At 67.0% G+C, this 57,497-nt stretch carries 49 protein-coding genes (2 of these 49 running past the window's edge); 25 read left to right on the top strand and 24 right to left on the bottom strand.

Annotated features, from left to right (window positions below):
* The 5 genes from E5206_RS18430 to E5206_RS18410 form a co-directional block, all read left to right on the top strand.
* On the top strand, positions 1 to 149 hold the end of the coding sequence (locus tag E5206_RS18430; protein ID WP_136323755.1) for a phosphotriesterase. It extends 805 nt beyond the left edge of the window; only the last 149 of its 954 coding nucleotides appear in the window; the start codon falls outside the window, past its left edge; the stop codon is at positions 147 to 149.
* Between the two features lie 80 nt (positions 150 to 229).
* Positions 230 to 1,339 carry an FAD-dependent monooxygenase gene (locus E5206_RS18425; protein ID WP_136323754.1) on the top strand — a complete coding sequence of 370 codons (1,110 nt, stop codon included), beginning with the start codon at positions 230 to 232 and terminating at the stop codon, positions 1,337 to 1,339.
* Between the two features lie 15 nt (positions 1,340 to 1,354).
* Positions 1,355 to 2,287, top strand: a complete 933-nt coding sequence (locus tag E5206_RS18420) for an alpha/beta hydrolase (protein WP_136323753.1) — start codon at positions 1,355 to 1,357, stop codon at positions 2,285 to 2,287.
* Positions 2,284 to 3,252: an MBL fold metallo-hydrolase gene (locus E5206_RS18415; RefSeq protein ID WP_136323752.1), complete on the top strand. Its 969-nt coding sequence runs from the start codon at positions 2,284 to 2,286 to the stop codon at positions 3,250 to 3,252. Before E5206_RS18420 ends, E5206_RS18415 begins: the two co-directional genes overlap by 4 nt.
* Positions 3,245 to 4,969 carry a CocE/NonD family hydrolase gene (locus tag E5206_RS18410; protein ID WP_136323751.1) on the top strand — a complete coding sequence of 575 codons (1,725 nt, stop codon included), beginning with the start codon at positions 3,245 to 3,247 and terminating at the stop codon, positions 4,967 to 4,969. The genes E5206_RS18415 and E5206_RS18410 overlap by 8 nt, the downstream gene beginning before the upstream one ends.
* Positions 4,970 to 5,121: 152 nt before the next feature.
* On the opposite strand, the gene E5206_RS18405 is transcribed toward E5206_RS18410, so the two are convergent.
* From E5206_RS18405 to E5206_RS18380, 6 genes are all read right to left on the bottom strand, one after another.
* Positions 5,122 to 6,111: a LysR family transcriptional regulator gene (locus E5206_RS18405; RefSeq protein WP_136323750.1), complete on the bottom strand. Its 990-nt coding sequence runs from the start codon at positions 6,109 to 6,111 to the stop codon at positions 5,122 to 5,124.
* Positions 6,112 to 6,186: 75 nt separating this feature from the next.
* Positions 6,187 to 6,801, bottom strand: coding sequence for a TetR/AcrR family transcriptional regulator (locus tag E5206_RS18400; protein WP_136323749.1), 615 nt, complete (start codon positions 6,799 to 6,801; stop codon positions 6,187 to 6,189).
* Between the two features lie 107 nt (positions 6,802 to 6,908).
* Positions 6,909 to 8,087 carry an FAD-dependent oxidoreductase gene (locus tag E5206_RS18395; RefSeq protein ID WP_136324226.1) on the bottom strand — a complete coding sequence of 393 codons (1,179 nt, stop codon included), beginning with the start codon at positions 8,085 to 8,087 and terminating at the stop codon, positions 6,909 to 6,911.
* A 2-nt stretch (positions 8,088 to 8,089) separates the two neighbouring features.
* On the bottom strand, positions 8,090 to 8,281 hold the full coding sequence (locus tag E5206_RS18390; RefSeq protein WP_136323748.1) for a ferredoxin: 192 nt from the start codon (positions 8,279 to 8,281) through the stop codon (positions 8,090 to 8,092).
* Entirely contained in the window at positions 8,278 to 9,450 is a 1,173-nt protein-coding gene (locus E5206_RS18385; protein ID WP_136323747.1) for a cytochrome P450, read from the bottom strand. The genes E5206_RS18390 and E5206_RS18385 overlap by 4 nt, the downstream gene beginning before the upstream one ends.
* A gap of 53 nt (positions 9,451 to 9,503) precedes the next feature.
* Positions 9,504 to 11,285 carry an MFS transporter gene (locus E5206_RS18380; protein ID WP_346763459.1) on the bottom strand — a complete coding sequence of 594 codons (1,782 nt, stop codon included), beginning with the start codon at positions 11,283 to 11,285 and terminating at the stop codon, positions 9,504 to 9,506.
* 238 nt (positions 11,286 to 11,523) lie between these two features.
* On the opposite strand from E5206_RS18380, the gene E5206_RS18375 reads away from it, so the two are divergent.
* Positions 11,524 to 11,904, top strand: coding sequence for a CocE/NonD family hydrolase C-terminal non-catalytic domain-containing protein (locus E5206_RS18375; RefSeq protein ID WP_240689835.1), 381 nt, complete (start codon positions 11,524 to 11,526; stop codon positions 11,902 to 11,904).
* A gap of 132 nt (positions 11,905 to 12,036) precedes the next feature.
* Entirely contained in the window at positions 12,037 to 13,107 is a 1,071-nt protein-coding gene (locus E5206_RS18370) for an alkene reductase (protein WP_136323745.1), read from the top strand.
* Positions 13,108 to 13,263: 156 nt separating this feature from the next.
* On the opposite strand, the gene E5206_RS18365 is transcribed toward E5206_RS18370, so the two are convergent.
* Positions 13,264 to 16,905, bottom strand: coding sequence for a bifunctional RecB family nuclease/DEAD/DEAH box helicase (locus tag E5206_RS18365; RefSeq protein WP_136323744.1), 3,642 nt, complete (start codon positions 16,903 to 16,905; stop codon positions 13,264 to 13,266).
* Positions 16,906 to 17,097: 192 nt separating this feature from the next.
* Between E5206_RS18365 and E5206_RS18360 the strand changes: the two genes are divergently transcribed.
* Positions 17,098 to 17,703 (top strand): heme-binding protein, encoded by a 606-nt coding sequence (locus tag E5206_RS18360; RefSeq protein WP_136323743.1) that lies wholly within the window; start codon positions 17,098 to 17,100, stop codon positions 17,701 to 17,703.
* A 48-nt stretch (positions 17,704 to 17,751) separates the two neighbouring features.
* Positions 17,752 to 20,178, top strand: a complete 2,427-nt coding sequence (locus E5206_RS18355) for a Tex family protein (RefSeq protein WP_136323742.1) — start codon at positions 17,752 to 17,754, stop codon at positions 20,176 to 20,178.
* Positions 20,179 to 20,266: 88 nt separating this feature from the next.
* Here the strand turns inward: E5206_RS18355 and E5206_RS18350 are convergent, their stop codons facing one another.
* The 7 genes from E5206_RS18350 to E5206_RS18325 form a co-directional block, all read right to left on the bottom strand.
* A complete protein-coding gene (locus E5206_RS18350) occupies positions 20,267 to 21,679 on the bottom strand; it encodes a DUF222 domain-containing protein (protein WP_346763458.1) in 1,413 nt (470 codons plus the stop codon).
* A 3-nt stretch (positions 21,680 to 21,682) separates the two neighbouring features.
* Complete coding sequence (locus tag E5206_RS19865; protein ID WP_346763457.1) at positions 21,683 to 21,877, bottom strand: hypothetical protein; 195 nt, start codon at positions 21,875 to 21,877, stop codon at positions 21,683 to 21,685.
* A 78-nt stretch (positions 21,878 to 21,955) separates the two neighbouring features.
* Positions 21,956 to 22,732 carry a DUF2071 domain-containing protein gene (locus E5206_RS18345; RefSeq protein ID WP_240689834.1) on the bottom strand — a complete coding sequence of 259 codons (777 nt, stop codon included), beginning with the start codon at positions 22,730 to 22,732 and terminating at the stop codon, positions 21,956 to 21,958.
* 41 nt (positions 22,733 to 22,773) lie between these two features.
* Positions 22,774 to 23,163 (bottom strand): DUF1622 domain-containing protein, encoded by a 390-nt coding sequence (locus E5206_RS18340; protein ID WP_136323741.1) that lies wholly within the window; start codon positions 23,161 to 23,163, stop codon positions 22,774 to 22,776.
* 46 nt (positions 23,164 to 23,209) lie between these two features.
* A complete protein-coding gene (locus tag E5206_RS18335; protein ID WP_136323740.1) occupies positions 23,210 to 24,118 on the bottom strand; it encodes an SDR family oxidoreductase in 909 nt (302 codons plus the stop codon).
* A gap of 45 nt (positions 24,119 to 24,163) precedes the next feature.
* Positions 24,164 to 25,039 carry a nuclease-related domain-containing protein gene (locus E5206_RS18330; protein WP_136323739.1) on the bottom strand — a complete coding sequence of 292 codons (876 nt, stop codon included), beginning with the start codon at positions 25,037 to 25,039 and terminating at the stop codon, positions 24,164 to 24,166.
* 129 nt (positions 25,040 to 25,168) lie between these two features.
* Positions 25,169 to 26,068: an MSMEG_6728 family protein gene (locus E5206_RS18325; RefSeq protein ID WP_136323738.1), complete on the bottom strand. Its 900-nt coding sequence runs from the start codon at positions 26,066 to 26,068 to the stop codon at positions 25,169 to 25,171.
* Positions 26,069 to 26,213: 145 nt separating this feature from the next.
* Here E5206_RS18325 and E5206_RS18320 point away from each other — a divergent pair, with 145 nt between their 5' ends.
* Positions 26,214 to 26,786, top strand: a complete 573-nt coding sequence (locus E5206_RS18320; protein WP_136323737.1) for a hypothetical protein — start codon at positions 26,214 to 26,216, stop codon at positions 26,784 to 26,786.
* Between the two features lie 40 nt (positions 26,787 to 26,826).
* Here the strand turns inward: E5206_RS18320 and E5206_RS18315 are convergent, their stop codons facing one another.
* Positions 26,827 to 29,439, bottom strand: a complete 2,613-nt coding sequence (locus E5206_RS18315) for an excinuclease ABC subunit UvrA (protein WP_136323736.1) — start codon at positions 29,437 to 29,439, stop codon at positions 26,827 to 26,829.
* Positions 29,440 to 29,487: 48 nt separating this feature from the next.
* Between E5206_RS18315 and E5206_RS18310 the strand changes: the two genes are divergently transcribed.
* The gene (locus E5206_RS18310; RefSeq protein WP_240689832.1) at positions 29,488 to 30,576 is read left to right on the top strand and encodes an adenosine deaminase; all 1,089 of its coding nucleotides are present in this window, start codon (positions 29,488 to 29,490) and stop codon (positions 30,574 to 30,576) included.
* 85 nt (positions 30,577 to 30,661) lie between these two features.
* Here E5206_RS18310 and E5206_RS18305 read toward each other — a convergent pair whose 3' ends face one another.
* Positions 30,662 to 31,465: a CPBP family glutamic-type intramembrane protease gene (locus tag E5206_RS18305; protein ID WP_136323735.1), complete on the bottom strand. Its 804-nt coding sequence runs from the start codon at positions 31,463 to 31,465 to the stop codon at positions 30,662 to 30,664.
* 249 nt (positions 31,466 to 31,714) lie between these two features.
* On the opposite strand from E5206_RS18305, the gene E5206_RS18300 reads away from it, so the two are divergent.
* On the top strand, positions 31,715 to 32,596 hold the full coding sequence (locus tag E5206_RS18300) for a glycosidase (RefSeq protein ID WP_136323734.1): 882 nt from the start codon (positions 31,715 to 31,717) through the stop codon (positions 32,594 to 32,596).
* A 486-nt stretch (positions 32,597 to 33,082) separates the two neighbouring features.
* On the opposite strand, the gene E5206_RS18295 is transcribed toward E5206_RS18300, so the two are convergent.
* The 4 genes from E5206_RS18295 to E5206_RS18280 form a co-directional block, all read right to left on the bottom strand.
* A complete protein-coding gene (locus tag E5206_RS18295; protein ID WP_240689829.1) occupies positions 33,083 to 34,303 on the bottom strand; it encodes a mechanosensitive ion channel domain-containing protein in 1,221 nt (406 codons plus the stop codon).
* 64 nt (positions 34,304 to 34,367) lie between these two features.
* On the bottom strand, positions 34,368 to 35,627 hold the full coding sequence (locus tag E5206_RS18290) for an ABC transporter permease (RefSeq protein WP_136323733.1): 1,260 nt from the start codon (positions 35,625 to 35,627) through the stop codon (positions 34,368 to 34,370).
* Between the two features lie 2 nt (positions 35,628 to 35,629).
* Entirely contained in the window at positions 35,630 to 36,571 is a 942-nt protein-coding gene (locus E5206_RS18285; protein ID WP_136323732.1) for an ATP-binding cassette domain-containing protein, read from the bottom strand.
* 17 nt (positions 36,572 to 36,588) lie between these two features.
* The gene (locus E5206_RS18280; protein ID WP_136323731.1) at positions 36,589 to 36,852 is read right to left on the bottom strand and encodes a DUF1508 domain-containing protein; all 264 of its coding nucleotides are present in this window, start codon (positions 36,850 to 36,852) and stop codon (positions 36,589 to 36,591) included.
* A 188-nt stretch (positions 36,853 to 37,040) separates the two neighbouring features.
* Between E5206_RS18280 and E5206_RS18275 the strand changes: the two genes are divergently transcribed.
* The 4 genes from E5206_RS18275 (at position 37,041) to E5206_RS18260 (ending at position 41,444) form a co-directional block, all read left to right on the top strand.
* Entirely contained in the window at positions 37,041 to 37,346 is a 306-nt protein-coding gene (locus E5206_RS18275; protein ID WP_136323730.1) for an acylphosphatase, read from the top strand.
* Between the two features lie 104 nt (positions 37,347 to 37,450).
* Positions 37,451 to 38,344, top strand: a complete 894-nt coding sequence (locus E5206_RS18270) for a VOC family protein (RefSeq protein ID WP_168709385.1) — start codon at positions 37,451 to 37,453, stop codon at positions 38,342 to 38,344.
* Between the two features lie 308 nt (positions 38,345 to 38,652).
* On the top strand, positions 38,653 to 39,933 hold the full coding sequence (locus tag E5206_RS18265) for an MFS transporter (protein WP_240689827.1): 1,281 nt from the start codon (positions 38,653 to 38,655) through the stop codon (positions 39,931 to 39,933).
* Positions 39,934 to 40,136: 203 nt separating this feature from the next.
* Entirely contained in the window at positions 40,137 to 41,444 is a 1,308-nt protein-coding gene (locus E5206_RS18260; RefSeq protein ID WP_168709384.1) for an LLM class flavin-dependent oxidoreductase, read from the top strand.
* Here E5206_RS18260 and E5206_RS18255 read toward each other — a convergent pair.
* Entirely contained in the window at positions 41,441 to 42,388 is a 948-nt protein-coding gene (locus E5206_RS18255; protein WP_168709383.1) for a LysR family transcriptional regulator, read from the bottom strand. The two genes, E5206_RS18260 and E5206_RS18255, sit on opposite strands and share 4 nt — an antisense overlap.
* A 145-nt stretch (positions 42,389 to 42,533) precedes the next feature.
* Between E5206_RS18255 and E5206_RS18250 the strand changes: the two genes are divergently transcribed.
* Entirely contained in the window at positions 42,534 to 44,126 is a 1,593-nt protein-coding gene (locus E5206_RS18250; RefSeq protein ID WP_136323725.1) for an FAD-binding oxidoreductase, read from the top strand.
* Positions 44,127 to 44,372: 246 nt separating this feature from the next.
* Positions 44,373 to 45,803, top strand: coding sequence for an IS1380 family transposase (locus E5206_RS18245; RefSeq protein WP_136322105.1), 1,431 nt, complete (start codon positions 44,373 to 44,375; stop codon positions 45,801 to 45,803).
* A 171-nt stretch (positions 45,804 to 45,974) separates the two neighbouring features.
* On the opposite strand, the gene E5206_RS18240 is transcribed toward E5206_RS18245, so the two are convergent.
* On the bottom strand, positions 45,975 to 47,477 hold the full coding sequence (locus E5206_RS18240) for an aldehyde dehydrogenase family protein (RefSeq protein ID WP_136323724.1): 1,503 nt from the start codon (positions 47,475 to 47,477) through the stop codon (positions 45,975 to 45,977).
* Between the two features lie 221 nt (positions 47,478 to 47,698).
* Here E5206_RS18240 and E5206_RS18235 point away from each other — a divergent pair, with 221 nt between their 5' ends.
* From E5206_RS18235 to E5206_RS18220, 4 genes are read left to right on the top strand one after another with little or no spacing between them, the layout of a single operon-like run.
* Entirely contained in the window at positions 47,699 to 48,727 is a 1,029-nt protein-coding gene (locus E5206_RS18235; protein ID WP_168709382.1) for an ABC transporter substrate-binding protein, read from the top strand.
* 38 nt (positions 48,728 to 48,765) lie between these two features.
* Positions 48,766 to 49,545: an ABC transporter permease subunit gene (locus E5206_RS18230; RefSeq protein ID WP_136323722.1), complete on the top strand. Its 780-nt coding sequence runs from the start codon at positions 48,766 to 48,768 to the stop codon at positions 49,543 to 49,545.
* A complete protein-coding gene (locus E5206_RS18225) occupies positions 49,538 to 50,389 on the top strand; it encodes an ABC transporter permease (RefSeq protein ID WP_136323721.1) in 852 nt (283 codons plus the stop codon). The genes E5206_RS18230 and E5206_RS18225 overlap by 8 nt, the downstream gene beginning before the upstream one ends.
* Positions 50,390 to 50,424: 35 nt before the next feature.
* Positions 50,425 to 51,231: an ABC transporter ATP-binding protein gene (locus E5206_RS18220; protein ID WP_136323720.1), complete on the top strand. Its 807-nt coding sequence runs from the start codon at positions 50,425 to 50,427 to the stop codon at positions 51,229 to 51,231.
* Positions 51,232 to 51,348: 117 nt separating this feature from the next.
* Here E5206_RS18220 and E5206_RS18215 read toward each other — a convergent pair whose 3' ends face one another.
* A complete protein-coding gene (locus tag E5206_RS18215) occupies positions 51,349 to 52,059 on the bottom strand; it encodes a GntR family transcriptional regulator (RefSeq protein ID WP_168709381.1) in 711 nt (236 codons plus the stop codon).
* 231 nt (positions 52,060 to 52,290) lie between these two features.
* On the opposite strand from E5206_RS18215, the gene E5206_RS18210 reads away from it, so the two are divergent.
* The gene (locus E5206_RS18210; protein WP_136323718.1) at positions 52,291 to 54,282 is read left to right on the top strand and encodes an NAD(P)/FAD-dependent oxidoreductase; all 1,992 of its coding nucleotides are present in this window, start codon (positions 52,291 to 52,293) and stop codon (positions 54,280 to 54,282) included.
* Positions 54,279 to 55,736: a carboxylesterase family protein gene (locus tag E5206_RS18205; RefSeq protein ID WP_136323717.1), complete on the top strand. Its 1,458-nt coding sequence runs from the start codon at positions 54,279 to 54,281 to the stop codon at positions 55,734 to 55,736. The genes E5206_RS18210 and E5206_RS18205 overlap by 4 nt, the downstream gene beginning before the upstream one ends.
* A 94-nt stretch (positions 55,737 to 55,830) precedes the next feature.
* Here E5206_RS18205 and E5206_RS18200 read toward each other — a convergent pair whose 3' ends face one another.
* On the bottom strand, positions 55,831 to 56,922 hold the full coding sequence (locus E5206_RS18200) for a Zn-dependent alcohol dehydrogenase (RefSeq protein WP_136323716.1): 1,092 nt from the start codon (positions 56,920 to 56,922) through the stop codon (positions 55,831 to 55,833).
* A 182-nt stretch (positions 56,923 to 57,104) separates the two neighbouring features.
* Between E5206_RS18200 and E5206_RS18195 the strand changes: the two genes are divergently transcribed.
* A protein-coding gene (locus E5206_RS18195; protein ID WP_136323715.1) for a Zn-dependent alcohol dehydrogenase crosses the window boundary here: on the top strand, positions 57,105 to 57,497 show its 5' portion. 693 nt of this gene lie beyond the right edge of the window; 393 of the gene's 1,086 nt are visible here — the first part of the coding sequence; the start codon lies at positions 57,105 to 57,107; its stop codon lies beyond the right edge, outside the window.

Here is a 57,497-nt window from a genome sequence, read left to right as displayed (position 1 = left end):
CGCTGGGCTGGCCGGGCGTGAAGGGCCACACCATCAACTACATCTTCGAGGACATGATCCCGGACATGCGCGCGGCCGGCATCGACGACGCCACCATCAAACTCCTGCTCGAGGACAACCCGGCCGACTTCCTCTCGCTGAGCGCCTGACCCCGCACAGACCACCACAACTTACCCGTTCCACCAGACTTGGCCCGGGCCAAGAATGAGTCAAGAAAGAGATGAAACCAATGAAGGCTTCAGAAATCAAGAACCTCAAGATCGCCATCATCGGCGGCGGCTACGGCGGCGCCGCCGTGGCCAAGGCTTTGCAGAGCATCGGTGCGGAGAACGTCCACGTCTATGAGCAGGCGCCCGCATTGGGCCAGGTTGGGGCCGGTATCGGCCTGCGCCCCCCGACGGTCGAACTGTTCCGCCAGTGGGGGATCTTCGACGCGATTGCCGCGGTGAGCTCGCCCAGCGACCACCTCGAGATCCTCAGCGCGGACGGTGAGCACATCCTCGCCAACGAGGAGTGGCCCTTCCTGCACGCCTACGAGCAGGTCAACCACAACCGCATGATCCATCGCGGGGACTTCATCGACGCTCTGCTGAGCGTGCTTCCCGAGGGCATGGTGCACCTCGGCTACAAGCTGGAGACCATCGAGGACAACGGCGACCACGCGACGCTGACCTTCGAGAATGGCGAGATCATCACCGCCGACCTCGTCATCGGCGCCGATGGCATCCGCTCCACGGTACGCCATCAGCTGTTCTCGCAGAAGGAGCCGGTGTTCTCCGGCGAGCACGCCTACCGCGCGGTCATTTCGATCGACGACGCTCACGGCCTCGTCACCGACGACAACCCGCGCTTCTACATGGGCGAGAACGGCACGATCGCCTACAACCTGCCGCTGCGTCACCGCGGGCAACTCTCCTACGACATCACGGCCCCGTCCGATGACGCCTCGTGGGCGCCGGAGATCTCTCATGAGTATCTGGAGAAGATCCTGGAAGGCTTCGACGAGCGGATCGTCCAGGTCGCCCGGGAGCTCGACCTGAGCCAGGTGACGAGCCGTTCGGTGTTCGACATCGATCCCCTCGACTCGTGGCACACCGACTCCGTCGCGCTGCTCGGTGATGCCGCCCACGCGATGCTCCACCACCAGGGCCAGGGCGCGAACTCGGCGATCCTGGATGCCGGCGGCTTCGCCGACGCGCTCCTGCAGGGCGACTCCGTGAAGGACGCGCTGTCCATCTACGAGGCCACCCGCAAGCCCCTGACGGATGAGCTGCAGCGTGTATCGCGCCAGGGCTGGCACGCCGACGCGGTCGACTCAGCCTTCCCGGCCAACCAGTAAGGCGGAGGTCACACAATGCCTATTCACCCGCAAATCGCCGAGATCCTCAGCACCCTGCCGGCACCCGACGGTTCGCCGCTGGATCCGGCAGCCATGCGCGCCGGTGAGGCCGCGCAGGTAGCCCCGCTTGAGGACCGGCTGCCGCTGCACGCGGTCGAGGACCTGACCGCGGCGACGCCCGCGGGCGGGGTGCCGGTGCGGATCTACACCCCGGCCGAGGCGGACGCGTACGGCCTGCTGGTGTACTTCCACGGCGGCGCGTTCTTCCTGGGCAGCCTGGACACCCACGACCACGTCGCACGGGCCCTGGCCAAGGAGACCGGCCACAAGGTCATCTCGGTCGGCTACCGGCTGGCCCCCGAGGCCGCTTTCCCGGCCGGCCTGCAGGACTGCTACGGGGTGGTCCGCTGGGCCGCGGAGAACGGCGGGTCCCTCAACTGGGACGGGAAGAACCTCGCGATCGCGGGCGACAGTTCGGGCGGCAACTTCGTGGCCGGCGTCGCCGCGATGGCCCACGACGACGGGTTTGATGGCATCACCCACCAGGTCCTGTTCTACCCGTCCCTGGACCTGGACTTCGACGTCGACCGCTACGCCTCGCTGCGGGAGAACGCCCAGGGGTACGGGCTGGAGACGGCGGGGCTGTTGCCGTTCAACTCCTTCTACCTCGAGAGCGGCGCGGATCCGGCGGATCCCCTCGTCTCGCCCATCAAGCGCGGGGACCTGACGGGCCTGCCGCCGGCGCTGGTCATCACGGCCGAGTACGACCCGCTGCGGGACGAGGGTGAACTCTACGGCCGGCGCCTGGCGGAGGCCGGCGTGGACGCGACGGTCAGCCGGTACCCCGGCGCCGGTCACGGATTCGTCCAGCACTTCTCCTGGATCCCGGAGTACTACCGGGCCTTCGGCGAGACGGCCGCCTTCCTGAACGGGAGCGCCGGGCGATGACGCAAGAAGTGAAGGTCCATCCGCTGGTGTCGCCGTGGGGCCGGTTCGGTCTTTACAGCTTCTTCATTGACGCTCCCGAGCCGGCCATTGTGGACACGGGGATCGCGTCCTCGCCCGCCGAGGGCATGGTCCCCGCGCTGGAGAAGCTGGGCCGGCGGATCGAGGATGTGCGGTGGATCCTGCTGACCCATGGCCACATCGACCATCTCGGCGGGGCGCATGCCCTGTGGGAGCTCACCGGCCGGCGCGCCCGGGTCGTGATCCATGAAGCCGACGCGCCCCTGCTGCGGTCCCGGCGTGCGCACGTTGAGCAGTACGTGGACGTGCGCCAGCAGTACCTGAACAACCCGGACGCCGTCCAGGAGCAGACGAGGACGGCGAACCAGGTCATCTCCGGTGAGATGGAGCCGACCCTGCTGGTGAAGGGCGGCGAGACCCTCTCCCTGGGCGGGGACGTCTCGGTGTCCGTGCACCACCTCCCGGGCCACACGGCCGGATCCGTGGCCTATGTCGTGGACGGGCAGGCCTCGGTCTTCGTCGGTGACGCCGCGCAGATCCACGGTGCCGCCAACGGTTTCCCCGGCTACGAGGACCCGGCCGCCTACCGTGCGAGCCTGCAGTACCTGCGCGACGAGGTCCGCCCGCAGCACCTGTACCTGGGCCACCCGTACCGGAACGCCGACGGTGTGCCGTACGGGGTCGAACTGGACCGCGAGGCGGCCCGGAACGCCCTGCAGGCAAGCCTGGACCTCGAGGCCAGGATCGACGACGCCGCCCGCCGCTGCCTGCGCGCGGGCCTGCAGGAAACAGACTCGGTGTACTCCCCGTTCGCCCCGGTAGCCGAGGAGCTCGGCTACACCGGCGACCCCACACTGGAGCCCTCCCCGTTCTTCACCACACTCCACGGCTACCGCACGACCTATAACCACCTGACCAAGGATGAGGAGCTACGCACCCATGGATGACTTTAAGATCTGGAATGCCGGTGGGGAGTCGATTGCGATCCGTAAGGATCTGCGGGTCCCCATGCGCGACGGCATCGAACTCGCCGCGGACGCCTACCAGGGCGCCGAGGACAAGCCACGCCCTGCGCTGGTGGCCCTGAGCCCCTATGGCAAGGAACTGCAGGCCCTGGCCTTGACCACACCACCGCAGCGGCGCCCCAGCCCCATGTGGGATGGCTGCATCGAAGCCGGGGACATCGCCCGGATCGTCAAGGAGGACTACGTCCACGTCATCGGTGACCTGCGCGGCTCCGGCGCCTCCGAAGGCGAACACATCGGCAACTACAACGCCGGCGGTGTTTCCCTCGGACAGGATGCGTACGACTTCATCGAGTGGGTTGCCGAGCAGCCCTGGTGCGACGGCAATGTGGGCATGGTGGGCATCTCCTACTTCGGTTCCATGCAGGTGCTGGCCGCGGCCGAGCGCCCGCCGCACCTGAAGGCGATCTTTGTCTCCGGCGGCCACTACGACTTCTACGAAACCACGTACCACGGAGGCGTGATGTGGTTCATGCCGCGTGCGGCCCGGGAGGGCCGCGGCGGCGACTCCGGCTGGGCGTTCACGGACCGGGTCAAATCCCGCATGGTCGAGAAATACTCCCCCGGGGAACTCAAGGAACTCGTCGCCAAACGACTCCAGGATCCGGACGTCGCAGCATGGCCGAACCTGGTCCACGTGCTGCACTACCCGAAGAACCATGAGGCCTGGTTCGACATCGTGATGAACGAGCTCGACGGGGACTGGTACGAGGAGCGCAACCCGATCACGCTGGCCCCGAACATCGACATCCCGGTGTGGCTGCAGCTGGACCAGGGCCGCGGCTGGACGCTGGATGGCACCATCGACCTCTACAACGAGCTCAAGGGCCCCAAGAAGCTGGATATCGGGCCCTACCCGCCCATGCAGTCGCGGCCCTTCATCGAAGAACACGACAAGATGTTCCGGTGGTACGACTACTGGATCAAGGGTATCGATAACGGCGTCATGGACGAGCCGGCCGTGAGCGTGTTCGTGGAGGGCTCCCGTGAGGTTGTCACCGCCGACCAGTGGCCGCCGAAGGACGTGGAGTACAAGTCCCTGTACCTGCGCCCGCGCCGCGCACTGTCCACCGAGCCCGAGCTGATGGACACGGATTACGCCGCCCCGGACGGCTTCTACCAAGCACCGCTGACGGTGACCGACAAGGTGGAAATCATCAGCTGGTCCACGCCTGTGTTCGAAGAGGCTACGGAGATGATCGGCACCGGTGCAGCACACATCTTCGCCGAAATCGACCAGCCTGACACCAACTTCATCATGCGGCTATGGGATTACGCCCCCAACGGAAAACGCCAGCTCATCACTAGCGGATACCTCAAGGCCTCGCACCGGGAGCTGGATGAGCGGACCACGGAGGGCAACCCCCGGCACCCGCACACTCGCATCGAACCGGTGGAACCGGGGAAGATCGAGGAGTACGTGCTGCGCCTCTTCCCGTTCGCGAACACGTTCCTGCCCGGCCACAAGCTGACAGTGGAACTGTCAAACAACGAGCCGCTGGCGGACGAGCACAACGCGCTGCTGCCCCCGGATGCATTCCACCTGCCCGTGGGCCGGCCCGTCACCCACAAGATCTACCGCGACGCCACCCACCCCTCCCGCCTCGTCCTGCCATTCACCACCCGCAAGGCGACGTAGCCGAGGGCTTCTTCGCCCTCGCCGCAGTAACCCTGGAGCTGCCCGTCGCAGAGCGTCGGGCAGGGCGGCTGTGGGCAAAAGGCGTGCAGACACTTATTGGCGGAACCGAGTAGGTGGGCCGGGGTCTCCCGGCCCACCTACTCGCATAAGAATCAATCTTCGCTGAAACCGGCGTCTCCACGGTCATCAGGCACCGGCGGTCCATATCTGGCCTGCAAGGGGACGGCGGCCTCCAGAAGGATTCCGCGCAGCCAGTCCTTGAACGGGTCCTCCGCGAGCCACGGGTTCCAAACCATGTCGATGCCCAGGGTCTGGATGGGGAAGGGGAACTCCTCCATGCGCAGGTCGAAGCGGCCTTCAAATGCCAGTCCGACCTGATACCGATGGACCGCCACCCCGCCGGCCTGGGCGATCAGGTGGGGAATGAACAGGTAATCGGACACACGCTGTCGGACCGTGTACGGCACCTTGCGCTCGTCGAGGATCTCATAGGGCCGCAGGCGTTCCGGGGACGCGTCCAAAACCACATGGGGGACGGTCTCCAGCAGCTCCAGCGCATCGGCCTCCCGCGGTGAGTCCCACGAAGTGACGACGACCCAGCGGTCATCGTACAGGCGCTCACGTGGGTACGGCGTGGCGAACGTCTCGGGGAGCAGGATGACGTCCGCCGCGTCCTCCGCGAACGCCGCGATGGTCGCGGAGGACGTGGTGCGCAACCGCAGGACGGTGTTCGGCGCGCGCTCCGCGAGCAGCCGGGTGATCGTGCTTCCGATGACGAACGCGGTGCTGTTCGTCATCGCCACAGTGATCAGGCGGTCGTCGGTTGCGGGGTCAAAGGGCGCGGCATTAACGAGCCGGGCCGTCTGCCTGAGCGTCTGCCGCAGTGCGGGCAGGAGTTCCGCAGCCCGCGGCGTCAGCACCATAGAGCGCCCCTGCCGCACGAGGAGTTCGTCACTGAGCATGCGCCGCATGCGCGTCAGCGCATGGCTCATGGCCGGCTGCGACAGCCCGATTTTGCTCGCCGCGTTCGTCACCGACCGTTCTTCCAGCAGCGCCAGGAGCGGCACCAGCAGGTTGAGGTCCACCGATGCCAGCCGGGCCAGCTCGCCGTCCATTCCGGCTCGTCCCAGGTTGCTAGCCATGACTCGCCGGGAAGGCTACCTGGAGTGGACTCAGCGTCTGGCCGACGGTGTACTGCCCGAGGGTCTGCGCATTGCTCAACCCTCGTCGCAGAGCAGGTGGTACCAGCTGTCGGCGAGCACCTCGAGCGCGTGGTCGCGGTTTGGCTCGAACTTACGGCGAGTCCACAGCGTCGCGACGTAGTCGAGCTGCGTGAAGGCGAGCGTTCCTCGGATGTGGTGCGTCTCTTCAGGGAAGCGGCCGGCCAGTTGCATGCCGCGGACGATGTCGGCGATGACCTCTTCATGCCATCCCTCCACCAAAGCCCGCACCTCGCGATCGACGGCGGCGGCCTCGTCGAGCACATCGAGGTACGGGCGGAAGGCCGGCCAGAGCGCAGCGCGCGACTCGAGCCACGCAAGGATGCCCTCCAGCTCGCCCTCCCGCACCACGTCGACGAGTTCGGCGGCGGTCGACGCCCGGTTCGGGCCGTCCGCACGGTCGAGAACGGCGTTGACGCGCGCCATGAAGTCCCTCATCAGATCGCTGCGCGAGGGGTAGTGCGCGTAGAAGGTCACCCGGGTGGTGCCGACCGCCGCGGCGATATCGTCGATGGTCGTCGCAGCGTAACCCTTCTCAGTGAAGAGCTCGAGTGCCCGTTCGACGATCGTGTCGCGGGTCAGCTGCTTCTGGGCTTCTCGCAGCGATGACATGGATCAATCCTAACGGTGGTGTGCGGAATTCGTCCGGCGGAAGAGCTAAGGATGCGCGACGGCAAGCCGCCTCACACGCTGTAAGGAAAGGCGCGCGGGACCGCGCGTCAGACGTTCACGGGCGCCACCGGGCGGAGCGCTCCCGGACCGGAGTTGGCCAGTCGACGCAGTTTCGGAACAGGGATCCGGTAGTTGATCGCCGCGGCGGTCCCGGAGCCGTCCTTGTTCTCCCAGCGCAGCAGCATCGACCCGGTCTCCCCGCCCGGCTCGCTGTAGTCGGGCGCACCGACCACCGGTGCGAAGCCGACCGACTTGAGCGACAGACCGAAGCCCTCCGTCCAGAAATACGGCTGGAAATTGAACTCGGGCGCCGCGTCGCCCTTGAGCAGGCCGACGGCAGCGACCTTGGCCTGGTCGATGGCGCTCGTCCACAACGGAATCCGTTGTACCCCGCGGAGCGTCGGGAAGAACGCCACGTCGCCGGCGGCAACAATCTCCGGCCGCAGCCGGCCGCGGGTGTCGACGCGCAGTGACCCGTCGACCAGGAGCTTCGAGTCGGCCAGCCAGCCGATGTTGGGCTCGTCGCCGATGGCTGTGACCACAAGATCCGCCTCCAGCTCGGTGCCGTCGGCGAGGACCACACGGGTCCCGGCACCGTGATCGACCAGGCGGGCCTTCCCGCCGCCAACCACCTGCAGTCCGCGCCGGATGGCGGCTGAGGTGAAGATGTCCGCCAGATGGTCGCCCAGCTGTCGCGAGAGGGGCTGGACGTCGGAGACAAGCGTGACGTCGCAGCCGACGTGCAGGCAGCCTGACGCGACCTCCATGCCGAGCGGTCCGCCGCCAATCACAATGACCGAGGGACGCGATGCGACGCGTTGTTTAAGCGCGATCGCGTCCTCGATCGTGCGCAGGGTGAGCTCCCGGACCGGGCCATCGTGCTGCGGCCCCGTGGCGAGGCGCTTCGCCCGGGAACCGGAGGCGATGACCAGGCCGTCATACGGCAGTTCACCGCCCCCGTCGAGCCGCACGATCCGGGCGTCGACGTCCAGGCCCGTGGCGCTGACACCGAGCAGTTCGGTCGCTTCGTGGGTCGGCTCGGGCAGCTCGTGGGCTTGCAGGCTGTCGTCGCCGTGCAGCAGCGCCTTGGACAGGGCGGGGCGGCTGTAGGGGTGGTGGCGCTCGGCGCCGACCACCGTCAGCTCGCCGTCGAACCCGGCCGAGCGCAGCGAATCGCATGCCGTGAGCCCGGCGATGCCGTTGCCGACGACGACAATCCGGCGCATCGTCACGCCGCCAACCGGAGCGCGGCGACCGGGCAGACCCTGACCGCAGCCTTCGCGGCATCAAGCTCGGCCCCCTCCACCTCGGACACATCGATGACCAGTTCGCCGTCGTCATCCAGGTGCATCAGCGCAGGTGCGGCTTCCTCACAGAGTCCGTGTCCTTCGCAGCGCGGCCGGTCCAGTTCGATCTTCATACGGCCACGACCTTTTCGACCTGGAGCAACTCGAAACTCCGCGTGATGTTGCTGGGTTCGCGGACCTCGTCGGAGATCGTCAGCGTTTTTACCCTGCGGGCAAGTGCCTCGATGATCGCGTGCGCTTCAAGTTTCGCAAGGCCCTGGCCGGCGCAGCCATGCGGTCCGTAGCCGAAGGAGAGGTGGTCCACCGGGTTGCGTGTCACATCAAAGGCGTCGGGATCCTCGTAGTGCCGCGGGTCCCGGTTGCCGGCGCCAAAGAGGATGCCGACCTGGGCGCCTGCAGGAATGGTGACTCCGTCGATTTCCACGTCGCGGGTCGCCGTGCGGCCCCAGATGTGGACGGGCGCCCAGTAGCGCAGCACCTCGGCGAAGGCTGCTGGGACGAGTTCCGGGTTCTTCCGGACCAGTTCGAACTGCTCCGGGTAGCGGCCGAACAGCGCCACGATGTTCCCGATCGAGGCGATCGTCGTGTCAACACCCGCCCCGAGGTACTGGTGGATGATGTGCCCTGCGGCGCCTTCGGGGATGTCGCCACGCGTTTCGGCGTCGAAGATTCCGCGGCCGATCGAGCCCGGAGTGAGGTCCCCGGCGGTGACGGAGGAGCACCAGCCGTAGAGCTCGCCGGCGATCGGGAAGCTCTCCTGGGTGCGCTGGTTCAGCGGGCCGATGACCTGCATTGCGGCCTGCCCCCAGCGCAGCATGTTGTCCTTGACGTGTCCGCTGAAGCCGATGAGGTCGGCGACGATTTCGATCGGGAAGGCACGGGCCAGGGAGTCGATGGCCTCGAAACTGCCGCTGGCCGCGAGCTCGGCGACGAGCTTGTCCGCCTTTTCGTCGATGACGACTTTCAGGCCGCGGAGCGCGCGGGGGGTGAGGTTCTCCGACAGTGTGGCGCGGAGCTGGGTGTGCACGGGCGGGTCCGAGGCCAGCGAGGTGCCCTGCAGCGCCTCGTTCACCATGGGGTTGAAGCCGATGCTGGTGGACGAGAAGGTCTCCGGATCCCCGAGTGCGTCGCGGATGACGTCGTAGCGCGTCAGGACGTACAGATCGTTCTTGGGGAGGTGGACCACTGCGGCCTGCTCGCGGAGTGAGGCATAGGTGGGGTAGGGGTCGACGAGGATGTCGTCATCCCAGATGTCGATGTCTGATTCGAGGGGTGCAGTCACGGTGTTCTCCTTGCGGATGGTAGGTGGTGGTCGGTGCGTGAAGGCCGTCAGTGTCAGACGGCCGCCTCGGCGTTCGCCTCAGTCGTCTCCGCGATGGCGTCAGCCGAGGGGGCCGAGGAACGCGCGGAGATGAAAAGGGTAAGGATGGCGGAGATGGTCGCTGCGATGCCGGCGACCAGGTAGACGGTTTGGAAACCCTGGCCGAGGGAGGCCCCGGCCGCGCCCTGGATCTGGTGCTGCGCGGCGTTGAGGGACTGGACCATGCCGTTGACGGCCGGGGCGGGTGCTCCGCCGGCCGCTGCCTGGCCGCTGAACTGCGCGATCACGCCATCCCAGCCGGAGAGGAATCCCAGCGGCGGCACGTGGGAGAGACCGGCGACCGCTTCCGCGGGCAGCCCTGCCCCGCCGAGGATCCCGCCGAGCGGGCCAGCGAAGATCGAGGCGCCGATGCCGAACGCGATGGCCGAGCCGATGACAGGGCCGAGGGCGAAGCCGAGGTCCCGCAGGAGGTTCGTCGTGGCGGAGGCCATGCCGATGTGCTGCGGCTGGACGGTATTGATCGCCACCGCGGTGACGGAGCCAACGGTGAGCGCGAATCCGATGCCCAGCAGCAGCAGCGGCAGGATGAAGGCCGTCCACGGGGTACCGCCGAAGGCCTCCGGCGCGCCCAGGGAAAACGTCGAGAGCCAGAAGCCGGAGACCGCCATCAAGGCGAAGCCCGAGGTCAGCACCCAGCGCGGCGCGACGTGGTGGATGAGCCAGCCCACCACCGGGATGAAGGCGAACGCGGGTCCCTGGATGAAGACGAACAGCACACCGACCTTCCAGGTCTCGGCCAGGGCCAAACCGCCGACGGAGACGCTGGTGCTGAAGCAGATGGCGAGGAAGGCGAACATGCCGGTGACCGCGACGATGCCGGTGATCGAGTAGGCGCTGTTCTTGAACAGCGAGAGGTGGATCAGCGGCTGCTTGGTGCGCATCTCGATGACGATGAAGGCCACCAGGAGGATGCCGCCAACGACGTAGCCGGCAAGGACCTCCCACGAGCCGAAGCCCGCATCGACGGCCTGGACGGTCGCGAAGAGCACGGCGATGAGGCCGAGCGCGAGGGTGAACTGGCCGGGCAGGTCGAGTTTGCGCCCCTCGGCGGCCGCGGAGTCCTTCGCCCGGAGCGCGACAAGCAGCACGACGACGGCGATGGCGGCCGCAATGAGGTAGGCCACCCGCCAGCCGCTGAACACGTTCGGCGCGCCGGGCGCCGCGCCCGGCACCGTGAACAACTGCGCCGTGAGTCCGGCGAGGACGGGCGAGATGACCGCGCCGAGCGAGAGGAATCCGGCCCAGGTGGCAATGACCCGGGCGCGCTGCCGGTGGTCCGGGGTGATGGCCGCGATCATCGATAGCGAGATGGGGAACAGGATGCCCGCCGCGATGCCGCCGACCGCCTGCGCGAAGATCATCATCTCGGTTGTCGGCGCCACCGCAACCAGGACGGAGCCGACGACGCTCAACACCGCTCCGGCGTACAGCAGCTTCTTGCGGCCCAACAGGTCACCCAGGAGGCCCCAGCTGAGCTCGAACACCACGATGCCCATCAGGAACATGCCCGCGATCCAGGTCAGGCCCGCGCCCGAGGTGTGGAATTCCGCGGCGAAGGTGCCGGTGAGGGCGCCCGGGAGGGCATTGGTGATCTGCGCGAGTGTGACCGCGCTGTAGGCGGCCACGAACGTGGCTCGTACCGAGCCGCGGCTCGACACCTTAAGGGTCTGACTCATCGATGAAACTCCTTTGTTTCCGTCGGTTCTCCGGTGATAGGCGGAGGAAGGATGTGGCACTCCCCACAGTGTGGCGGTAAACTTTACACAATGTCAAGAGCATTTACGGACCGACGGTTTCATGAACGTTCCGGTGGCAACTTCCTGTACGCCTCGGATATCTTCTTGACATGATGTAAAGAAAAATGTGATGCTGGCTACACTGCCACGGCAGGGTCAAGCTCCGCGGCGCCATCGCATTTAGCACCCGATCTTCAAGGGAGAAGCCAAGTGAGTCCCACCACACCTGTCGATTCCGGTGACGCGTTACATGCCCCGGCCGGGCAAGACGGACAAGGTGGAGATCATTTCCTGGTCCACCCCGGTCTTTGAGAAGGACACGGAGATGATCGGCACCGGTGCCGCGCATATTTTCGCGGAGATCGACCAGCCGGATACCAATTTCATCCTGCGGCTGTGGGACTACGCCCCCAACGGCACGCGCCAGCTCATCACCAGCGGCTACCTCAAGGCCTCGCACCGTGAGCTCGACGCCCGGAGCACCGAAGGCAGCCCGCACCACCCGCACACCCGTGCGGTGCCGGCGGAGCCCGGGACGATCCAGGAGTACGTGCCGCGCCTCTACCCGCCCACCAGTCCCGCCTTGTCCTGCCATTCACCACCCGCAAGGCGGCGTTAAGGCGTCCCGATGTCGTCGGGCACCAGCCGGCGACCGGACCGCCCCCCAAGTGATCCGAGTCTCAGATGGAATAGTTGCAGGCGCCGCGCAGTTGTTGCCAGAGAACCCAATCCCTTGTGAAAGGAACTGCGCATGCTGTTTTCCCCGATGACCCTCGGCGAGCTGGAACTGCCCAACCGGCTGGTGATGGCGCCGTTGACCCGCATCCGCTCCGGGAAGGAAGGCGTTCCCGGCCCGCTCGTTGCCGAGTACTACCGCCAGCGTGCTTCGCTCGGACTGATCGTCAGCGAAGGCGTGTATCCCAGCCACGCCGGCCGGGGGATCCCGGGCCAGCCCGGCCTGGTGACCGAGGAACAGCTCAAGGGCTGGGCCGACGTCACCGCCGCCGTGCATGCCGAGGGCGGCCGGATCTTCGCCCAGGTGATGCACGCGGGCCGGGTCACCCATGAGGCCACCACTGGCGGTCACGAAGTGGTCGCTCCCAGCGCTATTGCGATCGACGGGGAAACCCGCACGTACGAGGGAAAGAAGCCTTTCCCCGTTCCGCATGCCTTGACCACCGAGGAACTGCCGGGCATCGTCCAGGAGTTCGTCACCGCCTCCCGCAACGCCATTGACGCAGGGTTCGACGGCGTCGAACTGCACTCAGCCAACGGTTACCTGCTGCACGAATTCCTGGCTCCGTCCGCCAACCAGCGCGACGACGCCTACGGCGGATCGCCTGCGAACCGTGCGCGCTTCGTCATTGAAGTGACTAGGGCCGTGGTGGATGCGGTTGGTGCCGACCGTGTCGGTATCCGGATCTCCCCGGAACACAACGTGCAGGGAGCCCTGGAGCTCGACGTGGCCGACGTCCGGGAAACCTACGGCGTCCTCGTGGATGCCTTGGCGCCGCTGAAGCTCGCCTACCTGAGTGTCCTGCACAAGGAGCCCACCAGTGAGTTGGTGCAGGACCTGCGCGCCCGCTTCAACGGGACCTTCCTGCTGAACACTGGCTTCGGCGTCATCACCACGCGTGAGGAAGCCATCGCAATTGTTGCGGACGGTTACGCTGACGCCGTCGTCGTCGGACGCCCCGCGACCGCCAACCCGGACCTGGTCCGCCGCTGGCGTGAAGGGCTGCCGGTCAACGAGCCGGATCAGTCCACGTTCTACAGCGATGGAGCCGAGGGCTACACCGACTACCCAGCCTACCAGAACTAGGCCAGCCGAGCCGTCCTCACCGCTGGACATGTCCAGCCGCAGCCACGAACAGTGGGCAGAACACCATTCTGCCCACTGTTCGTGTCTAAGAATGAGCATGTCCCGCGGCCGGGGAATCAAAGAATGGGCATGTCCCCAGGAGGTAGCCCGGAAGCCTCAGGAAGCTACGGACCGCTGGCACAGGCCGATGAAGCCGCCGAGCTGCTCCAGGCCCTCCGGGTGTGTGGGCAGGTAGTTGGTCAGTTCGGGCGAGCGGACCACCACGGCCCGCCATTGGCCGCGGGAGACCGCCACGTTGATCCGGTTGCGCGAGAGCAGGAACTCCATCCCGCGGGGAGCCTCCGCCACGGCCGAGCAGGCCATCGACACGATCACCACCGCGGCTTCCTGGCCCTGGAACTTGTCCACGGTCCCTACCCGGACCCCGGCCAGGCCGGCTCCGAGCAGGGCCTCGCGGATCAGGTTGACCTGGGCGTTGTAGGCCGCCGCCACCAGGATGTCGGCGGCCTGCAGCGGGCGGCTGCCGTCCGGGCCGTGCCACTGGAGTCCCAGATGCCGCCGCACCTGCCGGACCACTTCGGCTGCCTCCTCCGGGGACGAGGTGATGTTGCCGCCGTGTTCCACCAGGACGGTTTCGATCCCTGCCGGGACGCCGTCGAGGCGGCGCAGATCCGCGGCGGGGGCCGAGCGGAGCTGGCCCTCGTAGGAGAGTTCGGACACGGCATGGCACAACGCCGAGGCCATCCGCCACGAGTCGGGGAGAAAGTACCCGAGTTCCGGCGGAAGCGTGGCATGGCCGGCGGAAATCCAGCCCAGGGCGGACTCGTCGACGGGTTCGGGGTGGGCGCCCTGGCTGACCTGCGGCAACTGCTGCGGGTCGCCCAGGAGCAGCAGCCGGCTGCCCGCCTGCGCCACGGCCAGGGTGTTCGCCAGGGAGAACTGGCCGGCCTCGTCGATTACCAGCAGGTCCAGCGACCCGGCGGGAACGATGGCGCCGGTCATCGTCCAGGCGGTGCCACCCACCAGAGCGCCGCCCGGTGAGCCGAGCAGGCGGGAGACGTCCTTGGCGGTGCGCTGGCCCCAGGGGAGGGCCTCCTGGTGCTTCACGTCCTTCGCCACCAGGGCGGGGTCGACGCCGGCCTTGCCGACGGCGGTTTTGAGCAGGTTCTCCACCAGGGCATGGGACTGCCCGACGACGCCGATCTTCCACCCGCGGGCCACCAGCCGGGCGATGACGTGCGAGCCCACATGCGTCTTCCCGGTTCCCGGGGGACCCTGGACCGCAACATAGGAATGGTCCAAGGCGGCCACGGCCTCCGTGATGGCGGCTATGAAACCGTCCGGTCCGTTGCCGGGCGCCGGCAGGGCTCCGCCGTTTGATAGCCGCGGCGGAACGCGCCGCAGCAGGTCCACGGCGGGATGGCGCGGAAACGCTGACACAGCCCCGTCCGCGCGCAAGCCTCCGGCGACGTCGTCGGCCAGGACGGCCAGCGCTTCCTCGAGGCCCCTGGTCTGGAGCGGCTGGTCCTCGGTCAGCGCGACCGGCAGCTGGGTGTAGGGCTCGATGTTCCGGCGGAGCTTGTCCCGGATCACGACGGTGTCCTTCCCATCTTCGTCGCCGAGTTCCAGGACCTCGGTGCCGAACCAGCCGTTGCGGCCGGTGCCGTCGATGCCGGTGCCCTCGAGGCCGGCCGGGAGGGGAGGCTCGTACATGCGGAACCAGGTGCTGCCTTCCCGGAGGTCCGAGCCGGGGGTCACCGTGCCGGTCAGCTTGACCCGGCGTTCCGGAAGCTTGGCGCCGTCCCTCCGCCAGTCCTCCAGAACCTCTGCCTGCTCGACCAGGAAGACGTTCCGGTCCTGCTGATGCGTGTCCGGGCCGTTTTCGCAGCGGTCAAAGTGTGCCCACCAGAAGGCTTTGCGCTCGCGGCGGTGGTAGCCCACGGCCGCCGCCAGCATTGCCACCGCCTTATGGTCAGCATCGGACAGGCCGACGCCGGGTCCGGCCAAGTCCGCCAGCTCCCGTTCCGCAAAGCTCACGGCGGCATCTTCTGCGCCGCCGTCGTCCAGCGTGGCAGCCGTGCCGCGGTCCGGGGCGGAAACTGCGGCATCGCCGTTGGCGCCGGCAGGTGCCCGGCGGCCGGGCGTGATCCCACGCTCGCGGGCCAGTCCGAGCAGCCAGTTCCGCAGCTCCAGCGTGGAGAGGCAGTCGTAGCGGTTGTAGTCGGAGATGCCGGCGAGGATTTTGGCGGCCTCTGCATCCCGGCCGGCGTCGCGCGCCTCGCAGTACTGGGCGTAGGCAACAACGGAGGCGCCGGCATCCTTAACATCCCCGGAGCGCAGGTTCGTCCCCATGTAGAGGGGTTCGAGTTTCTTGATGCTGTACGAGTTTTCCGAGATGCGGATGCTGTTCCGGACGCTCTGGTAGAGGTCCACCAGGAGGCCGTCGCGCAACCACTGGTCCACGGTGTCTTCGCCGGCGACGTGCATGACGGAGAGCTTGCGCAGGGCAGTCTTCTCGTAGGGGGCGTAGTGGTAGACGTGCATGTCCGGATACCTGGCCCGGCGCTTCCCGACATAGTCCAGGAAGTCCAGGAACGCCTGCTTCTCCGCCTCCCTGCTGTGGGCCCAGAACGGTTTGAAGATTCCCGGTCCGCCGGCCCCGGTGGGCGCTTCGATCACGCCGAACAGGTATTCGAGCCCCCAGACGCCGGTGGCGTTTTCCTGCCACAGGGGATCGCCTTCGAAGTCGAAGAAGATGTCGCCTTTGCTGGGCGCCGGCAACTCAGCCAGGGTGTGTTCGGGGACCACCCGGTAGCGGATGCTGTGGTCTTCGCCGTCTTTCAGGTACCGGACGCCGCCATCGGAGCCGCCGGCGCCGCTTTGCATCTTGGCCTGGTCCTGCAGGCGCCGCAGCGAGGCGTTCGCGCCGGGAAGGCTGGCTTCCGCCAGTTCCCGGACGGTGAAGATGCCCTGTTCGTGGAGTTTCTTGCGCTGCGCGGAATTCATCCTCGCCACACGCAGCAAATCATCCGTGGCCTGGACCCGCTCCTGGCAGTAGTCGCAGCGGCCGCAGGCGGTAATGCCGGGGGCGCCCCACACCGCCGTCCCGGGCTGGTGCCGGTGCGCCGAGGCCAGGGCCAGGAAACGGTCCCGCCGCTCGCGGAAGACGGGCAGGATCTCTGAGAGCCTGTGGTTGCTGCGGACGTAGTCGAAGCCGCCGCCGGAGGCAGGAACCGTGGCGCCCAGGACCAGCGTGACCGCGGGGTCCGGCCGTATCCCCGCCTTCAGCAGCTGGTCCCCGTAGGCTGCGAGCTGGAGCAGCGCTGTCACCTTCGCGTGGCGGGCCAGTTTGGTGTCGAACACGGCGTAGCTGCCGTCGGGCCGCCGGACCAGGAAGTCGGAGCGCCCGTGGAACCGGCCGTCAAAGAAGGCTGCCTGGAACACGACGTCGGCTCCGGAGCGCAGGGCGGCAATCGATTCGTGGTGCTTGGCCAGGAGAGTGGCGCGGTCCATGGTTTCGGCGGGGACGACATCGTAGACACCGTGGCCGCTGGCCGGGTCCCATACCCCGAACTCCTCGAGGAAGGTGTCCAGGACTTTGTGTTCATGGACGTCGCCCAGTCTGGCGGTGCGTTCCAGCATCTCGTCGACGCCGAACTCGGGCCTGGCGGACCGGCCCAGCGTCTCGTCGAGCTTGCGCAGCAGCTGGTATTCGCAGCTGGCTGCCACCACCAGATCGCTCGCCGAAAAGACCAGGTCCTGTTCAGCACCTGGAACTTCCGGTTCAAGAAGAAACACTGTGCCCCCGTGGTTTCGGCCCCGTTGCCATTGATCTCTTCCTGCCAAGCTATCAAAGCCCCCTGACAATCCACGCCGCCCCCTGAGCCGGCCAACCAGGGCGGCCCGACCGCCGTCGTACCAGCCCGTCGCACCGGCCGGCAACACCAGTTGCTGGCCCGATTCCCGATCGCGGCGTATGGTCTGAGGACCATGACTGAACAGCAGCCCTTCGAGCTTGTGCAGCGCTTTCCGGACTTCGAGTTGCGCCGTTATCCACCGCATGTGGTGGCCGAGGTGACGGTAGGCTCGTCCTTCGACCGGGCAGGCAACCTCGCCTTCCGCCAGCTGTTCAACTACATCAGCGGCAACAACACCGCCCGGCAGACCCTGGCGATGACAGCCCCCGTGATCCAGGGTTTCGCGCGCTCGCAAAAGGTGCCGATGACGGCACCCGTCCTTCAGCGAGGTTCGCTGGAGGAAGGCGAGTTCGTGGTGTCGTTCGTGCTGCCCGCAGACATGACCGAAGAGACCGCTCCGGTTCCGGCAGATCCGGAAGTCAGGATCGGGACCGTTCCCACCGCGCTTGCCGCGGTCGTGGGGTTTTCCGGCAGCGGATCAAAATCAACCTTTGAGAAGCGGAACCGGGAACTGCAGGCCGCGATCGCCGCGGCCGCGCTGACCGCCACGGGCTTGCCGCGGTTTGCCCGTTTTGATCCGCCGTTCAAGCCCTGGTTCCTCCGCCACAATGAAGTCCTGCAGGACGTGGAGGAGTTCCCCACCGGTCCCGGCATGCAGCCTGGGGGCGGTACGCACTAAGACACAACGCGTTAAGGCAAAAAAGTGGCGGTAGGGCAAAATGGGCTGGTGAGCCAACTTCCGCAGCGCCCTTCCACCTCCGCCCAGACCCCGCCCAGCCAGGAGTCCGGCATCGCCGCCCAGATCGCCGAGGAGATCGGCGTCAAGGCCTGGCAGGTGAAGGCGGCCGTTGACCTGCTCGACGCCGGGTCCACCGTGCCCTTCATCGCCCGGTACCGCAAGGAGGCCACCGGCACGCTCGATGACACGCAACTCCGCGAGCTGGAGGAGCGGCTGCGCTACCTGCGCGAACTCGAGGACCGCCGTCGGACCATCCTGGAAGCGATTGCCGCGCAAGGTGCGCTGACCCCGGCGCTGCAGGCCGCCGTCGTCGGCGCGGACACGAAGTCGCGGCTGGAGGACATCTACCTGCCGTTCAAGACCAAGCGGCGCACCAAGGCGCAGATCGCCCGCGAAGCCGGTCTGGAACCCCTCGCCGAGGCCTTGCTGAAGCGCCCGGAGCTGGACCCGGAGCGTGAAGCCGCCAAGTACCTCAACCCGGAGCACGCCATCGCCGACGCCGCCGGGGCGCTCGCCGGGGCCCGCTCCATCCTGGTGGAACGGGTGGCCCAGGACGCCGACCTGGCCGAGTCCCTGCGTGAGCGGCTGTGGACGCAGGGCCGGATGGTGTCCCGGGTGAAGAAGGGCAAGGAAACCGAGGGCCAGAAGTTCAAGGACTACTTCGAGTTCTCCCAGGCGCCGTCCGGAATGCCCTCGCACCGGGTGCTGGCCCTGCTGCGGGGGGAGAAGGACGGGGTGCTGGAGCTGGACCTCGCGGAGGCCGAGCCGTCCGACGACGCCGCCCTGGCCGCCGCGCGTGGCCGTTACGAAGCCGCCGTGGCCAGGTTCCTCGGGGTTGCCGACCGCGGCCGGCCCGCCGATGCCTGGCTGCTGCAGACCGCCGCGCTGGCGTGGCGTTCACGCGTCCTGGCCCGCCTGACGGGCGATCTTCGCAGCCGGATGTTCGCCGCCGCGGAGGACGAGGCCGTCCGTGTGTTCGCCGCCAACCTGCGGGACGTGCTGCTGGCCGCGCCAGCCGGAAACCGGGCCACCCTCGGCCTGGACCCCGGGCTGCGCACGGGGGTAAAGGTCGCCGTCGTGGACGGCACCGGCAAGGTCGTGGCCACGGACATTGTCTACCCGCACGCGCCCGTCCGGAAGTGGGACGAGGCGCTGCGGACGCTCGTGGGCCTGGCGCGGAAGCACGCCGTCGAACTCGTGGCGATCGGCAACGGCACTGCCTCGCGGGAGACGGACAAGCTCGCCGCCGAGTTCATCAAGCAGCTCTCGGGGCAGCCGGGCTCGGCCCCCGCGCCGCAGAAGCTCGTCGTCTCCGAGGCCGGCGCCTCGGTGTATTCGGCGTCGGCGCTGGCCGCGGCGGAACTGCCGGGAATGGACGTGTCCCTGCGCGGGGCGGTCTCGATTGCGCGGCGCCTGCAGGATCCGCTCGCCGAACTCGTGAAGATCGAGCCGAAATCGATCGGCGTCGGGCAGTACCAGCACGATGTCACGGCCGCGAAGCTCGACCGCAGCCTCGACGCCGTCGTGGAGGACTGCGTGAACGCGGTGGGCGTGGACGTCAACACCGCCTCGCCGGCGCTGCTGAGCCGGGTGGCCGGCGTCGGACCGCTGCTGAGCGAGAACATCGTGGCGTACCGGAACGAGCACGGCCCGTTCAACAAGCGCAGCGAGCTGAAGAAAGTTCCGCGGCTCGGCGCCAAGGCGTTCGAACAGTGCGCGGGCTTCCTGCGGATTACCGGGGGAGCGGAGCCGCTGGATGCCTCCAGTGTCCACCCGGAGGCCTATCCCGTGGCGCGGAAGATCAGGGCGGCGGCGGGCGGGGCCGGCGGCGGAGCCTCCGGCGGAAGCTACTCGACGCTGAATGCGCAGGACTTTGTCGACGGGTCCTTTGGCCTGCCGACGGTGCGAGACATCATCGCCGAGCTGGAGAAGCCCGGCCGGGATCCGCGGCCGGCGTTTGCGGCAGCAACGTTCTCGGAGGGGATCGAGAAGATCTCCGACCTCAGGCCCGGGATGGTGCTGGAGGGTACGGTGACCAATGTGGCAGCTTTTGGCGCGTTCGTTGACATCGGCGTGCACCAGGACGGGCTGGTGCACGTGTCCGCGCTGGCCAACCGCTTTGTCTCCGATCCCCGCGAGGTGGTCAAGTCCGGGCAGGTTGTCCGGGTCAAGGTGCTGGAGGCGGATCCGGAGCGGAAGCGCATCTCCCTGACGTTGAGGCTCGACGACGAACCGGCAGCTTCCGGGGGACATCCGGGTTCCAAGCCGGAGCGTGCACAGCAGAGCCCTTCACAGGCGCCTTCGAAGGCGCCCTCGAGGCAAGGGCCCGCACCCGCCAGAGAGCCGCAGCCCAAACCATCACCGGTGAACACCGCGATGGCCGAAGCGCTCCGGAAGGCAGGCCTCGGGAAATAGAGCGTCGTCCCGGCCCAAGGCGCCGTGCCGTTCGAGCCGGGCACCCGACTCCTGTTCGTGCCGGCTTCCTGAGCCGGCACGTGCGGCGTCATTCAAGGCGGAAGTAGTGGTTGCGTTGTGGCTTCTGGCGCGGGTCCAGGTGGGGTGGCGGGATGAACCAGGGGATGCCGGTGCGGTTCTGGATGGTCCATTGTTCCTTGTGGACCAGGTGGTGGTGGTGGGAGCAGAGGAGCGTCCCGTTCTCTGTGCTTGTGGTGCCGCCGCGGGACCAGTAGCTGATGTGGTGGGCTTCGCACCAGGGTGCCGGGATGGTGCAGCCCGGGAAGGTGCAGCCCTGGTCCCGGGCGGTGATGGCTTTGCGGATGTGGGGCGGGAAGATCCGTGCGGCGCGGCCGATGTCCAGGATCCGGCCTTCCCCGCCGAGGAGGACCGGGATGATGTCCGCGTCGCAGGCGATCTTCCGGACGGTTGAGGCTGTGACGGGTCCGGTGAACGGCAGGGTTCCGGTGTTCGACGGCGCCGGGGCCGCGCCTGGTGGGCTGCCGGCCGCGGTGCTGGCTGGGTGTCCGAGGCGGTCCAGGAGGTCCCGGTAGCCGATCGTGACCATGACCTGGGGGCGGAGTCCTCCCGCGGCGGGCAGCGGCCCGGATGACAAAGCGATTTTGCAGGCGCCGACGAGGCCGTCGAGGAGTTTCTGCGGCCGCGAGCGGCGGTCCAGCCCCGCCGTGCCGGAATCATTCTCCTCCCCGCCGGGGGAACGGCCGGTTCCGGGACCGGCGGGGTCCGTGGCAGGGTGCCGGCTGCCGGGTTCTGCAGCGTCCGCGCCGCTGGTCCGCGGGTTCGTGGCGGTATTCATGACGGTGAGGAGGTGTTCGAACTGGTCGGCGGTCGCGAAGATCTCGAGGTGGTGCAGGCCGTGGCGGGTGCGGCGGATGAAGGCGCCCTGGAGGTGGCGCAGCGCCTCTTCGGAGGGTTCGGTACCGTCCTGGTCCAGGGCGTCGGTCCAGCGCCTCGCGATCCGTGCCAGGAAATCCGGATCGTTCTCCGCGGCGGTGCGCGTCAAAGCATGCTCCATCTCCAGCGCAGCCGCGGCATCACAGCACGGCCGGACACGGTCCAGGGCCACGGTGATGATGGTCGCGGACCGGGAGGCGACGGTCCCGGACGCCAGCGCGGCGCCGAGCTCCGCGTGGACGGCAGGAAGCGGCCGGCCCGCCAGGCCCCTGCGCGGAAGGACGCTCCCGGCCAGGGCGAGCCGGCGGCGGGCCTCCGCGGCGCTGATCCGCAGCCGGGCCCGCAGGAAGTCCGTGGTGTTCCGGAAGCCGTCGTCCAGGACTTCCCGCGGCCCCTGGTCAGGACCCGCCGGTCCCGCCGGGGCTGCCTCCACTCCCGCCGGTATGCCGGGCTGGTCCTTCCAGCCGGTCAGCCAGCCGGCACCCGTCCCCGCACCGGCGGACGCGGCCGCCTGGTTCCTGGTCCGGTCCACCGCCGCCGCCGCCACGAGCTACAGATACTCCACGGTCCGCGAGAGTTCCTCCACGTCCCCCGCGAAGTCCGCCGCCGCCCGGAACCCCCAAAGCGCCGCGTCCTGCACCGCCGTCGCGCCCAGTATCCGGAGCAAACCCAGGGCATCCCCCAGCACAGGCTGCGTGCCCTGCCCGGCTTCCGCGAAGGAGACGAAACCCCCGATGGCTTCCATGACTTCACACTACTGCCGGGCCACGACAGTATCAGCGGCCCCGCACCCGACCCGATCCGCACCCGGCCGCTCCCAGCGTCAGAGCTGCTGCCATCGGGGCTGCTCCAGTACTTGGGGCCGGCCAAACGCCGTCCGGACTCCGGGGGAGAACAGCACAGATTCCGGCGGGCCGGCCACTTCAATCCCCGCCGCCTGCACCAGCTGATCCTCGAGTGCCGTGACACGGGCGCGGTGCAGCGGCCAGGGGCCGTGCGTGTTGGGAACATAGAGGGTGCGGCCGCGGAAGCGGGTGTGAAGACCGAACCGGGCTGTGAGGTGGACGGACAACGGATCTGTGGCTTCGACGTCGAACTCGGGGGACACCGCGAAATCACTCCGGGGGCCGCCCTGGAACCTGTGTACCGAATACCCGATGGACCGGTCCGACCGGTCCGCAGCGTCCGCCGGGGCCTGCGTGAAGCCCGTGCGGGACCATATGTAGGGGATCCCGGCGGAGCGGGCGGCGAGGACCACCGCCAGCCGGGACGCATCCAGGCTCAGGAAAACTACCCCGCGCGTGCCGTCGGGCCCCCGCGAATAGAGACGCACGTTGATCTCGTTGAAATTGCCGAAGTATGGGATTCCGGGGCCGCGGCCCAGTCCGGCGCCCTGCATCCGGAAGCCGATGAGACCCACCCAGGCAGAGCCATCGAAGAGATCGGGGACCACGTCGGCGGGGATTTGGGCGGCCGCAAGGGCTTCCGGGATGCGCCAGTGCAGGAAGACGGCGTCGGTCCACCGCTGGACCATGATGACGGGCAGGGGAAGCTCCGGCGGCTCCGGCCAGGGGCCGTGGACGGGCGGACGTTCAGTCATGGGCCGAGCCTAGCCTCGGAGTCATCCCGCGGAAAGGAAAATCAGCCGGCGGAAGCGGGTGCGGTGGAGCTAGCGGGCTGTTTCTGCCATGGCCAGCGGCCGGTGATCTCCAGTTCCAGCGAGAAGCTCAGGAACGTCCGGATGAGCACGAGGATGGCCAGCACACCGACGCTTTCGAAGGTGGGCGTGACGGCGACGGTCCGGATAATGTCGGCCGCCACCAGCAGTTCCAGGCCCAGCAGGATGGAGCGGCCCAGCAACTGCCGGTAGGAACGGTAGACGGACAGCGGCTCGGACCCGGCGGGCAGGCGTCGGGGCTGGAATCCCCGCAGCGCCATCGGGAGGGACACCAGGGCGCCGACCACCATGACGGTCACACCGGCGACGTCCATAAAGCTTCCGACTGTCTCAATAATGTGTTGAAAATCCATGGTTCCCCCTCGGGAAGAGTTGCTGAAATCCGAAGCAGAAGTTCCCTTAGGGGTGCCGCACGCCGACGCCGGCCAGAATGGCCCGGTATCCTTCCCGGAAGCTCGGATATTCGAACTCGAAGCCGGTGCCGCGCAGCAGCGCGTTGCTGCAGCGCTTGTTGCCGCCGCGGGACGGCTCGCCGCCGGCGGACCCGCCGCCCGCGGATGCGGAGAGGGAAGAGGCCGACGGCGGCTGGGGGAGTCCGAGCTCGGCGGCCAGGAAGCGCAGCACGTCGCCGAGCTCGGCCGGATCGTTGTCGACGCCCAGATACAGCGGCCCAGGCGTATCGGACATGCTGCACAGGTAGACGATCGCCGCCGCGGCGTCGTCCCGGTGGATGCGGTTGGTGAACCGTGACCCGGCAGGCACCACCGCGGTTCCGCTGCGCACCTGGTCGATCAGCCGGGTCCGTCCCGGGCCGTAGATTCCGCCCAGCCGCAGCACCACGGGTGTGATCCGGGTGCCGCGGAGCCGGTCATAGAGCAGTTCCTCCGCCTCGCGGAGGATGCGGCCCGAGAATCCGCCGGGAACCGCCGTCGTACTTTCATCAACCCAACCGCCGCCGGCGTCACCGTAGACGGCCGTGGAGGAGACAAACAGCACCCGGCGGGGAACATCACCGTCGCCGCCCTGGGCAGCCAGCACGGCGTCCAGCACGTTCATCAAACCGTCCACATACGCTACCCGGTAGGCCTCCTCGGTGGGCGAATCGGCCGCTATGGCAACGACGACGGCGGTGGTCTCCGCCGGGAGGGGTGGCAGCCCGGGGGAGCTCAGGTCAGCCGCGATGCCTTCGATGGCAGCCGGAAGTTTCTCCGGCGAACGCCGCCAGCCCACCACCCGTTGGCCGGCCGCCGCGAAGCGCAGCCCTGCCTCAGTGCCCAGATCGCCGCAACCGGCCAGAAGTACAGTCATGCTGGCAAGTCTGCCAGCTTTCGCCCGGGCGGCAGGACCTGGCCGCTATCGCGCCGGTATTGTCTGGATTGTCTGGCTCACGGTCGGAGCAGGGCCGGGTGTTGGCGGGGCAGCAGGTCGATAACTGGCCGCGAAGTTCATCAGCAAGGATGCGCCGACGAACAGCAAGGCCAACTGAACCAGCGCTCTCAGGCAACTTGGCCGCCTGGATTGCCGTCGAGGCTGGCGCAGCGGCGTACCCAGGTTGGCTTCGGCCCGGGGCCGGGGCCGCCACTGCTGCAAGGCGGCTGCCGGGGCATCTGCGCCCGCGAACTCCGCCGTCGTGAGGAGCGGAGGACTTGCCGGTCCCGTGAGTTGCTCGTTCAGGTGGGCGTGAATGACCTGGACTTCGGTAGCGTCCAGAACATGCGGGAGGTGGGCGGCTGCCGGGCAGAGTGCGTCCAACCCCAGTATTCTGACGCCACTTTCCGTGGTCTCGTCGACGGCGGGCTGCGCCACCAGGCAGATCCAGCCCTGGGTAAGACGACGGTGCTGTGGTTCCAGGAGCGCCGCTACGGCGGCGCTCTGTTGTGAGGCCCCGAGCACTTCCCTGTCTCTCCGGTAGCCGTTCTGGCGGAGCCTTCCGTCGCTGATTTGTACGTTGCCGCTCCAGTTCTTGGCGTCGACGACGATGATCCCGCCGGGCCCAACAAGGATGTGGTCAAGGTTGGCCTTCGGCCTGCCCGGCCAGTGAACGTCATGAAGATCCAGCCAGCCGCTTGCGGCCAGTTCACTCATCTTCGCCGCTACCGTCGCCTCCCCGGCCGCGCCCGCAGACCATGCCTGTGAGTGCCGTTCAGCCTGTTCCAGCTCCCGTCGGAGCCGGGCTACGCGTTCCGCGGCAAGTCGCGACTGCTCGGCAGCCCTGTCTCCAGCAGCCATGTCGTCCCCCAATATTGATGGCGTGCACGGTTGCCCCGGGTGGAGGCAAACGTTTCGCTGTCACCCTATTTCAGACGGCGGTAACTTTCCCAGTCGCAAGCTCTGGATTACAAGGGCAGGACCATCCGCCTACAGCGCAGGGATCGGGAAGAAGAGCCGCGGATCCTGCAGCAGCGCCGGGTAATCGAAGTCCGAGCGGTCCAGGACCTCGTCCACCTTGAAATTGCGTGCGAAGCGGCCTTCCACGGTGATCGGCCGGCCCAGGACCTTGCCGACGGCGAAGGAAGCGCCGCCGTGGAGCGGGATGGCCACCACGGAGTTGCCGGGCAGGTTGGTGAAGGCTTCTTCCTGCTGCTGGCGTTTCCGGGTGGGCTTCTTGACGAGCTGCTTGGGCGGAAGCTTGCGCACCTTGGCCGGGCGCCGGGCACCCGAGTCGGCATAGACGAACTGGTATTCCTCGTCCGCGGCAGCCGCCTTCGCGCGGCCCACCGGCGGCAGGCTGACGGTGTCCAGCTGCTCGGGATCGATGTCCCCGACCGGCAGGCGGAGCACCCACATGCGGTCCCCGGCAGGATCCTCCGGCAGCAGCAGATGCTTGGGCTCGGGCCAGAAGTACTCCAGATCCGGTTCCGTGCCCGGGAACAGCGGCGTGTAGAACCTCGGATCCTTGGCGATCAGCTTGGAACGGTGGCTGAGATGCAGCGCGGGATCGCCCAGCCACGGCGGCATCGGGATCTTGGCGGCATAATCGGGGTGCGCGGCCTGGGGCGCGAATTCCATGATCTTGCCGCGGGTGCTGTCCTCGCCGCCGCGGGCCGTCCATTCGTCCACCATCGACAGGCCATACAGGGTCAACGCAGGAACGTAGCCCATCCACATCTGCACGGCAGGGTGGGACTGCCAGCCGTACTCGGGGATCACCAGCGCACGCAGGATCTGCAGCGCTTCAACACGCTGCTTGCCGAGCCGCACGCGGTCCAGGACTGCGGCACTCTGCTGGAAATCGGGGAAGGGGAGGTAGGTCTGCATCTCTCCAGTTTGAGGCCCCGAGCCCAATGCGCCAATTACAGCGGGGATCGGGTGAGCGCATTCACATTTGTTCGCAGAGCAGGCCCCTCCGCAGGATGGCGGGTAGAATATCACTAACCACCCCCAGCGCTGCGGAAGACACACCATGACAATTAGCCCCGAGGCGCCGTTTGCGCCCAAGTACGGACAAATGCTCAGCCCTGAAGCAAAGGGCATTGTAGTGCTGGAAGAATTCACCCTTGACCCCGCCGCGGCCCTCAAGGAACAGCACGGCTTCCGGACCGCCATGGCCTCCGTGGCCCTGACCATGCGGCGCCTGATGGCATTGCGGATCTTCATCGCAATCGTTGCGATCGCCAACCTTCCGCTGTTCCTGCTCTCCAGCGGCTGGCAGATCTACGTCGTCTCGCTCGCGCTCGTGGTGGGGGTCCACGCGGGGGTGTCCTGGCTGAACCGGCACGAACCGAAGCTGCGGCAGCGCCACATGCTGGCACTGCATCTGCACCGTGAGAGCAGCGACAACTACCGCAAAGTCCGCGACGCCGTGAAGTACGTCATCGACGCTCCCCCCAGGATGAATGAAAAGCTCTACCTCGAGCTGCTCGCCGCCAAGCGCGTGGCGCTGAACCTTGCCATGGGCACCGTGGCCCTCCTGGACACGAGCGACGACGCCGCCTGGAAAGTCCGGATAGTCCGCGAACTGCCCCAGGCCGCCTGAGCCTGCGTCACAGAATTAGGACTCATTCACCGAACAGTCCTCAGCCGCGGAGCACTGCCGCGAGATACGGCGCCGTCCGGCTCTGCGTGGAACGCGCGACGGCGGCGGGTGTCCCGGCGGCGATGATCCGGCCGCCGGCGTCGCCCCCGGCCGGCCCAAGATCGATCACCCAGTCCGCGGCAGCGACCACGTCCATCTCGTGCTCCACCACAACCACGGTGTTGCCCGCATCCACGAGGCGGTGGAGCTGCGCCATCAGGAGTTCGACGTCGGCCGGATGCAGGCCCGTGGTGGGCTCGTCCAGCAGATAGAGACTGTGGCCGCGCTGGGCGCGCTGCAGCTCGGTGGCCAGCTTGATGCGCTGCGCCTCGCCGCCGGAAAGCTCAGTGGCGGGCTGGCCGAGCCGGAGATAACCCAGGCCCACCTCGCGCAGCGTCTGCAGGCTGCGCGCTGCCGCCGGCACACCCTCAAGGAAATCCGCGGCAGCGTTGACGGTCATGGCCAGGACTTCCGCCACGTTCTTGCCGCGGTAGCTCACCTCAAGGGTTTCCGGGTTGTAGCGCGAGCCGTGGCATTCGGGGCACGGGCCGTAGCTGCCGGGCAGGAACAGCAGTTCCACAGCCACAAATCCCTCACCCTGGCAGGTCTCGCAGCGTCCGCCGGCGACGTTGAAGGAGAAGCGTCCGGCGCCGAAGCCCCGGGACTTGGCCGCGTCGGTGGCAGCGAATTCCCTGCGGACCGCGTCGAACAGCCCCGTGTAGGTGGCGAGGTTGGAGCGCGGGGTGCGCCCGATCGGCTTCTGGTCCACCGTCACCAACCGGTCCACCTGGTCCAGGCCGGAAACCGGGCCGACGCTCAACGGGCCGCTGAGCCCACCGGCGTCGGCCTCGTCCTGCGACGCATTATCCGCCGGCGTTCCGGCCTCCGGGCGAAGCCGGGTTCCGACCACCTCGGCGAGGACCTGGCTGACCAGCGTCGACTTGCCCGAGCCGGAGACACCGGTGACGGCGGTCAGGACTCCCAGCGGGAAGTTGGCATCAAGCTCACGCAGGTTGTGCCGGCTGATGTCGCGCAGTTCCAGCCAGCCGGCTGCTTCCCGGCGCCGGTCGCCGCCCCGCGCGGAGCCGCGGGCTCCGCCGTCGTACTTCCCGGTGGAACCGTCCGGGAACAGGAACGGCCGCGTGAGGGAAGCTTCCACCCCGGCGAGGCCGGCCACCGGGCCGCTGTAGAGCACCTCGCCGCCGCCTTCACCTGCGCGCGGACCCACATCCACGAGCCAGTCGGCGCGGCGGACGACGTCCATGTTGTGCTCCACCACAAACACGGAGTTGCCGGAGGACTTGAGCTGGTCCAGCACCGCGAGCAGGGGCTCGGCGTCGGCCGGGTGCAGGCCCGCTGAAGGCTCGTCGAGCACGTAGATCACCCCGAACAGTCCCGAGCGGAGCTGTGTGGCGATCCGCAGGCGCTGCATCTCGCCGGGGGAGAGCGTGGGAGTGGCGCGGCCCAAAGCGAGGTAGCCCAGCCCGAGATCCAGGAGCACCGTCACCCGCTGCAGCAGGTCCCGGGTTATGGCAACCGCCACCTCGTTGCCTTCGCCGGAGGAATGGCCGGAGGACTCGCCGGACGGCAGGCGGCGTGAGGCGGTCCCGGCCGACGTGAGCTCGGTGGTGGGGCGGATGATTTCGGCCAGTTCCGTCATGGGGACGGCGTTGAGCCCGGCGATGGTCTTGCCGGCGAAGGTCACGGCGAGGGCCTCCGGCCTCAGGCCGCTGCCGCCGCAGCGCGGGCAGGGCCCGGTTTCCATGAAGCGCAGCACACGGTCGCGCATGGTGGTGCTCTTGGAATCGGCAAGGGTGTGCAGCACGTAGCTCCGCGCGCTCCAGAATCGGCCCTTGTACGGCTTGGCGACCCGGTCCCGTTGGGGCGTCACCTCCACCACGGGCTGTTCCTCGGTGAAGAGGATCCAGTCGCGGTCCGTCCGCGGCAGCGTCCGCCAGGGAGTGTCGACGTCGTAGCCCAGATGGGTGAGGATGTCGCGCAGGTTCTTGCCCTGCCACGCGCCCGGCCACGCGGCGATCGCGCCGTCGCGGATGCTCAGCGAGGTGTCCGGGACCAGCGAGGCTTCGGTGACGGTGTGCGCGATGCCCAGGCCGTGGCATTCCGGGCAGGCGCCGGCGGCGGTGTTGGGGGAGAACGCGTCCGAGTCCAGCGGGTCCGCGCCTGCCGGGTAGCTGCCGGCGCGCGAGAAGAGCATCCGCAGCGAGTTGGACAGCGTGGTGACCGTGCCGACGGTGGAGCGGGCGCTGGGGGTGCCGCGGCGTTGCTGGAGCGCGACGGCGGGCGGCAGCCCGGTGATCTGCTCGACCTTGGGATTGTGCCCCTGCTGGATGAGCCGCCGGGCGTAGGGCGCCACCGACTCGAAGTAGCGGCGCTGGGCTTCGGCATAGATGGTGCCGAAAGCGAGCGAGGACTTGCCCGAGCCGGAAACGCCGGTGAACGCGACGATCGCATCACGGGGCACGTCCACGTCCACGTTCCTCAGGTTGTTTTCCCGGGCGCCGCGCACCCGGACAAATCCGTCCGTGGGGTGGTCGGGGGCCAGCCCGGGGATGGCCGCCGCAGGCAGGTTGGAAGTATGCTGTTCACTTTGCATTGATTCGACTCTAGCCGCGACGGTGCTCCCGGGCATTATCCTTGCCGGATGGAACCTAACGACGCCGGCGCTGACGCCGGCACTGATGCGGCCGTGACCGGCCCTGGCGGCGCCGCAGCCCCTGAGCCTTCCGATGCCCTCGAGGACGTTGCTGGGGTACTGCCGGTCGCGGAGCTGCACCTGCACATCGAGGGGACGCTGGAGCCGGAGCTGATCTTCGCGCTCGCGGAGCGCAACGGGATCACGCTGCCGTACGCCAACCTGGCGGAACTCCGCGCCCGCTACGAATTCACGGATCTGCAGTCCTTCCTGGACCTGTACTACGCCAACATGGCCGTGCTGCAGACCGAGCAGGACTTCGCCGACATGACCCGGGCGTACCTGTCCCGCGCGGCGCTCGCCGGTGTGCGGCATGCCGAGATCATGCTGGATCCGCAGGCCCACCTCTCCCGCGGGATCTCCTTGGAGACGTGCGTCAGCGGAGTGGCCTCGGTGCTGGCACTCTCAGACCAGGAGTTCGGCATCTCCACCTTGCTGATCGCGGCCTTCCTGCGGGACCTGTCCGAGGATTCCGCGCTGGAGGTGCTCGAGCAGTTGCTGGCGATGGATGCACCGATTGCCGGAATCGGGCTGGATTCGGCCGAGGTCGGCAACCCGCCGGCCAAATTCGAGCGGCTCTTCGCCCGGGCCAAGGACGCCGGGCTGCACCGGATCGCGCACGCCGGCGAGGAGGGCCCGCCGTCGTACATCATCGAGGCGCTGGACGTCCTGGGGGCGGAGCGGATCGACCACGGCATCCGGTGCATGGAGGACCCGGAGCTGGTGGAACGGCTCGTCGATGAACTTACGCCCCTGACCGTCTGCCCGCTGTCCAACGTCCGGCTCCGGGCGGTGGACAGCCTGGCGGAGCATCCGCTGCCGGCGATGCTCGCGGCGGGGCTGAACGTGAGCGTGAATTCGGATGATCCGGCGTATTTCGGCGGCTATGTGGATGACAATTTTGCCCAGCTGAAGTCAGTGATTGGGCTGTCGGAGTTCGACTGCGTGCGTATGGCGGCGAACTCGATCCGGTCCTCCTTCGCGAGCGAGGAGCGCAAAACGGAACTGCTGGCCGAGCTGGCGGCGTCGGGGCACTGACGGACAAGCAACGCGGGGTCACTTACGGCCCATCCGGGGGCCCGGGATGGGCCGTAAGTGACCCCGCGTTGCCTTCGGGAAGCCCCTACATGCGGGGACGGACCCCGACGGCGGGCGCCGGCGACGGGTGCCAGGCGTCCCGGTCAAGAAGGATCGTGGCCAGTGCGGCGACGAGGAGTACCCCCAGATAGATCAGCTCGGCACGGCCGGTGTCGGCTCCGGCGAAGCCGAAGGAAGCTACCGTGAAGGTGCCCTGGCTGTCGTGGAAGAGCAGCGTCAGCAGCACGCTGCCGCCGGTGCGGTTGAACAGCCACACGTACAGGAACGTGATGACGAAGGTCGAGGGCAGCCCGATCAGGCTCAGCTGGCCGAATACAACCAGGGGCAGGTGCCAGCCGGAGACCAGGATCCCGAGGACCGCGGCGGCCCGCAGCGGTGTCCTCCCGGCCTGCAGGAGGGGCAAGGCATGGCCACGGAAGCCGGGCTCCTCGCCCAGGGGGCCATCCAGCGGATCAACCAGCCGCATGGCAAAGACTGTCAGGAGCCCGGACCAGGTCACTTCCGCCGTCCCGGACGCGGGGGCGCCCAGGGCAATATTCGCGAAACCCGTCACGAGCGCCATCAGGGGAGGCAAGAGAATCGCGACGGCGTACCAGGCCCAGCCCACCCGCCACCGGATGAGCCGGCGGCCCCACGCCTTGAACCCGTTCCGGCCCCACGCCAGGCCGGTGACGAAGACCGCCGCCACGAGGGGACCGCAGGGCACGAACTCCATCTGCGGCATCAGCCCGAGGGCGTAGAGGGGCCAGGAAGACCACGAGATGGCATAGGCCAGGACAAAGAATGCCGAAAGACGATGGTGCTGCAGCCAGACGGTGAAGCGCAGCATGGCGACTCCCGGGGGGACAGGACGGATATGGCCTATTGTGCGCCCGGGCCCGTCCCTGCGCCAGTGCCCTATAGCCCATCCGGTGTCCGCACGGAAAGCTACTGGCGGGTACCCGAGACTCACCCCTCGCTTCACCCCGTTCAGGCTGTCATAGTGGGTCACGACACACAGAGTTAACCGTTTCCTCTCGCGGAAACGTAGGTATCCTTGGCAAAATGCTGGTGGATCAATTGCTTCTAAAGGAGACCCATGGGCGCGAACACCGCGGAAAACACGACCCTTCGACTGAAAGCCGTGCTGGATGTCCTGGCAGAGGGGGTGTGGTCGGATGAGAAGCTGAACGCCGGAGCGGTGCTGGGCGAGGCAATCGAGCGTGTCCCGCTCAATGAATATGAGCGTGAACTGCTGAGCGGCGGCATCCCCCGAGGACACAAGACGCTCACCACGGCCACCGCCAAGCTGGTCAAGTCCGGCTGGCTGGTCAAGGGCCGTTCCGGGTGGTCCATCACCGATGACGGCCAGCGTGCCACCGTCGCGTTCGCCGAGCCTGCCGCTTTCGCCGTGGCGCTCGACGCCGGTACCCCGGTCCCGGCCGGCACCCCGCTGCCCGCGGCCCCTGCCAAGAAGCCGGCTGCCAAGGCTGTTCAGAAGCCGGCTCAGACGCCGGTGGCCAAGGCTGTCGGAAAGGCCACCAAGCTGGTCGAGGACGCGGTGGCACCCGTTGCGAAGGCCGTCCGCAAGCGTAAGACCGCTGCCGCGGCGCCGGCCAAAGAAGCGCCGGCCAAAGAAACACCGGCCGCATCAGCCGCGGAAGCCGGCACCGAAAGCATCGAACAGCCGGCCGCCGTGGCTGTTGCCGGTGACTTCAACGTCCTGCTGGGCGCGCCCGCCAACTGGGCACCGCAGTACGACGAGTCCCAGATGGAACTGGACCTCGCCGACCAGCTCTGGAAGCTCGCGGCGGATCTCCCGGCCGGATCCTACACTTTCAAGATCGCGCTCAACCGCTCCTGGGATGAGAACTACGGCGCGTTCGGCGTGTTCGACGGACCCAACCACGAACTGCACCACGCCGGCGGCCTGCTGGTCATCCACTACGACCACCGCACGCGCGACATCGTCCTGCCGTAGCCAGCGACACCCAAACCAGCGACACCCATTTTTCCTACCGTCGCGCAAAAGACCCTTCGACACCGGAATTCCGGTGTCGAAGGGTCTTTTGCGCGTCACGGGCGGCTTTGCGCGTCGCGATCCTGCGGCGGATCCCTTGGGCTGGGCAGTCCTAGAACCGCGTCGGGTCCGGCCGTGGTGGGACCGGGCCTGGATCCGGAATCGGTAGCGGACCGGGCATGGGGAACGGGCCGGGCGCCGGCGAGGGACCCGGTTCCGGAATCGGCGCCGGGGGTGGGACCGGTCCAGGCTCCGGCGGGAACGGATCCCCGGGTTGCGGCTCAGGCGTTGTCGGCCCGGGTTCCGGCGGAAACGGCTCGGGTTCGTGTGGCGGTGGAATGGTCATGGCGCACTCCCTCTGCTTGTCGGTCTGATTATCGATCAGTTCCCGTCGACTGGGAAGACCCCGCGGGCCAGCCGCCGCCAGGATGCGCGTTGCCGGGATCCCTAGTTCTGTGCAGCGATCGTCTTGTCGCGGTCCTCGAACACGTCCTCGCCGGGGCCGGAGAAGGCACGGGAGCGCTGCACTGCCTCGATGGAACCGGTGAACAGCTGCGAATCGTGCGGGTCGGCGGGGTGCCGGTGATGCTCGTCCGCGGCGGAGACCCTGGGCGGCTGCCCGGTCCCGGACCGGGCCGGAGCCATGGTCTCGAGCCGCACGTGCGGGAGCGCCGTCGGGTGCTCCTGCTGCAGGAACAGCACGAGCTCTTCACGGATCAGGCAGCGCAGGTCAAACAGCGAGCCGCTGTCCGCCGCGCTGACGACGATCCGGACCCGGACGAAGCCGGCCGTCGCGTCGGTGATCTGCAGGATGCCCACGCGCTTGTCCCACAGCTCCGTTTCGGCCAGCACCTTCTTCAGCTCCGCGCGCATCGCTTCGACCGGGGCACGCCAGTCGAGGTCGAACTCCACCGTGCCCATGACCTCGGATTGGCGCCGCGTCCAGTTCTCGAACGGCGTCGTGGTGAAGTAGGTGGAGGGCAGAATCAGCCGGCGGTCGTCCCAGATGTGGACCACCACATAGGTCAGGGTGATCTCCTCGATCCGGCCCCATTCCTTCTGGACCACGACGACGTCGTCCACCCGGATCGCGTCCGTGAACGCGAGCTGGATGCCGGCGAACACGTTGACCAGGGAGGTCTGTGCCGCGAGGCCGGCCACGATCGAGAGCACGCCGGCGGAGGCGAGCAGCCCGGCGCCGAGGGCCTGGACGGCGGGGAAGGTCAGCATCACGCTGCCCAGCCCCACCACCACGATCAGTGCGACGCCGATCCGGCGCGCCAGGATCACCTGGGTCCGGAGGCGCCGGGCCCGCCGGTTGTCCGCCACGTCCATCCGGTAGCGCATCAGCACGATCGTCTCGATGATCAGCAGCATGGCGACGGCCAGCCACGCCACCGAGGCGATGAGGCCGATCAGGAGGAGGTGGTCCGCGCCGTGGCGCCACTCAAGGCCACCCCCGGTCAGTGCGAGGGCCGTCCGGACGCTGATCAGGCACAGCACAAAACGCAGGGGAAGCCGCGCCACCCGCGAGGTCGCGCGCAGCTCGGTCTGCTTGCGGTTGAGCCGGAGCACAATCCGGCGCACCAGCCAGGACGCGACGAGTCCGAGGGCGACCGCGAGGGCCATGGCCAGGAAGGGCATTGCTGGGGTTAGGAAATCTTGCATCACTTAAGGTCTAGCAAGCTTGGCGGGGGCAACTGAAATCGGGGGCGTGTCAACGTGGGACCGGTCACGCCGGCGTCGTCGGTGCTGCGCCAGGGGCGGCACGCCGCGAACCGGCCCGGAGCGCGGTGCGGATGTTGACCTTCGAGGTGTAGGAGATGGAGCCGTACTGGAAGAGCCGCACAGCGAGGCGGAGCATAACGGCGGCCCCCACGAAGAGGATGGCGATCACGATTGCCGCCTCGAGCAGGTTCAGCGAGCCGAAGCCGTTCCGCAGCAGCGCGGTGACCGGGGCGGAAAAGGGGAAATACGTAAAAATCTGCACGATCACGGCGTGCGGATCCGAGACCACCAGAGAGACAGCGTAGAACGGCACGAAGATCAGCGCCATCATCACGCCCATGAAGCTGCCGGCCTCCTTGGCGGTCGGCATCACCGCGCCGATCGCCACGAGGGTGGTGGTGAAGAGCGCGAACCCGCCGACGAGGATCAGGAAGCCGACGATCATCCGGACCGGGTCGATGATCAGCGGTGGCAGGTCCAGGGCGGAGAGGTTCAGCTCCTTGGGGAAGGACAGGGCGCCGATGGCGAGGGGGGAGATGAACACGAGCATCTGAACGAGCCCGATGGCGAACAGGGCGATCACCTTGCCCGCGATGAGCGTGGTGGGCTTCAGGGTGGTCAGGATCATCTCCGTGACGCGGTTCTCCTTCTCCTCGAGGGTGGAGTTGAGCATCTGCCCGGCCAGCAGCACGATCAGCCCGTAGAAGATGACCAGGAAGATCAGCGGCGGAATGACGGACCCCAGACCCCCCGATTCCTGGCTCCCCTTGTAGGTGACGGTCTCCGTCTGCACCTTGCCGGCGGCGAGGGTGGACAGCCGGGGCGCGCCGATCTTCTGCTCGACGGCGCGGGTCAGCATGGCCTGCGCGACGGCGGCGTACTTGCCGTTCTCGAAGATCCCCTTGTCCGTGCCGTAGACGCGGACCGCCGTGGATTCGGGGTTGGCGGGGAAGTCGAAGTAGGCGTCCACGGCGCCGGACTGGACGGACTGGATCCCGGCGTTGGGGGAGCCGGCCGTGCGGGCGCCGAAGAGGGCCGCGTCGTCTGCCGTGATCAGGCCGGAGGCGTCCGTATAGGAGATGGTGAACTGCGCGCTCTTCTGGGACTGGGCCGCGGTGTCCGTGGTCGAGTTGCTCAGGAAGATCAGCCCGAACACGATTGCCATGATCACGGGGACGGCCAGGGTGCCGATCCAGAACCGCCGCTTGGTGACGGTGCGGATGAACTCGAAGCCGATGACGGTGCCGAGGTTGTGCTGGGCCATGGCTATGCCCTGTCCCGCGCCGGATCGTAGGCCGCCGGGGCGGTGGTGTTCTCGTCCCCATAAACGCGGATGAAGATGTCCTCGAGGGAGATCTTGGTGGTGGTGAAGCTGCGGACGGTCACGCCGCCGTCGATCAGGTCTTTCAGGATGGCGGCCTCGTCGGTGGCGTCGGTGATGGTCAGTTCCGCGTAGTTGGTTTCCTGGAGCATCACCTCGTAGTGGGGTGAGGGCGGGATGGTTCCGCTGTGCTTGACCCGGATGATGCGGCCGCCGTATTTGTTCTGGACCTCGTCGATGGTCCCGTAGGCCTCGGCGGTGCCGTCCTTGAGCAGGATGACCCGGTCGCAAAGCCGTTCCACTTCCTCCATCTGGTGGGTCACCATAACGACGGTGGCACCGCCCTGCTTCTGCTCGGCGATGATGTCCATCAGCAGGCGCCGGTTGACCGGGTCGAAGCCCTTGGTGGGTTCGTCCAGGATGAGCAGTTCGGGCCGGTTCATGATGGTGACGCCCAGTTGGACCTTCTGCTGCTGGCCGCTGGAGAGCTTGTCCAGCAGGAAGGTGGCCTTGTCCGCCAGCGAGACCCGTTCCAGGTACTCGAGGGACCACTGCCGGGCGGCGCGCCGCTCCATGCCTTTGAGCCGGCCGAAGTAGGTCATGATGTCGATGACCTTTTCCTTCTTGTACAGCCCGCGCTCCTCGGGGAGGTAGCCCAGCCGGTCCCCATGCTCGGGTTTGAAGTCGCGCCCGTTGATATGCAGGACCCCGGCGGTGGGCTCGTAGATGCCCAGCAGGGCGCGGATCGTCGTCGTCTTCCCGGAACCGTTGCTGCCCAGGAAACCGAAGGTCTCGCCCGCCTGCACGTCGAAGGAAAGATCCCGTATGACGGTGGTTTCACCAAAGTCCATCCGGAATCCCTTGATGTGGACCCGCGCTTCGCCCATGGCCGGGTCCGTGCAGCCTAAATCGCGGGGGAGTGCCGGTGCCGGCGCTGGGAGGGCGTCGGAATGCCGGGCCTGGTCCGGCCCGTCCCGCCCCATGCGTTCGTACGGGCCTCCGTGATCAGGCCGGTGCCGGCGCATTCACGGACGGCCATGATGCCGTCCGCGGCGGATTGTTTGTCATCGAAGGCCCTCGAAGTGGCCAGTACCGTGCCGTCTGCTCCAAGCAGGCGGAACCTGACGTTCGACTCCGCATCCGTGAAGATCTCAAATTGTCCTGCCATCGGCTTGTCCTTTCCGGCAGTAGCGCCGCTGCAGGCGGTTGGGGCACGTCCCTGTGCCGATGCCGTGTACTCGACAAGTTCCCGCAGCGCTGGAGACCAGCCTCTCCCGGGGGAAACGGCCCGCGGAAGGGGCCAAAGGCCCCTTGTGTTCTGGTGCCTGAGATTGTGCCGGGCGCTAGATTGGGAGCATGGCTGAGTTTCCAGAGGCGGAGCCCGGGGAGTTTGTCCGGCTGACGGCACGGGTGGACGGCGTGGTCCAGGGTGTGGGGTTCCGGTACTGGACGGTGCGCAAGGCCGAGGAGCTCGCCCTCACCGGCACGGTCAGGAACAACGACGACGGCTCTGTCGGCCTCGTGGCCGAGGGGCCGCAGGCTGTGGTGCTGGAGTTTCGGGAGTGGTTGCGCTCGCCGGAGGCGCCGGGACGCGTGGAAACGGTGGAGGAATCCGTCTCCGCGGCGACGGGGGAGTTCAAGGGTTTCAGCGTGCGGTTCTGAGCCCGCCACCCCTAGATAATCGATTCTTCATGCGATAGTGTTTTATGCATAACCAAATGCAGAAAATATTGAGATCGCGGGATCGCAAGGAACAGGAGACAAGGATGTCTTGGGGATTGATCAGTGCCATGGGGCACATTGGCATTCAGACGACGAAGCTCGAGGAATCGGTGTTCGACGCAACCCGGATCCTTGGGCTCCGTGAAACCGAGAGGACGGCGGACACCGTCTACCTCGCCGCCGGAAACGTCCACCACGAGCTCGTCTATGTTGAGTCTGATGTCGACGGCGTCGACAGCTTCGGCCTCGTGGCCCGGGACGGCGACGCGCTGCGGACCATCCGTAAGCGCGTTGAGGATGAGAATTTCCGGATCGTCAGCGAGAAGCCCCGGGGTGCGGGGATCGAAGACGGCTTCTCCTTTGTCGGGCCCGAGGGCTTCGTCTTCGAGATCTATGTCGGCATGCAGGAGAACCAGGCCCCGCAGCTATCCTTCGGTCCCGACCGCTATGGCCACATCAACTTCCACCCCCGCGACGTGGGCGGCATGATGCGGTTCCTGCATCGTGTCCTGGATTTCCGGTTGTCCGACGTCATCGGTGACGACTTTGCCTACTTCATGCGCTGCAACCCGGACCACCACGGCATCGCCCTGGTCCGCGGCGAGGGCACCCTCCATCACCATGCGTGGCAGACCCAGAGCATTGCCGATCTGGGCAAGCTGGGCGACCGACTGAACAAGCTCGGCAGGGACCTCATCTGGGGCCCGGTCCGCCATGGGGCCGGGCATAACATTGCCGCCTACTTCGTGGAGACTTCGGGCGCCGTCGTCGAGCTTTACACGGATCTGGAGCAGATCTACGACGACGCCAGGCCGCCGGTCGTCTGGGGCGAGGATGAGAACTGGTACAACATGTGGGGCCAGTACCGCCCGCTCGACTTCCGCCAGCACGGGCTGGCTCCCGTGGACCTGCGTTCGGTCAGCGCCGCGCGCCGCTAATACTGCCACTAACACTCCAGGCCGCCAGCCCAACCACCGCCCGTCACAGCCAAGCGCAGATAAAACACTTTCGTAGGATTATGCGCAATCCGTTTGGTGGTTCGCTGTGAGGCGCGTCATACTGGTACCTGCCGGTGATACAGCTCACGGTGGGCATGGCTGCCAGCGCCCCGGTTGGGGCGCTCCCCAAGAAACGAAATGAGCACATGCCGAACCCCAAAAGCACTCCGACGAAGCTGGAACACCGAGGGCCTGCCTTGCTTCCTGGTACCGAGCCGGCAACTGCCTCATTGAAGGCAGCCGACTCGTTGAATACGAAGGATATGCGTCGGATCCTCGGATCCAGCCTCATCGGAAGCGTCATCGAGTACTACGACTTCATCCTCTACGCCACCGCGGCGTCGCTGGTCTTCGACCGGGTCTTCTTCGCGAACCTCGGCCCAGGATTCGCGCTGTTCGCGTCCTTTGCCACCTTGGCGGTCGGATACGTGGCCCGCCCGCTCGGCGGCATCGTCTTCGGCCACTTCGGTGACAGGCTCGGCCGGAAGCAGATGCTCGTGCTCTCGATGATGCTCATGGGCGGCGCCACGGTCCTGATCGGAGTCCTGCCGACGACGTCCCAGATCGGGATCGCCGCACCGGTCCTCCTCGTGCTGTTGCGCGTGGTCCAGGGCGTAGCGGTCGGCGGCGAGTGGGGCGGCGCCACGCTGATGGCGCTGGAGCACGCCCCGGCGAAGAAACGTGGACTGGCGGCGGCCTTCGCCAACGCGGGCGGACCGGCAGGCGGACTGCTGGCCACCCTCGTCGTGTCCGCGGTCTCCGCCTTGACGGGTGATCAGTTCCTGGTGTGGGGCTGGCGGCTTCCGTTCCTGTTCAGTGCGGTGCTGATCATGATTGGCCTCGTCATCCGGCTGAAGGTCGCGGAGACTCCAGTCTTCCGGGAGTTGAACGCCAAAGCCGGCCGCACCCGGCGCGCCCCGCTGGTAGAGGTGCTGCGCAGCCACCCCCGCGCCGTCGTCGTGACCCTCGTGGCGACGCTGGGCTTCTACTGCTGCCAGGGCCTGCTCACCGTTTGGGGTGTATCGCTGGCCGTCGCGAGCGGCGTGGACCGCTCCGAAGTCCTGAACTGGAAGGGTGCTGCTGCCGTAGTCACCGTCGCGGTCTGTTTTTACTCGGCCAGGCTGAGCGACCGGATCGGCCGCCGCGCCGTGCTCACCGGAGCCGGCATTGCCGCGACGATCCTGGCCTATCCGCTGATCATGCTGCTCAGCAATGGGACCATCTGGGGCTTTGCCACCGCGGTCGTGATCGGCAACGGGCTCGTCCAGGGTGCCCTCGCCGGACCGATCGGCGCCTACATTTCCGAGCAGTTCCCCACCCAGATCCGCTACACGGGGGCATCACTGTCCTACCAGGGCGCCTCCATGATCGGTGCGGGCTTCACGCCGATGATAGCGACCGGGCTGGTGCTGGCCGGCGGCGGTTCGGTCTGGATGGTGGGGGTCTTCTGGATCATCGTCCTGCTGGCGGGAGTCGTGGCCGTCCGCCTGACCCGCGAGGGTGCCGGGATCAAGCTCGACCCTCCCTGATCCACCGCAGCGCGGCAGTCACCGGGTTCATTTATGACCCCGGTGATTGCCGCGCTGTGCCGTACCCGCAGGATATTCCTGATTCATCAATTTTATTGAACTCCATGCTCTGAAACTTGTCATTTACGCAACAAGTGGACACTGCCAAGATGGACTCAGCGAGGCGCCGCAGCTTGGCGCGACCCACGAAAGGAATCAAGGCAATGAAGCCGAAGAATCATATGGTGCTGACGACGTTCATGTTGCCGGCGGGCTACCACAAGGACAGCTGGCGGATGGAGGGGAGCCGGGCCGAGGAGCTGGGCAACCTTGAGTTCGTGGCGGACCTGACGGCCATGGCAGAGGCTGCCAAGCTCGACGCAGTGTTCTTCGGGGACATCGTCCACGCCAATACCGTGATGCGCGGAGACATCAAGATGAACGGGTTCTACGAGCCCATGACCGTCCTCGCGGCGCTGGCCGCCAGGACCAAGAACATCGGCCTCATCGGAACGATGTCGACCTCGTTCTCGGAACCGTACAACCTGGCCCGCCAGCTGTGCGGACTCGACCACATGTCCAACGGCCGGGCCGGCTGGAACATTGTCACCTCCTCCGACGGCTTCCGCAACTATGGCGTCGACGACGTCCCGGATCCGGCCGTACGCTACCGGCGCGCCACCGAGTTCGTGGACGTGGTGCAGCGGCTGTGGGACAGCTGGTCTGATGACGCCATCATCGTGGACCGCGCGTCGGGTGAATATGTTGACCGGACCAAGCTCCGGCCCATCAACCACAAGGGCGAGTTCTTCGAGGTGGAGGGGCCCATCAATATGCCACGTTCGCCGCAGGGCCGCCCGGTACTGGTCCAGGCCGGTTCCTCGGGCCCCGGAATGGACCTGGGCTCCTCCGTTGCCGACGGCATCTACACGGCCCAGCCGTTCAAGCAGCCGTCGGTTGAGTTCTACACGAAGTTCAAGAACATGGTGGCCGAGAAAGGCCGGAACCCCGACGACGTGAAGATCATCCCCGGCATCCTTCCGATCCTCGGGGACACCGAGAAGGAAGCCCAGGACCTTGCCAAGGAGTTGGCCGGCTATGTGCATCTGGGCAACGGGCTGCAGCAGGTCGGGGCGGACCTCCGCATGGACCTTTCCGAGCTGGAGTTCGATGAGTCCATCCCTGCAGAATGGTTCTCCGATGACCCCAAGCTCGGCAGCCGTTACCAGATCTACCGCAAGAAAAGCGTGGACATGGGCATGACACTGCGCGAGCTGATCGTGGACCTGGCCCGTTCCACCGGCCACCAGTGGATGGCAGGCACCCCGTCCCAGGTTGCGGACCGCATGGTGGACTGGTTCGAGTCGAAGGCCTGCGACGGATTCAACCTCAACGCCCCGTTCAACCCGGGCGGCTTCAAGCTGATCTGCGACAAGCTGGTGCCGGAGCTTCAGGACCGCGGCTACTTCCGCAGCGAGTATGAGGGCACCACGCTGCGCGACAACTTCGGGCTGTCGCGCCCGTCAGCCTAGTCCAGCGGCTTGTCGCCGTCGGACCGGAAGCGCTCGACGGCGACGTCCACCCAGGCCTGGGCCCGCGCGTTCAGGCGCATGCTGCGCGCCCAGGCCAGCGACACCGTCGCCTGCGCGCCACCATTGGCCCGAGGCTCCGAGACCGGCTTGAGAATCACCCGCAGCTCCTCATACGGTGCGTCCAGCATCGGCTGCTGGAAGAGAACTGCTACGCCACGGCCGCCCGCAACCAGCGAGCGGACCGTGGCGTAGCTGCGCGAGCGATGCCGGATGTCCGGCGTCAGCCCGGCCGTGCGGTACATGTCCAGGACCCGGGTGGAGATCGGCGGCGCATCGAAGAAAATGAGCGGATCCGCCGCGACGTCCTTGAGGGTCACCACCTGGGCTTCGCGGAGCGGATGGTCCTCCGGCAGCAGGATGAAGGGATCGACGGACAGCAGGGGGGCGGTCTTGAGGGCCGGAGACACGTCCATGTCATAGAGGAAGGCGGCGTCGATGGACCCGTTGAGCAGCCGTTCCTGGAGATCCTCGTGGTATCCCTCGACAAAGTCGACCTCGACGTGCGGACACTGGGTGGCGAAGTCTGAGAGCATCGGCGGGATGATGGTGGGCCCGAGCGGCATGTAGCAGCCGACCTTCAGCGGCCCGCGGATGTCCACGCGGTCCCGCTTGGACAGGGAAGTGATGTCATCGGCGAGATCCAGCAGTTGCCTGGCCTGGCGGAACACGACGATGCCCGTGGACGTCAGGGTCAGCCCCTTCGCCTTGCGCTTGATGCACAGCTGGGCACCCACGATCCGTTCCAGTTCGGCGATGGACATGGAAATCGCCGACGGCGCCATGTGGAGCCGCCGGGCCGCCTCACTCATCGTCCCGGACTCGGCGGCGACGACGAAGTGAAGGACCTGGCGAAGCGTGATCGAGGGATGCGAGACAAGATTCATATTGTCAATTCTACTGATAACCGTATACAGAAACCGACAGTTTACTTGAGGCATCCGGCTTGCCATGATGGAATTGCGCCCCAGACGGGCGCCAGTGTGACCGCCGCCCCTGGCGGCGCCTTCCCGGAAAGTGACGTGAACTTAGATGGACGCCCAAGCCCGATTCCTTGACCAGGCCGAAGCCATTGTCGGCGCGGACAATGTTGTCCGCGCGACCCCCCAAGAGGGCTACATCGATCCCTATCCGCTGAACCCGGGACGGGCGAAGTGGCCGGGCGTGCGGCCCGGCAGCGTTGCAGAGGTCCAGGACATCGTCCGCCTCGCCAACGAGACCGGCGTGCCGCTGTGGTCTTTCTCCAAGGGAAAAAACCTCGGCTACGGCGGGCCTGAGCCGCGCACCCGCGACATGGTGGCCCTGGACCTGAGCCGGATGAACAAGATCATCGAGGTCGATGACAAGCTGAACTACGCCGTGATCGAGCCCGGTGTTTCCTTCTTCGATCTCTTTGAATACATCCAGGCCAGGGGCATGAAACTGTGGATGTCCGTCCCCGCCCTCGGCTGGGGATCGATCCTCGGCAACGCGCTGGACCGGGGTTATGGCATGACGCCGATGGGCGACCATGTGCAGTCGGTGTGCGGCATGGAGGTGGTGCTTCCGGACGGTGAGCTGGTCCGCACGGGCATGTGGGCCATGGAGGGAACGGATCTCGGCCCCATCTTCAAGGGCGGATTCGGACCGACCCTGGACGGCATCTTCACCCAGTCCAACCTCGGTGTCGTGACCAAGATCGGGCTGTGGCTGATGCCGTGGCCCGACGTCTACATCAACGGTGACGTCGTGGTGGAGCGCGAGGAGGACATGCCCCGCCTTGTCGATATCCTCACCCAGCTCCGCCGCGAGGACGTCATCCAAAACAATGCGCTGTGCGGAAACGTGGTCAGGGCAGCGACCATGAACGGCCCCCGCTCCCGCTGGTACACCGGTGAGGGGTCCATTCCGGATGATCGCCTGGAGGAGATGCGCCAGGAGATGGGCATCGGCCAGTGGAATGCCAAGTTCGCGATTTACGGGGACAAGGGCCTGGCCGAGCGCAGGCTGGAGATCATCAGGGAGCGTTTCGCCGGCCTCGAGGGGTTCACCGTCAAGGCCCGTCTCTATGAAGGGGCCGAGGGCGCGCAGGTGGCCTACGAGGACATCGCCGAGATCGACCGCACGCAGATGGCCGGCGTTCCGACGCTCAAGCCGCTGTCCACTGTCGCCTGGGCTGCGGAGAACGGTGGCCACATCGACGCTGCTCCCATCATTCCGGCGCGCGGCGACGAGGTCTGGGAGTTCTACCAGGAGGCCAAAGAGCTTTACCGCCGCCACGGCTTCGACCTCTACATCGGCTATCACCTGTATCCGCGGCACATGGTGCACGTGACCATGATCTTCTTCGAAAATGACAACCAGGAGCAGCTGGGCCGCGCCCGGGCGCTGTACTCCGAACTGCTGGCCGCCGCCCGGCGCCGGGGGTATGCGCCGTACCGAAGCCATGTGGACTACATGGACGTCATCGCGGACGGTTTCGATTACGGCAACCATGCGATCCGCCGCCTGCAGGAGACGCTGAAGGACGCGCTGGATCCGAACGGGATCCTGTCCCCGGGCAAGCAGGGCGTCTGGCCCCGCCGCTACCGGGAGGTTGAAGCGCAGGTGCCGGACGGCGTCGAGGTCTCCGTCCTGGAGCAGTAGGGCGGCTGTCCGAAGGACTTCCCGGCCGTTGCCCGGCGGGACGCCTGAACGGCAAATGGGGCCGGACGGTGGTGGAATGCACCAGCGTCCGGCCCCTTCCGCCTGCGGGATCGAGGCTCCGGACTAGCCCAAGGTTTTCATGGCGGGTCCGGCGGGATGGCGTGTTAATCAGGGAAAGGGTGCTCTGAACTGGGAAAATAGTGGTTGTCGAGACCGTTATTTGCCGAGCGAGGGAGCACCCTTTCGATGCAGAAGTCTACCGCTGTTTTTCCGTCCCCGCCGGTCAGTTTCACCGGCCAGTCGCTGATCTCCCACGCCGGGGTTTCGGTGCTCACCGGCTTCATGGACGCGCTGGGTTTCGGCAGGCTGTGTGAGGACAGGCTGGGCCAGTTTGTTCCCTCTGGCGCGAAACACCGGCCTGGCCGGCTGGTTGGTTCTTTGGCCGCCATGCTCGCCGCCGGAGGCGAACACGCCTCCGATCTGGACATCCTGCGTTCCTCACCCGGTGTCTTTGGTCAGCTGCCCTCGAACGCGACCGTCTCCCGGTTCTTCGAACGCACCGTGGCGAACCCGGAGCTGTTCGGCTACGGATTCGAGACCCTTACCCGGGAACTGCGCACGCGGGCCTGGGACGCGGCCGGGGACCGGAACCCGGCACTGGCCGCGACGGCTGCGGACCCGCTCATCATCGACCTCGACGCGACCCTGGTGACCTCGCATTCGGATAAGGAGAACGTCGCCGGAACCTACAAGGGCGGCTACGGGTTCGCCCCGTTCATCGCCAGCGTCGACTACGGCGGCGGCAACGGTTCCGGGGAAATCCTCGCCGCAATGCTGAGGCCGGGCAACGCCGGGGCGAACAGCGCCGAGGACCACATCCGGGTCTTCCACACCGCCGCAGCCCAACTGCCCGAGAGCTTCTTCACCGAGGCCGGGGCCCTGGCCGGGGAAAAGGTCCTGGTCCGCACCGACGGTGCCGGCGCCTCGCGGAAATTCCTCTGGCACCTGCACAGCCTGGGCGTGCAGTTCTCCACCAGCTTCGCGCTGCCCTTGGGCAAAGCGCACATGATCGACTGGATCAACGACAAAGAGCACTGGCAGCTGGCCCTGGACCAGCACGGGAACGACCGGAACGATGCGTGGGTCATCAACGCCACCGACGTCATCCCGCTCACCGATTACCCGCCGGGCACCAACCTGTTCCTCCGCGCCGAGCCGCTGCACCCCGGCGCGCAGCCGACCCTGCTCGACGTCGACGGGCACCGGATCACCGCGTTCCTGACCAACTCCCCACGCTGGCACGGACCCTTCCTCGACGCCAGACACCGCGCCCGCGGCCGGTGCGAGAACCGGATCAAAACCCTGAAAAACACCGGCCTGGGCAAGCTGCCGTTCTTCGATTTCGCCGCGAACCAGGCCTGGGCAAACATCGCCACCCTGGCCCTCAACCTGGTCTCCTGGCTCCAGCTCGCCGCCCTCCCGGACGGCCACCACGCCAAAGCCTGGGACATCAAACGCTGGCGCTACCGGCTCTTCGCGACCGCCGGGAAAATCATCACCCGCGCCCGCCGCCACCAGCTCCTGCTCCCGGAAACAGCGCCCGAGAAAGACCTCCTGAAACTGCTTCTGGAGAACACCGCCCGCCTCAGCAAAGGGCTCGTTCCTTCCACCGGCTGATCGTGGACCTCATCCTGTCCCAACGAACAGCACGATCACCGGAAGTGGAACCGGCGCCAACCCCGAAGCGAACCGACGGGCCACACCAGACTGCCCGAAAACAGAAAACAACCGCCCACCAGCCACGGCCACAAACCAGCGGCCATCAACGAGCATCATGAAAAATCGAGGCTAGGCGCCGCTGATATTGACCGCTACGGACTTGACCTCGGTGTAGGCCTCGACACCCTCGCGGCCGTTCTCCTTGCCCCAGCCGGACTGCTTGAAACCGCCAAAGGGCATATTCGTGTCCATGCCGCCAGCGGCGTTGACACGCACATTTCCCGCCTTGATCCGGCGTGCGAACTGGTGGGCCCTGGAAACGTCCTTCGTCCAGATGGTGGAGGAGAGCCCGTAGATGGTGTCATTGGCACGCGCCACGATGTCTGCGACGCTGTCCGAATCGCGGAAGGTTGCCGTAGAGAGCACGGGCCCGAAGATCTCCTCGCGGACCACCTTCATGTGGCGGGTCGTGTTCCGGAGGACGGTCGGCTGGATGAAGAAACCACCCCCCGGGACTGCGGCGCCACCGGTGACAAGCTCGGCGCCCTGCTCGCGGCCGCTCTCGATATAGCCGAGGATCCGCTCGCGTTGCTGGGCGGAGATCACCGGTCCGAGCTGGGTCTGCGGGTCGGTCCCGGCGCCGATCCGCAGCGCTGCGGCCCTTTCCGAGATCCCGGCAATCACCTCATCGGCCACCGCCTCATGGACGTACAGGCGGGAGCCCGCAGCGCACACCTGGCCCGTGTTGCCGAAGATGCTCATCGACGCGCCTTCGATCGCCCGCTCGAGGTCCGCATCCGGGTAGATGACCACGGGGGACTTTCCACCGAGTTCCAGCGAGACGCGCTTCAGGTTCCCCGCGCAGGAGGCCAGCAGGTGCTTGCCCACGGCGGTCGATCCGGTAAAGGAAATCTTGTCCACCAGCGGATGGTCCGCGATCCGCTGGCCGGCAACGGCGCCGTGGCCCTGGACAATATTCAGGACGCCGGGCGGGAAGCCCACTTCCAGGGCCAGTTCGCCCAGCCGGACCGCGGTCAGCGGCGTGAGTTCCGCGGGCTTGAGCACGACAGTGCAGCCTGCCGCCAAGGCGGGAGCCAATTTGGCCGCAGTAATGGCCAACGGGCTGTTCCACGGAACGATCAAACCGACGACGCCGATGGGTTCCCGGAGCGTATACGCATGCCATTCCCCGGGCAGCGAGACGTTGCGCGTCTCGCCGTTGAGCTTCGTCGCCCAGCCGGCGTTGTAGCGGAACGACTCCGCCGCCCCGCTGATTTCAAAGGCCCGGGCAATGCCCAACGGCTTTCCCGTGTTCAGCGTTTCGAGCAGAGCCAGCTCGTCGGCGGCGGCCTCGATGGCCTCTCCCAGCTTCCAGATCAGCCGGCTCCGCTGGGCCGGCGGCATCGCCGGCCAGGGACCGGAGTCAAAGGCCCGCCGGGCGGCCTCTACGGCACGGTCAACATCCCTGGCGTCCGCGGAGGCGGAGTCCACCAGATGCTGGCCGCTGGAGGGATCGATGATGGACAACGGTTCGGCCCCGCCTTCCACCCATGTTCCGTCGATGAGCAGGCGTAGCGGCCTGCCCAGAAGGTCCGGCCGCACAGGCGTGGGGAGGGTCTGGGTAAGGGGCATCGTTGGCTTCCTTCCGGGAGGCTGATTGCATAGAACTCAAACTATGTCTTCTGTGATGGTTGCCACATCGTATCCATCAAGATACATTGTTATAGGAATTATGCATTTATTCATAGCCTTCGTATAGGGCAAGCCACACAATCAACCAGCAAGCATTCAGGCGCAAGGTGGGTCCGGGTTCCGGGCCCCACGGGCGCCAGTACTCAATGAGGAGATCCTGGATGGAAAAGCAAAAGCGTTACTCACTGTTGGCCAAGGTCCTGACGCCGGCCGTTGCCGGACTTACCCTGCTGTCCCTGGCCGCCTGCGGCGCGCAGGGTACGTCCAACGGCGCTGCCAGTGGCACTGCCAGCGGAGCTTCGGAAGGAAAGACGTCGATCAAGGTGGTCGTAGCGCCCATCCAGTTCGAAACGGCGTACGTCGCCAAGGAGAAGGGCTTCTTCGATGAGGCCGGCCTCACCGTCGAGATCGTCCCCGGCGCCGATCCCTCGGCCAACCTGGCACAGACCGTGAGCGGGCAGGCCGACATCACCACGGCGTCGTGGGGCGTCATGACCACCGCCACGGCGAAGGGCATGCCGGTGAAGGTGATTTCCGGCAACGGCGTGGTTGATCCCAACGTGGACAACTCCGGAATACTGATCCCCAAGAACAGCGGCATCAAGACCGTCGCCGACCTGAAAGGCAAGAATGTTGCCGTCGTCGGCGTGAACACAGGTGGCGACATCCCGATGCTCCAGGCTGCGGCAGCGGCAGGGATCGATCCCAAGTCGATCACGGAAATCGCCGTCCCCTACGCGGGCATGCAGGCCGCGCTGGAGCAGGGAACGGTTGATGCGGCGTTCGCGGCGGATACCTTCTACCACCAGCTCGTGGACGCGGGCTTCAAGAGCATTGCCAGCCCGGTGCGCGAGTTCCAGGGCAACATGCCCGTTACCGTCTGGGCTGCCACGGACGCCTGGCTCAAGAGCAATCCGGGGACGGCCAAGAAGTTCAATGACGCAATGACCAAGGCCGCGGCGTTCTACACGGACCCGGCCAACGTCAAGGCGATCGTGGACATCACCGCCCGGATCAAGCAGGTGGACGCCTCTAAGGTCAATCCCAAGGCCTACGTTCCGGTGAACGTCTCCATCAACCTGGCCACCGGACAGGCCGGCATCGACGCGATGAAGGACCTCGGATTTGTCACCAAGCCGTTGACCGCCGAAGCCATGCTCTGGGCCGACGCCCCGCGCTTCGCCAAGTAAGGCCGCACGGGCATCAGGAACATGACGGAGAGATCGATATGAAGACAGGCACAAAGTCGCTGGACTGGAGTTTGACCAGCCAGCGGTTGTTGGCGGTGGCCATACTCCTGGCCATCTGGCAGGTGGTCATCTGGAGTGGCACGCTGCCGTCGATGACACCAGGGGTTCCGGCTATTGCCTCCTCCATCGGCGGAGCACTGGCTTCGGCGACGTTCTGGTCAGCGTTGGTGCAGACGATGACGGCCGCCGTCAGCGGCTGGCTGATCGCGGTGGTCACCGGGACGGTCCTCGGTCTGCTGATCGGCTCCGTCCGCGCGCTGGACCGCTCGACGTCGATCCTGATCGACTTCGGGCGTTCCTTCCCCGTACTGGCGCTGATGCCGGTAGTCATCATGCTCCTGGGCGCGACCGCCCAGATGGAAACCGTCGTCGTCGCCCTGTCCTGCCTCTGGCCGGTACTGGTGCAGACAATCTATGGCGCCCGGCGGATGGAATCGGCGGTGGTGGATACGGTGCGGATCTTCCAGATTCCCGCGTTCCTCCGGTTCCGCCGGGTCCTGCTTCCGAGCGCCACACCCTTCATTGCCACCGGAATCCGGATCTCCGCCTCGATCTCCATCCTCGTCGCCGTCGGCGTCGAGGTGCTCAGCCAGACGCCGGGCATCGGGCGGCAGATCACCCTGGCCCAGCAGGCGCAGCGGTGGGATTCGGCATTCGCTTACCTCTTCTTCGCCGGCCTGGTGGGCTGGGGCATCGCCAGCCTGCTGCACTTCGCCGAAGGCCGGATCCTCAAATGGAACAGGCAGACCAATGACTGATACAGCCCTCCGCCCGGATTCGAAGACGGAACACCCAGCCCTGGCCAGGCGGTCTAAGGTGGAGCGCGTGCGCAGCCGTCCCGTGCAGCTGGCCTTGAACGTACTGCAGCGGACGTGGCTGATCGTCGTCGTGTTCGCCATTTGGTGGGTCGCGACGGCGGACAGCAGCAACGTCTTCATCCCCTCCCTCGAATCGATCCTGGCCAGCCTGGGCCGGGACCTCTCGAACGGCGTGATCGCCTCGGGAGCCGCCTACAGCCTGGGCAACCTGGCTTCCGGCCTCCTGATCGCGGTGGCAGTTGGCATCATCGGGGGACTGATCCTCGGCGAGACGAAGCGGTTGCGGGAAATCGTGGATCCGGTCATCCACTTCTTCCGGTCCGTTCCGCAGGCGGCGCTGGTTCCCCTGATCATCGGCGCGTTCGGGATCGGACAGGGGCCCAAGATCTACACCATCGCTTTTGCCTGCATGTGGCCGGTGCTGCTTAACACTATCGACGGTGTCCTGGGCGTGGAGCCAACCATCCGGAAGTTTTCCAAGGTCTACCGGATTCCGCGCGGCCTGCATTTCCGCAAGGTGGTCCTTCCAGCCGCCCTGCCGCAGATCGTCGCCGGCGTGCGCGTGGCGCTTCCGATCGGAATTACGGTCATGGTGGTGAGCGAACTTTTCGCCGCCAACAAGGGCCTGGGCTTCTACATCCTCAATTCCTCCGCGACCTTCCAGGTGCCGGAGACATGGGCGGGCGCGCTGCTCGTCGGCGTCATCGGATATATCCTCTCCCTCCTGTTCATCGTCCTTGAACGCAGGATCCTGGGCTGGTACTTCAAGTCAGGCGCAAAATGACACTCCCGATCCAACAGAAATACGAAGGAGCTCCCATGGCCATTCAGGCAGCACTCGAGGAGGAGCAGGTGGCGACGACGCCGCTGCTCCAGGTCCACGGGCTGACGATGAGTTACGGCTTCGGTGACTCGGAGAACAAGATCCTGAACGATCTGAACCTGGAGGTGAACGACGGCGAATTCGTCTCCATCGTCGGTCCGTCCGGCGTCGGCAAGACCACCCTGCTGCGGTGCCTCTCGGGCCTCATCCAGCCCCGGAGCGGCTCCGTGAGCGTGGGCGGGGAAGTCATCAGCGGCCCCCACCGGGACCTTGCCGTGGTTTTCCAGGACTACAGCCGCTCGCTTATGCCCTGGATGACGACCCTGGAGAATGTGGCCTTTCCGCTGCAGGGCCGCGGGGTGGGCAAGAAAGAGCGCAATGAAACCGCAGAGAAGAACCTCGCGGCGGTGGGCCTGGCGGGCCAGGGCCACAAGTATCCGTGGGAAATGTCCGGCGGCATGCAGCAGCGGGTGGCCATTGCCCGGGCCCTGGCCTACAACGCCAAGGTCCTGCTGATGGACGAGCCGTTCGCCTCGGTGGACGCGCAGACCAGGTTCGACCTCGAAGACCTCGTGATAGACCTCCAGGCGACCCTGGGAGTCACGATCATCCTGGTCACCCACGACATCGATGAAGCGCTGTACCTGGCGGACAAGGTGATCGTCCTGGCGGAGAAGCCCGCCACCGTGGTGGACGTGATCGAGACCGGGTTCGGCGACCACCGCGACCAGGTCGAAACCAAGGCGGACCCCCGCTTTGCCGAGGCGCGGGCGCGCATCCTGCACCGCCTGCGGGACCACTAGGCCCCGCGGGACCACCAGCTTCGGCCGGGCCCAAACGACAAAGCCCTCCGGGGTCCCTTTGCAGGGATCCCGGAGGGCTTCTTTGCGCCTCGGGCTGGGCTCAGCAGGTGTGGCGCCTCAGGCTTTGGCCGGCGCGATGCCGTGCTCGGTGGCCTCGTCGATCCCGGACTTCAGGATGGCGTTCAGCGTCGTCTCGTAGTGGTTCCGGATGAGCCGGGAGGCGAGCTCGGCATTCCGGTCCAAGGCGGCGGCCAGGATTTCGCGGTGCTCCTGGGCGACGTCGCGGCCCGTGACGCGTGTCGCGTGGCCTGCCCAGCGGCCGTACAGCTGGGACAGGTCGGACAGCGTCGAGGCGAGGTCGATCAGCACGGGGACGCCGCAGGCCTCGAGGAGCTTGGCATGGAACGCCTGATGGGCGCGGTTCCAGGCATCGGTCAGCTCGCCGGCTCCCTCATCGTTGCGGTAAAGGGTCCGCTCCAGCGTGTGGTGGGCGGCAATGAGTTCGGATTCCCAGGCCAGATCCCCGCGCTGGACCGCCAGGCCGATCCCGAACTCCTCCGAGACACAGCGCAGTTCGTTGATGTCCTTGATCTCGGCCAAAGAGAGCGTGGGCACGAAGAACCCGCGGTTCGGCTTCAGGATCACCAGGCGGTCTCCGACCAGTCGGGTCAGCGCCTCCCTGATGACGGTGCTGCTGGTCTGGTAGTGCTTGGTGAGCGCGACCAGCTGGAGTTTATCCCCAGGGGCCCAGCGGCCGGACAGGATGTCATCCCGGAGCGAATCCCGGATCTGTGTGCTGAGCGTCTCAGACTCGATGCTTTTCGACATGTGCATTATTGTACCGGCTAGCAAATAATGTTTTCTTAATTGACTTATGCAACATCCACACTAGACTGGGATCAGCCGCACGGAGAGACCTGAATCACAGCAGGTGTCAGGTTGCGGTGGCAGGGGACCCAAACACCGCTCCCGCAACGCAGCCGTTCGGACGCGACGTGCGCCGGAAGCCCCGCCACCGAAGCCCCCGTAAAGATTCCACAATCACCAAGGAGAACCGCCGTGACCAACTCCACCACCGAAGCAGTCCAGGCCCGCGAGGAGCGCGCCGTCGACGACCTCTACTGGCGGGACCGGTACGAGCCCATCACGGAAGACGACGGGTTCCTGCACCAGATCGTGGACACCTCCGATCTGCCCGCCCTCCTGGTGGCGCTGGCAGCGGTCACCGGAGACTTCTCCATCCTGCGCGATGACCTGCGTCCGCCGCAGCCGCCGGCGGAAATCGTCGGCCAGCCGCACGGCGGCATGAGCCAGGAACAGCAGGCGCAGGCGCGCGGACTGGCTTTCGAGGCGCTCAAGCGGGTGCGTGAGGAGCACCTGAGCAGTGTCGGGACGCTCACCGAGGCGCAGGCCGATCACATCCTGACCTGGATCACCAACGCGGCCAACCCCGAGTACCACCCCATGCTGATGCATGACATGGCCCTGGTCGAGGGCAAGAGCGGCAAGCCGGCGTGGGACTTCAACGACATCGCCGTGGGCCGGGACTTCAGCGTGGCCGTGATCGGTTCCGGGGTCTCCGGGATGGCCGCCGCCTACCGGCTGAAGCAGGCCGGCGTTCCCTACACCGTGTTCGAGAAGGGGCACACCGTCGGCGGCACCTGGTGGAAGAACACCTACCCGGGCGTCCGGCTGGATACGCCGAACTACGCCTACAGCTTCTCCTTCGCCCAGCGCGACGACTGGCCGCAACAGTTCTCGCAGGGATCGGAAATCTTCGAATACACCCGGCAGGTGGCCGAGCGTGGCGGCATCCTCGGCGAGATCGAGTTCAACACCGAGGTCACGTCCGCCAGCTACGAGGCGGCCAAGGGGCTGTGGAACGTCGACATCATCGATGCCTCCGGCCAGCCGGTCACCCGCCAGTTCAACGCGGTGCTGTCCGCCGTCGGCCAGCTGGACCGCCCGAAGTACCCGGACGTTCCGGGACGCGAAGACTTTGCCGGCATCCAGATGCACTCGGCCGAGTGGGACAACAGCGTCGATGTGACCGGCAAGCGGGTGGCCGTCATCGGCACCGGCGCCAGCGCCTACCAGATCGTTCCCGCGATCGTGGACCAGGTCTCCTCCCTGACCGTCTTCCAGCGCAGCTCACCCTGGATGCTGCCGACCCAGGGCTACTACGCCGACATGCCGGACTCGGTGCAGTGGCTGGTCCGCAAGCTCCCGCACTACGGACAGTGGCTGCGGTTCTGGCAGCACTGGCTCGGCGTCGAGGGGCGCCAGCACACCACGGTCGCGGAACCGGGCTGGGACCAGCCCGGCAGCGTGTCCGCCGTCAACGCGAAGTGGCGCCAGGGCCTGACCGACATCCTGGCCAAGCAGTACGAGGACCGCCCGGACCTGCTCGCCAAGGTCACCCCGGACTACATCGTCGGCGGCAAGCGCATGCTCCGCGACAACGGCGTCTGGGCCGAATCGCTGAAGAAGCCGCAGTCCGCACTGGTCACCGAGGGTATCGAACGCATGACCCCCGAGGGCATCGTCACCAAGGACGGCGTGCTGCACGAGGTGGACATCATCGTCTACGCCACAGGCTTCCAGGCCTCGGAGTTCCTCGAGCCGCTCAAGATTACCGGCCTCAACGGCACGGACCTTCACGAATATTGGGGCGGCGACGCCAAGGCCTTCGCGGGCCTGACAGTCCCGAACTTCCCGAACCTGTTCATCATCACCGGCCCCAACACCGGCCACGTGGTCAACGGCAGCCTGTACTCGATGATCGAATACGGCGTCGAGTACATCCTCGAGGCGATCCGGCTCATCATCGAAAACGACCTCAAGGGCCTGGACCTCAAGCAGGAAGTCCTCGATGAGTTCGTCGCGGGCCTCGACGCGGCCAACGCCACCAAGGCGTGGGGTCAACCCAGCGTGCTCACCTGGTACAAGAACAAGTTCGGCCGTGTCTCCCAGATCTGGCCGCACCCGGTGGTCGACTTCTGGAAGATCACCCGCACCGTAAACCTCGACGACTACAACCAGCTGGCATGAGCACTGCAGCGGAACCCCTGGCGGGCCTCCGTGCCGGGGAGGCCACGTATGTCACGGAAGTGGACGACGGCGTCGTCTGCGTCCGCGGCGTCCGGTACGGCCAACGGCTGGATCCCCTCGACCGCTTCTCCGCGCTGGGCGATCCGTCACCGGAGCGCCCCCAGGCCCCCGCGACGGTGTTCCCGCAGAGCCCCGGATCCCTGGACTGGCTGCTCGGTCCCGCACTGTCCCGGATGCCGCAGAGCGAGGATTCCTTCCTGCTGGACATCTGGGCGCCCGTTGGCGCGAAGGGCCTCCCGGTCCTGGTCTTCCTGCCCGGGGGAGCCTTCATCAGCGGGGCCGGGAACGTCCGCTGGTACGACGGCGCCCGGCTCGCCCGGGAGGGCGGCGCCGTCGTCGTCACCGTGAACTACCGGCTGGGTGCGCTCGGGCTGCTCAACGGCGCCGGCGGCGCCGCCAACCTTGGCGCCGGCGACATCCTGCAGGCGCTGACCTGGGTTCAGCGGAACATCACCGCTTTCGGCGGCAACCCGGGGGCGGTCACCCTGGCCGGGCACTCGGCAGGGGCGTGGTACGCGTACGTCCTGAGCTTTGCCGAGCAGGCGCGTGGCCTGTTCTGCCGGACCGCCCTGTTCAGCCTTCCCTGGCAGCCCCCGCTCAACGCCGCGGAGTTTGCCCAGCGGTATGAGCTGTTCGCCGCAGCGCTCGGCGGCGCTCCGGAAGCCACGGCTCCGGTGGGGGCGGTCCTGGCTGCCCAGGCCGCGGTGTCCAGGGCCTATGCCGGGCGGGGCCTGGGCCTGATGCCCGCCGCGGACGGGGAGCTGGTGCCGCCCTGGGCGATGGACTTCGAACGGGCGGCGGCCGCAATGCATGTGGACGCGCTGCTGTTAAGCAGCACCGATGATGAAGCCGCCGCGTTCCTGCACGCCCTGCCCGTGCCGGCCGTGGGCCCGGAACAGCTGGCCGGCTTTGTCGGTGCGCACTTCGAAGCCCCCGCCGAGGCGGCGTCCTTCATCAATGCCCGGCATCCCGCGGCGACGGACCACGCGAAGCTGGTGGAGGCCATGAGCCTGCACCAGTTCAGGCTGGCCGCCACCGAACTTGCCGGCCGGGCGGGCGAGGCGGGAATCCCCGCCACGCTGCTGCGGTTTTCCGTGCGCAGCAGGTTCGACGGCGCCGGAAGTCCGCACTGCTTCGAGCTGCCCTTCCTGTTCGGGAACCGCCAGGATTGGCAGGATGCGCCGATGCTTGAGGGGTTCCCTGGTGACGTCTTTGATGCGGTGTCGGACGGGCTGCGCCCGCTCCTGCTCGGCTTCGTCGCCGGCGGCGTGCCGCGGACACCGGAGGGCCACGCCGTGCCGTGCTTCGACCCGGCGGTCCCGGCACTGTACGCCGTGACCGAAACCGGCGGCGGGGCCACCGGCGTCGAGCCTGAACTGCGGCCGCGCCGCTGAGTCCGCCGCAACGACCCGCTAACACCAGTGGAGCCGCCCTTTCGGGCGGCTCCACTGGTGTTAGCGGGTCTGTTGGTACGTTTGCCGTCCGAACTCAGAACTGCGTGATGACCGAGCGCGCCACCGATCCGCCGCGCAGCAGCTCGTAGCCCTCGTTGATCTGGTCCAGCGAGATATGCCGGGAAACCAGCTCGTCCAGTTTGAAACGGCCCTGCAGGTACAGCTCCGCGTACAGCGGGATGTCGATTTTCAGGTTGGTCGAGCCCATGGCCACGCCACGGATGCCCTTCTGCTTGCTCATCAGGTCACCGAAGGGGGTCACCTCCAGGCGGGTTTCGGGTTTCTGCACGCCGATCAGGAACGCGGTGCCGCCGATGTCGAGCATCGCGACGGCGTCCATCGCTGTCTGCTTCAGGCCGATGACCTCGAAGGCGCAGGTAACGCCGCCTCCGGAGAGGTCCTTCACGGCTTGCACGGAATCTCCGTCCGCCGGATTGACGGTGTCCGTGGCGCCGAAGACCTTGGCCAGTTCGAGCTTGCCTGGCTGGAGGTCGATTGCGATGATCCTGCGCGCCCCGGCCAGGGCGGCACCCTGGATGACATTGAGCCCCACCCCGCCGCAGCCGATGACGGCAACCGTATCTCCCGGGCGGATGCGGGCCGTGTTGATGGCGGCCCCGGCTCCGGTCACCACGCCGCAGCCCAGCAGGGCGGCCCGGTCGAAAGGGAGGTCCTTGCTGACGGAGACGACCGTATTTTCATGGACGAGCACCTGCTCGGCGAACCCGCCGACGCCGATGAACTGCGTCAGCGCCTCGCCGTTGCGGCTCAGCCGCGGGCCCTGGCCCGGGGTCCGCTGGGTTTCCTGCGGATGGCGGCACTGGTACGGGCGGCCGGTCAGGCAGCCCCGGCAATGGCCACAGCTGTGGATCGGCGAGGACACGACGTGGTCGCCGACGCGGAACTCCGTCACATCCGGGCCCACCGCGGCCACCACTCCGGCCACCTCGTGGCCGAGCAGCGCGGGCATCGGGAATCCGACGTTGGTCTCGGCCACATGCATATCGCTGTGGCACAAGCCGCTGGCACGGACATCGATGAGGACTTCCCGGCCGATCGGATCGGCGATGTCGATGTCCTGGACCTGGAACGGCTGGCCCACTCCGTCGATTACTGCTGCCTTCATTTTCGTTTAGTCCCTTCGATGAACGAGCCGGAATCAGCCGGCATGGACGTGACTCAGACCACAAAATAAATATACTATGAGATGAAGTGCAAAATCACTCAATAATCGATTACATCGGCAAGTTTGCCTAAGCCGCCAATGGCGCGCCGACAGAGATGCCGACAGAGACAAGGGAGTCCACGATGAAAGCCGCAGTCATCAACGAAATCAACGGCCGCTTTGACATAGAAGACATCAGTATCGGGGCTCCGGTGGGCCACGAGGTCCTGGTCGAGGTGAAGGCCGCAGGCCTGTGCCATTCGGACCTGCTGGTCGCCTCGATCGACCGCGGGCGCCCGCTTCCCATGGTCGTGGGGCACGAAATGGCCGGCGTCGTGGCCGCCGTCGGCCCGGATGTCCGGGACCTCGCCGTGGGGGACCATGTTGTTGGCTCCGAGGTGAAGTTCTGCGGCCACTGCGAGGAATGCCTGGCTGGCCACAGCTACCGCTGCCTCAATCCCGGCGAGGTGTCCCGGCCGGTCTCTGCCGGCTCGAAACTCCGCGGCGACGGCCGGGATGTGCATGCGTTCGGCGTC

This window comes from Arthrobacter sp. PAMC25564 (assembly GCF_004798705.1).
Taxonomy (GTDB): Bacteria; Actinomycetota; Actinomycetes; order Actinomycetales; family Micrococcaceae; genus Arthrobacter.
The sequence above is the reverse complement of the archived record's forward strand: the minus strand, read 5'-3'. Positions and strand labels throughout refer to the sequence as shown.

Bases quoted from the DNA above. Each gene is read 5' to 3' on its own strand.
- E5206_RS18335 (WP_136323740.1), bottom strand. From the start codon at position 24,118: ATGACTGTACTTCTGGCCGGTTGCGGCGATCTGGGCACTGAGGCAGGG.
- E5206_RS18275 (WP_136323730.1), top strand. From the start codon at position 37,041: ATGGCTGAGTTTCCAGAGGCGGAGCCCGGGGAGTTTGTCCGGCTGACG.
- E5206_RS18250 (WP_136323725.1), top strand. From the start codon at position 42,534: ATGGACGCCCAAGCCCGATTCCTTGACCAGGCCGAAGCCATTGTCGGC.
- E5206_RS18310 (WP_240689832.1), top strand. From the start codon at position 29,488: ATGGAACCTAACGACGCCGGCGCTGACGCCGGCACTGATGCGGCCGTG.
- E5206_RS18425 (WP_136323754.1), top strand. From the start codon at position 230: ATGAAGGCTTCAGAAATCAAGAACCTCAAGATCGCCATCATCGGCGGC.
- E5206_RS18205 (WP_136323717.1), top strand. From the start codon at position 54,279: ATGAGCACTGCAGCGGAACCCCTGGCGGGCCTCCGTGCCGGGGAGGCC.
- E5206_RS18230 (WP_136323722.1), top strand. From the start codon at position 48,766: ATGAAGACAGGCACAAAGTCGCTGGACTGGAGTTTGACCAGCCAGCGG.
- E5206_RS18255 (WP_168709383.1), bottom strand. From the start codon at position 42,388: ATGAATCTTGTCTCGCATCCCTCGATCACGCTTCGCCAGGTCCTTCAC.
- E5206_RS18200 (WP_136323716.1), bottom strand. From the start codon at position 56,922: ATGAAGGCAGCAGTAATCGACGGAGTGGGCCAGCCGTTCCAGGTCCAG.
- E5206_RS18415 (WP_136323752.1), top strand. From the start codon at position 2,284: ATGACGCAAGAAGTGAAGGTCCATCCGCTGGTGTCGCCGTGGGGCCGG.
- E5206_RS18390 (WP_136323748.1), bottom strand. From the start codon at position 8,281: ATGAAGATCGAACTGGACCGGCCGCGCTGCGAAGGACACGGACTCTGT.
- E5206_RS18315 (WP_136323736.1), bottom strand. From the start codon at position 29,439: ATGCAAAGTGAACAGCATACTTCCAACCTGCCTGCGGCGGCCATCCCC.
- E5206_RS18215 (WP_168709381.1), bottom strand. From the start codon at position 52,059: ATGTCGAAAAGCATCGAGTCTGAGACGCTCAGCACACAGATCCGGGAT.
- E5206_RS18395 (WP_136324226.1), bottom strand. From the start codon at position 8,087: ATGCGCCGGATTGTCGTCGTCGGCAACGGCATCGCCGGGCTCACGGCA.
- E5206_RS18400 (WP_136323749.1), bottom strand. From the start codon at position 6,801: ATGTCATCGCTGCGAGAAGCCCAGAAGCAGCTGACCCGCGACACGATC.
- E5206_RS18410 (WP_136323751.1), top strand. From the start codon at position 3,245: ATGGATGACTTTAAGATCTGGAATGCCGGTGGGGAGTCGATTGCGATC.
- E5206_RS18225 (WP_136323721.1), top strand. From the start codon at position 49,538: ATGACTGATACAGCCCTCCGCCCGGATTCGAAGACGGAACACCCAGCC.
- E5206_RS18345 (WP_240689834.1), bottom strand. From the start codon at position 22,732: ATGACTGAACGTCCGCCCGTCCACGGCCCCTGGCCGGAGCCGCCGGAG.
- E5206_RS18245 (WP_136322105.1), top strand. From the start codon at position 44,373: ATGCAGAAGTCTACCGCTGTTTTTCCGTCCCCGCCGGTCAGTTTCACC.
- E5206_RS18270 (WP_168709385.1), top strand. From the start codon at position 37,451: ATGTCTTGGGGATTGATCAGTGCCATGGGGCACATTGGCATTCAGACG.
- E5206_RS18405 (WP_136323750.1), bottom strand. From the start codon at position 6,111: ATGGCTAGCAACCTGGGACGAGCCGGAATGGACGGCGAGCTGGCCCGG.
- E5206_RS18285 (WP_136323732.1), bottom strand. From the start codon at position 36,571: ATGGGCGAAGCGCGGGTCCACATCAAGGGATTCCGGATGGACTTTGGT.
- E5206_RS19865 (WP_346763457.1), bottom strand. From the start codon at position 21,877: ATGGAAGCCATCGGGGGTTTCGTCTCCTTCGCGGAAGCCGGGCAGGGC.
- E5206_RS18300 (WP_136323734.1), top strand. From the start codon at position 31,715: ATGGGCGCGAACACCGCGGAAAACACGACCCTTCGACTGAAAGCCGTG.
- E5206_RS18370 (WP_136323745.1), top strand. From the start codon at position 12,037: ATGCTGTTTTCCCCGATGACCCTCGGCGAGCTGGAACTGCCCAACCGG.
- E5206_RS18290 (WP_136323733.1), bottom strand. From the start codon at position 35,627: ATGGCCCAGCACAACCTCGGCACCGTCATCGGCTTCGAGTTCATCCGC.
- E5206_RS18220 (WP_136323720.1), top strand. From the start codon at position 50,425: ATGGCCATTCAGGCAGCACTCGAGGAGGAGCAGGTGGCGACGACGCCG.
- E5206_RS18330 (WP_136323739.1), bottom strand. From the start codon at position 25,039: ATGGCTGCTGGAGACAGGGCTGCCGAGCAGTCGCGACTTGCCGCGGAA.
- E5206_RS18325 (WP_136323738.1), bottom strand. From the start codon at position 26,068: ATGCAGACCTACCTCCCCTTCCCCGATTTCCAGCAGAGTGCCGCAGTC.
- E5206_RS18305 (WP_136323735.1), bottom strand. From the start codon at position 31,465: ATGCTGCGCTTCACCGTCTGGCTGCAGCACCATCGTCTTTCGGCATTC.
- E5206_RS18340 (WP_136323741.1), bottom strand. From the start codon at position 23,163: ATGGATTTTCAACACATTATTGAGACAGTCGGAAGCTTTATGGACGTC.
- E5206_RS18360 (WP_136323743.1), top strand. From the start codon at position 17,098: ATGACTGAACAGCAGCCCTTCGAGCTTGTGCAGCGCTTTCCGGACTTC.
- E5206_RS18260 (WP_168709384.1), top strand. From the start codon at position 40,137: ATGAAGCCGAAGAATCATATGGTGCTGACGACGTTCATGTTGCCGGCG.
- E5206_RS18420 (WP_136323753.1), top strand. From the start codon at position 1,355: ATGCCTATTCACCCGCAAATCGCCGAGATCCTCAGCACCCTGCCGGCA.
- E5206_RS18235 (WP_168709382.1), top strand. From the start codon at position 47,699: ATGGAAAAGCAAAAGCGTTACTCACTGTTGGCCAAGGTCCTGACGCCG.
- E5206_RS18280 (WP_136323731.1), bottom strand. From the start codon at position 36,852: ATGGCAGGACAATTTGAGATCTTCACGGATGCGGAGTCGAACGTCAGG.
- E5206_RS18240 (WP_136323724.1), bottom strand. From the start codon at position 47,477: ATGCCCCTTACCCAGACCCTCCCCACGCCTGTGCGGCCGGACCTTCTG.
- E5206_RS18295 (WP_240689829.1), bottom strand. From the start codon at position 34,303: ATGCAAGATTTCCTAACCCCAGCAATGCCCTTCCTGGCCATGGCCCTC.
- E5206_RS18320 (WP_136323737.1), top strand. From the start codon at position 26,214: ATGACAATTAGCCCCGAGGCGCCGTTTGCGCCCAAGTACGGACAAATG.